The 57,671-nt window shown below is 36.4% G+C and carries 48 protein-coding genes and 1 riboswitch (2 of these 49 only partly in view); of the genes, 9 read left to right on the forward strand and 39 right to left on the reverse strand.

The genetic code is table 11. The annotated features are described in order from the left end of the window. Positions 1 to 3,416: the 5' portion of a transcription-repair coupling factor gene (mfd, locus tag AC2JF9_RS03720; protein ID WP_500725453.1), read on the reverse strand. The gene continues 76 nt to the left of window position 1, outside the view; only the first 3,416 of its 3,492 coding nucleotides appear in the window; its start codon is at positions 3,414 to 3,416; its stop codon lies off the left edge, out of view. 1 nt (position 3,417) lies between these two features. Further along, positions 3,418 to 3,984, reverse strand: a complete 567-nt coding sequence (pth, locus tag AC2JF9_RS03725; protein WP_500725454.1) for an aminoacyl-tRNA hydrolase — start codon at positions 3,982 to 3,984, stop codon at positions 3,418 to 3,420. A 213-nt stretch (positions 3,985 to 4,197) separates the two neighbouring features. On the opposite strand from pth, the gene cbpA reads away from it, so the two are divergent. Beyond that, positions 4,198 to 4,905, forward strand: a complete 708-nt coding sequence (gene cbpA / locus AC2JF9_RS03730) for a cyclic di-AMP binding protein CbpA (RefSeq protein WP_500725455.1) — start codon at positions 4,198 to 4,200, stop codon at positions 4,903 to 4,905. A gap of 48 nt (positions 4,906 to 4,953) precedes the next feature. Here cbpA and alr read toward each other — a convergent pair whose 3' ends face one another. The 7 genes from alr to rbsK form a co-directional block, all read right to left on the reverse strand. Next, entirely contained in the window at positions 4,954 to 6,084 is a 1,131-nt protein-coding gene (gene alr, locus AC2JF9_RS03735; RefSeq protein ID WP_500725456.1) for an alanine racemase, read from the reverse strand. A 2-nt stretch (positions 6,085 to 6,086) separates the two neighbouring features. Then, positions 6,087 to 6,440 carry a holo-ACP synthase gene (gene acpS, locus AC2JF9_RS03740; protein WP_500725457.1) on the reverse strand — a complete coding sequence of 118 codons (354 nt, stop codon included), beginning with the start codon at positions 6,438 to 6,440 and terminating at the stop codon, positions 6,087 to 6,089. 77 nt (positions 6,441 to 6,517) lie between these two features. Beyond that, complete coding sequence (gene cshA, locus AC2JF9_RS03745) at positions 6,518 to 8,059, reverse strand: degradosome RNA helicase CshA (RefSeq protein WP_500725458.1); 1,542 nt, start codon at positions 8,057 to 8,059, stop codon at positions 6,518 to 6,520. A gap of 10 nt (positions 8,060 to 8,069) precedes the next feature. Then, positions 8,070 to 9,437 (reverse strand): UDP-N-acetylmuramoyl-tripeptide--D-alanyl-D-alanine ligase, encoded by a 1,368-nt coding sequence (locus AC2JF9_RS03750; RefSeq protein ID WP_500725459.1) that lies wholly within the window; start codon positions 9,435 to 9,437, stop codon positions 8,070 to 8,072. Between the two features lie 116 nt (positions 9,438 to 9,553). After that, positions 9,554 to 9,799, reverse strand: a complete 246-nt coding sequence (locus AC2JF9_RS03755; RefSeq protein WP_500725460.1) for a type B 50S ribosomal protein L31 — start codon at positions 9,797 to 9,799, stop codon at positions 9,554 to 9,556. 181 nt (positions 9,800 to 9,980) lie between these two features. Continuing rightward, the gene (locus AC2JF9_RS03760; RefSeq protein WP_500725461.1) at positions 9,981 to 10,889 is read right to left on the reverse strand and encodes an L-lactate dehydrogenase; all 909 of its coding nucleotides are present in this window, start codon (positions 10,887 to 10,889) and stop codon (positions 9,981 to 9,983) included. A 162-nt stretch (positions 10,890 to 11,051) separates the two neighbouring features. Continuing rightward, positions 11,052 to 11,966: a ribokinase gene (rbsK, locus tag AC2JF9_RS03765; protein WP_500725462.1), complete on the reverse strand. Its 915-nt coding sequence runs from the start codon at positions 11,964 to 11,966 to the stop codon at positions 11,052 to 11,054. 217 nt (positions 11,967 to 12,183) lie between these two features. Here rbsK and AC2JF9_RS03770 point away from each other — a divergent pair, with 217 nt between their 5' ends. Beyond that, on the forward strand, positions 12,184 to 13,497 hold the full coding sequence (locus AC2JF9_RS03770) for an APC family permease (protein ID WP_500725463.1): 1,314 nt from the start codon (positions 12,184 to 12,186) through the stop codon (positions 13,495 to 13,497). Positions 13,498 to 13,598: 101 nt separating this feature from the next. Here the strand turns inward: AC2JF9_RS03770 and AC2JF9_RS03775 are convergent, their stop codons facing one another. The 6 genes from AC2JF9_RS03775 to budA form a co-directional block, all read right to left on the reverse strand. Further along, positions 13,599 to 13,991, reverse strand: a complete 393-nt coding sequence (locus AC2JF9_RS03775) for a DUF3021 family protein (protein ID WP_500725464.1) — start codon at positions 13,989 to 13,991, stop codon at positions 13,599 to 13,601. 1 nt (position 13,992) lies between these two features. Next, positions 13,993 to 14,445 carry a LytTR family DNA-binding domain-containing protein gene (locus AC2JF9_RS03780; protein ID WP_500725465.1) on the reverse strand — a complete coding sequence of 151 codons (453 nt, stop codon included), beginning with the start codon at positions 14,443 to 14,445 and terminating at the stop codon, positions 13,993 to 13,995. 208 nt (positions 14,446 to 14,653) lie between these two features. Continuing rightward, a complete protein-coding gene (locus AC2JF9_RS03785; RefSeq protein ID WP_500725466.1) occupies positions 14,654 to 15,568 on the reverse strand; it encodes an ABC transporter permease in 915 nt (304 codons plus the stop codon). Next, a complete protein-coding gene (locus AC2JF9_RS03790) occupies positions 15,568 to 16,422 on the reverse strand; it encodes an ABC transporter ATP-binding protein (RefSeq protein WP_500725467.1) in 855 nt (284 codons plus the stop codon). The genes AC2JF9_RS03785 and AC2JF9_RS03790 overlap by 1 nt, the downstream gene beginning before the upstream one ends. A gap of 195 nt (positions 16,423 to 16,617) precedes the next feature. Next, complete coding sequence (gene rsgA, locus AC2JF9_RS03795) at positions 16,618 to 17,646, reverse strand: ribosome small subunit-dependent GTPase A (protein WP_500725468.1); 1,029 nt, start codon at positions 17,644 to 17,646, stop codon at positions 16,618 to 16,620. Positions 17,647 to 17,821: 175 nt separating this feature from the next. Beyond that, complete coding sequence (gene budA, locus AC2JF9_RS03800; RefSeq protein WP_500725469.1) at positions 17,822 to 18,529, reverse strand: acetolactate decarboxylase; 708 nt, start codon at positions 18,527 to 18,529, stop codon at positions 17,822 to 17,824. A 235-nt stretch (positions 18,530 to 18,764) separates the two neighbouring features. On the opposite strand from budA, the gene tsaA reads away from it, so the two are divergent. Next, a complete protein-coding gene (gene tsaA / locus AC2JF9_RS03805; RefSeq protein WP_500725470.1) occupies positions 18,765 to 19,241 on the forward strand; it encodes a tRNA (N6-threonylcarbamoyladenosine(37)-N6)-methyltransferase TrmO in 477 nt (158 codons plus the stop codon). Between the two features lie 70 nt (positions 19,242 to 19,311). Here tsaA and AC2JF9_RS03810 read toward each other — a convergent pair whose 3' ends face one another. Beyond that, positions 19,312 to 20,142 carry a MerR family transcriptional regulator gene (locus AC2JF9_RS03810; protein ID WP_500725471.1) on the reverse strand — a complete coding sequence of 277 codons (831 nt, stop codon included), beginning with the start codon at positions 20,140 to 20,142 and terminating at the stop codon, positions 19,312 to 19,314. Between the two features lie 269 nt (positions 20,143 to 20,411). Between AC2JF9_RS03810 and AC2JF9_RS03815 the strand changes: the two genes are divergently transcribed. Beyond that, on the forward strand, positions 20,412 to 21,101 hold the full coding sequence (locus AC2JF9_RS03815; RefSeq protein ID WP_500725472.1) for a DUF2461 domain-containing protein: 690 nt from the start codon (positions 20,412 to 20,414) through the stop codon (positions 21,099 to 21,101). 1,000 nt (positions 21,102 to 22,101) lie between these two features. On the opposite strand, the gene AC2JF9_RS03820 is transcribed toward AC2JF9_RS03815, so the two are convergent. Together AC2JF9_RS03820 and guaA are read right to left on the reverse strand one after the other, a co-directional pair. Further along, a complete protein-coding gene (locus AC2JF9_RS03820) occupies positions 22,102 to 23,445 on the reverse strand; it encodes a hypothetical protein (protein WP_500725473.1) in 1,344 nt (447 codons plus the stop codon). Positions 23,446 to 23,599: 154 nt separating this feature from the next. After that, positions 23,600 to 25,150 (reverse strand): glutamine-hydrolyzing GMP synthase, encoded by a 1,551-nt coding sequence (guaA, locus tag AC2JF9_RS03825; protein ID WP_500725474.1) that lies wholly within the window; start codon positions 25,148 to 25,150, stop codon positions 23,600 to 23,602. 190 nt (positions 25,151 to 25,340) lie between these two features. Beyond that, positions 25,341 to 25,438, forward strand: a riboswitch (purine riboswitch). An 80-nt stretch (positions 25,439 to 25,518) separates the two neighbouring features. Here guaA and AC2JF9_RS03830 point away from each other — a divergent pair. Continuing rightward, positions 25,519 to 26,097: a xanthine phosphoribosyltransferase gene (locus AC2JF9_RS03830; RefSeq protein WP_500725475.1), complete on the forward strand. Its 579-nt coding sequence runs from the start codon at positions 25,519 to 25,521 to the stop codon at positions 26,095 to 26,097. Beyond that, on the forward strand, positions 26,097 to 27,404 hold the full coding sequence (locus AC2JF9_RS03835; RefSeq protein WP_500725476.1) for a nucleobase:cation symporter-2 family protein: 1,308 nt from the start codon (positions 26,097 to 26,099) through the stop codon (positions 27,402 to 27,404). Before AC2JF9_RS03830 ends, AC2JF9_RS03835 begins: the two co-directional genes overlap by 1 nt. 108 nt (positions 27,405 to 27,512) lie before the next feature. On the opposite strand, the gene AC2JF9_RS03840 is transcribed toward AC2JF9_RS03835, so the two are convergent. The 5 genes from AC2JF9_RS03840 to AC2JF9_RS03860 all read right to left on the reverse strand — a co-directional run bounded on the left by AC2JF9_RS03840 (position 27,513) and on the right by AC2JF9_RS03860 (position 30,847). After that, the gene (locus AC2JF9_RS03840; protein ID WP_500725477.1) at positions 27,513 to 28,601 is read right to left on the reverse strand and encodes a D-alanine--D-alanine ligase family protein; all 1,089 of its coding nucleotides are present in this window, start codon (positions 28,599 to 28,601) and stop codon (positions 27,513 to 27,515) included. Between the two features lie 87 nt (positions 28,602 to 28,688). Next, on the reverse strand, positions 28,689 to 29,126 hold the full coding sequence (locus AC2JF9_RS03845) for a GNAT family N-acetyltransferase (RefSeq protein ID WP_500725478.1): 438 nt from the start codon (positions 29,124 to 29,126) through the stop codon (positions 28,689 to 28,691). A 144-nt stretch (positions 29,127 to 29,270) separates the two neighbouring features. Beyond that, entirely contained in the window at positions 29,271 to 30,098 is an 828-nt protein-coding gene (locus AC2JF9_RS03850) for a phosphotransferase (RefSeq protein ID WP_500725479.1), read from the reverse strand. A gap of 76 nt (positions 30,099 to 30,174) precedes the next feature. Beyond that, entirely contained in the window at positions 30,175 to 30,648 is a 474-nt protein-coding gene (locus AC2JF9_RS03855) for a hypothetical protein (RefSeq protein WP_500725480.1), read from the reverse strand. Then, the gene (locus AC2JF9_RS03860; protein WP_500725481.1) at positions 30,632 to 30,847 is read right to left on the reverse strand and encodes a helix-turn-helix transcriptional regulator; all 216 of its coding nucleotides are present in this window, start codon (positions 30,845 to 30,847) and stop codon (positions 30,632 to 30,634) included. Before AC2JF9_RS03860 ends, AC2JF9_RS03855 begins: the two co-directional genes overlap by 17 nt. Before the next feature lie 229 nt (positions 30,848 to 31,076). On the opposite strand from AC2JF9_RS03860, the gene AC2JF9_RS03865 reads away from it, so the two are divergent. Further along, positions 31,077 to 32,492, forward strand: coding sequence for a C69 family dipeptidase (locus AC2JF9_RS03865; RefSeq protein ID WP_500725482.1), 1,416 nt, complete (start codon positions 31,077 to 31,079; stop codon positions 32,490 to 32,492). A 180-nt stretch (positions 32,493 to 32,672) separates the two neighbouring features. On the opposite strand, the gene AC2JF9_RS03870 is transcribed toward AC2JF9_RS03865, so the two are convergent. Continuing rightward, a complete protein-coding gene (locus tag AC2JF9_RS03870) occupies positions 32,673 to 34,139 on the reverse strand; it encodes a family 1 glycosylhydrolase (RefSeq protein WP_500725483.1) in 1,467 nt (488 codons plus the stop codon). Position 34,140: 1 nt separating this feature from the next. After that, positions 34,141 to 35,631: a PTS transporter subunit EIIC gene (locus AC2JF9_RS03875; protein ID WP_500725484.1), complete on the reverse strand. Its 1,491-nt coding sequence runs from the start codon at positions 35,629 to 35,631 to the stop codon at positions 34,141 to 34,143. Between the two features lie 30 nt (positions 35,632 to 35,661). Between AC2JF9_RS03875 and AC2JF9_RS03880 the strand changes: the two genes are divergently transcribed. Beyond that, entirely contained in the window at positions 35,662 to 36,675 is a 1,014-nt protein-coding gene (locus AC2JF9_RS03880) for an AraC family transcriptional regulator (RefSeq protein ID WP_500725485.1), read from the forward strand. A gap of 1,518 nt (positions 36,676 to 38,193) precedes the next feature. Here AC2JF9_RS03880 and murA read toward each other — a convergent pair. The 9 genes from murA to arcA form a co-directional block, all read right to left on the reverse strand. Further along, complete coding sequence (gene murA / locus AC2JF9_RS03885) at positions 38,194 to 39,468, reverse strand: UDP-N-acetylglucosamine 1-carboxyvinyltransferase (RefSeq protein WP_500725486.1); 1,275 nt, start codon at positions 39,466 to 39,468, stop codon at positions 38,194 to 38,196. A 128-nt stretch (positions 39,469 to 39,596) separates the two neighbouring features. Beyond that, on the reverse strand, positions 39,597 to 41,216 hold the full coding sequence (pyrG, locus tag AC2JF9_RS03890; protein ID WP_500725487.1) for a CTP synthase: 1,620 nt from the start codon (positions 41,214 to 41,216) through the stop codon (positions 39,597 to 39,599). Between the two features lie 126 nt (positions 41,217 to 41,342). Next, positions 41,343 to 41,894: a DNA-directed RNA polymerase subunit delta gene (rpoE, locus tag AC2JF9_RS03895; protein ID WP_500725488.1), complete on the reverse strand. Its 552-nt coding sequence runs from the start codon at positions 41,892 to 41,894 to the stop codon at positions 41,343 to 41,345. A 46-nt stretch (positions 41,895 to 41,940) separates the two neighbouring features. Beyond that, positions 41,941 to 42,345, reverse strand: a complete 405-nt coding sequence (locus AC2JF9_RS03900) for a DUF1934 family protein (protein WP_500725489.1) — start codon at positions 42,343 to 42,345, stop codon at positions 41,941 to 41,943. A gap of 594 nt (positions 42,346 to 42,939) precedes the next feature. Next, positions 42,940 to 43,659 (reverse strand): helix-turn-helix domain-containing protein, encoded by a 720-nt coding sequence (locus AC2JF9_RS03905; RefSeq protein WP_500725490.1) that lies wholly within the window; start codon positions 43,657 to 43,659, stop codon positions 42,940 to 42,942. Between the two features lie 126 nt (positions 43,660 to 43,785). Further along, complete coding sequence (gene arcC, locus AC2JF9_RS03910) at positions 43,786 to 44,727, reverse strand: carbamate kinase (RefSeq protein ID WP_500725491.1); 942 nt, start codon at positions 44,725 to 44,727, stop codon at positions 43,786 to 43,788. Between the two features lie 14 nt (positions 44,728 to 44,741). After that, entirely contained in the window at positions 44,742 to 46,175 is a 1,434-nt protein-coding gene (arcD, locus tag AC2JF9_RS03915) for an arginine-ornithine antiporter (protein ID WP_500725492.1), read from the reverse strand. Beyond that, positions 46,175 to 47,221 carry an ornithine carbamoyltransferase gene (gene argF / locus AC2JF9_RS03920; protein ID WP_500725493.1) on the reverse strand — a complete coding sequence of 349 codons (1,047 nt, stop codon included), beginning with the start codon at positions 47,219 to 47,221 and terminating at the stop codon, positions 46,175 to 46,177. The genes arcD and argF overlap by 1 nt, the downstream gene beginning before the upstream one ends. A 33-nt stretch (positions 47,222 to 47,254) precedes the next feature. Continuing rightward, a complete protein-coding gene (gene arcA / locus AC2JF9_RS03925) occupies positions 47,255 to 48,499 on the reverse strand; it encodes an arginine deiminase (protein WP_500725494.1) in 1,245 nt (414 codons plus the stop codon). A 329-nt stretch (positions 48,500 to 48,828) separates the two neighbouring features. Between arcA and AC2JF9_RS03930 the strand changes: the two genes are divergently transcribed. Then, on the forward strand, positions 48,829 to 50,190 hold the full coding sequence (locus tag AC2JF9_RS03930; protein ID WP_500725495.1) for an HD domain-containing protein: 1,362 nt from the start codon (positions 48,829 to 48,831) through the stop codon (positions 50,188 to 50,190). A 171-nt stretch (positions 50,191 to 50,361) separates the two neighbouring features. Here AC2JF9_RS03930 and AC2JF9_RS03935 read toward each other — a convergent pair whose 3' ends face one another. From AC2JF9_RS03935 to AC2JF9_RS03955, 5 genes are all read right to left on the reverse strand, one after another. After that, positions 50,362 to 51,936, reverse strand: a complete 1,575-nt coding sequence (locus AC2JF9_RS03935) for an ATP-binding cassette domain-containing protein (RefSeq protein ID WP_500725496.1) — start codon at positions 51,934 to 51,936, stop codon at positions 50,362 to 50,364. Further along, positions 51,926 to 53,527 carry an ATP-binding cassette domain-containing protein gene (locus AC2JF9_RS03940; RefSeq protein WP_500725497.1) on the reverse strand — a complete coding sequence of 534 codons (1,602 nt, stop codon included), beginning with the start codon at positions 53,525 to 53,527 and terminating at the stop codon, positions 51,926 to 51,928. The genes AC2JF9_RS03935 and AC2JF9_RS03940 overlap by 11 nt, the downstream gene beginning before the upstream one ends. 191 nt (positions 53,528 to 53,718) lie before the next feature. Next, positions 53,719 to 54,693 carry a ribose-phosphate diphosphokinase gene (locus AC2JF9_RS03945; protein WP_500725498.1) on the reverse strand — a complete coding sequence of 325 codons (975 nt, stop codon included), beginning with the start codon at positions 54,691 to 54,693 and terminating at the stop codon, positions 53,719 to 53,721. A gap of 236 nt (positions 54,694 to 54,929) precedes the next feature. After that, on the reverse strand, positions 54,930 to 55,826 hold the full coding sequence (gene murQ / locus AC2JF9_RS03950; RefSeq protein WP_500725499.1) for an N-acetylmuramic acid 6-phosphate etherase: 897 nt from the start codon (positions 55,824 to 55,826) through the stop codon (positions 54,930 to 54,932). 18 nt (positions 55,827 to 55,844) lie between these two features. After that, positions 55,845 to 57,671: the 3' portion of a glucose PTS transporter subunit IIA gene (locus AC2JF9_RS03955; RefSeq protein ID WP_500725500.1), read on the reverse strand. The gene runs 174 nt beyond the window's last position; the window shows 1,827 of its 2,001 coding nt (coding positions 175-2,001); its start codon lies beyond the right edge, outside the window; the stop codon is at positions 55,845 to 55,847.

Raw genomic sequence — 57,671 nt, forward strand, 5'->3', positions numbered from 1 at the left:
TTTGTAAGTTCTAGCAAAACAACCAAACGTTTATGCGGTGATAAACTAATTTTAGCTTTCAGCGCTACATGCTCCAGAGCTTTAAAAATGTTGGGACCTTCGAGCTCTCGGCTAGCTGCATTATCAAATTCAACTTTCACGCGTTGATCTATTTTAACAACACTCAGCGCTTGCGCCATGTCAGCTTCAGCTTTCAATGCAGAAATAGCTAGTAGATTTTCGACTGGTTCAGGATAATCACCAAATCGATCAATTAACTCATCTTGAATTTGCTCTATTTCTTTTGTGCCAGCAAGCTTGATTTTTTTGTAAAACTCAATCTTTTCTTCTTGATCACTAATATAGGTCTCCGGAATATAAGCTTCAAGTTTCAAATCAACTTCAGCGTTACTCTTTTTAACTTTCTTTTTACCCTTACGATTCTTAATGGCATCTGACAGCATCTGAGAATATAGGTCATAGCCGACACTATCGATAAAGCCATGCTGCTGAGAACCAAGCATGTTTCCGGCACCACGAATTGCTAGATCCCGCATTGCGATTTTAAAACCCGAACCTAGTTCAGTAAAATCACGAATAGCATCAAGCCGCTTTTCTCCTACCTCGGTTAGAACTTTATTCGGCTGATACAAAAAGTAAGCGTAAGCCAAACGAGCACTACGACCTATACGACCACGCAATTGATAGAGTTGACTTAGACCGTAGTGATCCGCATCTTCGATGATCATGGTGTTTACATTTGGCATATCAATACCTGTTTCAATAATTGTGGTCGTTACCAGAATGTCAAATTCACGATCTAAAAAACGGTAAAGAATATCTTCCATTTGATTTTTATTCATACGGCCATGAACACTGGCAATCCGTGCATTCGGTAGTAAATCTTCTAATTGCGTTACCACCTCATCGATATCATCAATGCGATTATGAAGGTAAAAAACTTGGCCTCCACGCTGAATTTCACGTTGACAAGCGTCCCTAATTACACTTGGAATTTGTTCCATTACATATGTCTGAATTGGATAACGGTTGGATGGCGGCGTTTCAATTACTGATAAGTCGCGCACTCCAACCATCGACATATGCAAAGTTCGTGGGATAGGCGTCGCAGTTAAGGTTAAAACATCAACATTAGCTTTTAATTCTTTTAGACGTTCCTTGTGCTTTACACCAAAACGCTGTTCTTCATCAATTATCAGTAATCCCAGGTCTTTGAACTGCACATCTTTTGACAATAGCCGGTGAGTTCCAACAACCAAGTCAATTTGGCCATCTTTGATACCTTCGGTGATTTTCTTAGCTTCAGCCGGAGTTTGAAAACGTGACAAAACCGCATAATTAACCGGAAAATTCTTAAATCGGTCTTGAATTGTTTCATAGTGCTGTTGGGCCAAAATTGTTGTTGGCACTAGAAATGCTACCTGTTTGTTGTCTTGAATTGCCTTAAAGGCTGCTCGCAAAGCTACTTCTGTTTTACCAAAGCCAACATCCCCAACGACTAAGCGATCCATTGGCTTTGCTTGCTCCATATCATGTTTAATTTCATTTATTGTTCGCAGCTGATCAGGCGTTTCAATATAGGGAAAAGCATCTTCAAATTCGCTTTGTAAGCTGTCATCTTTAGAAAATGCAAAACCTTTTTCAGATTCACGCTTAGCATATAAATCAATTAAATCGTCAGCGATGTCTTCAACTTTTGACTGCACCCGGCTCTTAGTTTTGGCCCATTCGCTACCGCCTAATTTATTAATATGCGGTGTTTTACCTTCCGAAGCAACATATTTTTGAACCAACTTTAATTGATCGGCAGGAACAAATAGCTGATCACCATGCTGATAGGTAATTGTAATGTAGTCGCGTTTAACCCCATCATTTTCCAGAGTTTTAATACCTTCAAAACGGCCAATCCCGTGATTGACGTGAACAACGTAGTCACCTGGCTTCAATTCAGTGTAACTACGCAATCTTTGAGCATTTTCTAGGGTCTTAATGCGACGATGATGATGCGTTGTTTTATTAAATAATTCGTGTTCAGTTAAATAAACCAAATTATTATTTGGAAGGGTAAAACCATTAGTAAAGCTGCCGACAATAATTTGCGTCTGCTGTTCAACTAGCTTATCACTTTTTACCACCGGAATATTCATGCCAAATTCAGTCATCGTTTGGCTAATCTGGTGTGCCCGTTTTTCATTATCAGCTTGCAAAACCACGGTCTGCTTTTTTTTCTGATATGAATCAATTTCTGCTTTAACCAGTGGCATTTGACTAAAAAACTGTTGCGGTTCCCGAGTTTGCCAATCAAATAACTGACCTAAATGAACTCGCCCAATACTACGTTGAAACAGCGAAAAGTAAATATGTTTGTGATGATCATTTGCCCAAACCCGCTGAAAGTCAGCGCGCAACTTTTGCCCAGGTAAAACAGCTCCAGTTTTTAATTCATCATCAATAAAACCAGCATTTTGTTGATCAACCGTTTTTACCGCTTGATCAATTAATGGCCAGTCATCGAGCATGACTAACCCGTCTTCGCTCATATATTCAAGCAGACTACTAGGCTGCTCGATTAGAAAATCTACCAAAAAAGGATAGTTTTGCGGCAAAATGTTTTCTTTTAGTTCTTCCAAAGCCGGCGCAAAATGATCTTTTACCGCTTCTTCAGGCGCAGGAGCATCTTTCATTGCTTTTGTTATTGCTTTACTAGCCCGCTGAAAATCTGCCTGGTCAAAAACACGATCTTGGGCAGCAACAATTGTCACTTGGTCGATTTGTTTTTTACTGCGTTGAGTCGATAAATCAAACTCCTTGATTGTATCAACTTCATCACCAAATAACTCAATTCGCACGGGATTTTCACGGTCTAGTGGATAAATGTCTAAAATATCTCCGCGCAACGCAAATTCGCCTGGCTTTGCTACCAAGTTTTCGCGACGGTAACCCGCTTGTACTAGCCAGTTAGTCAAAGCAGTTAATTCAAATTCTTCTCCCGGGGTAAATAAACGACAGGTATTAGCATACTTTTTAGGGTCCGATAGTTGGTATTGCAAACCTTGAGGCGTAGTAACAACGATGCCCTTTTGACCACTTTGCAAGAAATTCAATGCTTGAATCCGATTGCTTAGTTCATCTGGCGAACTAACAGCTGTTTGTGTAGCAATCGTGGCATCAAGCGGAAAAATCTGCACACTTTCAGCAGGCATCACAGCAGTCAATTCACTATATAGTTTTTGCGCCTTGTTTTCATTTTCTTCAATCAAAAGCAAAGGTCGCTCAAGCTTAGCTACGATTTGACACAAAAGCAGACTAAAAGCACCGGCAGTGGCGCCCGTGATTAATGAGTTATTAACTTGTACCGTTTTTTGAATAAAATCGGTTAGTTCTTGGTCTTTTTCAATTAGATCTGTTAAACGCATTTTAATTGTATTTGTTCATCAAAAATTGACTACCTTTATCGGCAATAAAGTCATCAATTACCTGACAACTAGTATCAAAGGCAGCTGTCATTAGTTCCTTTTGTTCAGCATTGAAGGGCGACAAAACCCATGAAATTACGCTGGCTTCCGTTACATTATCAGGATGCTTGATTCCAATTTTCAGCCGATTAAAGTTACTTGAACCAAGATCACGGATAATGCTCTTAATACCATTATGACCGCCTGACTTCCCATTTGCACGAATGCGGATTTTACCAAGTGGCAAATCCATATCGTCTTGAATAATCAAAATATCTTTGGGTTCAATTTTGAAAAAATGAGCAAACTGCGCAACTGAACGCCCAGAATCATTCATATATGTTTGTGGCTCAAGTAAAATTACATCTTGGTCTTTGATTCTTTGCTTAGTGTATTTGCCTTCAAATTTTTCGCGTTCAAGTTCCAGCGCATTTTCTGTTAAATAGTGATCTATTGCCATAAAGCCAGTATTATGCTTTGTATTATCATATTTTTTCCCTGGATTACCTAAACCAGCAATTATCTTCATCAAAATTCCCCTTACTTTTAATCGTATTAATGATAGCATAACTTAGCGCAACTAAAACTATTACACTTTGATTTCATAGATTAAAAAGCTTTTTAATTTTGGGCGCTCGTGCTAAACTCTATATGTTCATCGTTTTATTTTTAATATTTATTTAATCATTATATTCATTATGATATAATTAATTGAATTATTTATACAAACGGAGGCATTCTAATGCTTATTAAATCTTCGGTTATTAAAAAAGATTATCTAACAACAGTTAGTGAACACGCCACGCTTGAAGAAGCACTTAAAATTCTAGAAGATTCTGGCTTTCGGTGTGTGCCAATTTTAGACGACACTGGCACGATTTTCCGTGGCAACATCTATAAAATGCATATCTATCGCCACAAATCTCAAGGCAAAGATATGGACTTACCTGTTACTTACTTGCTAAAAAATGCTACTAAAACCATCAAAGTTGATGCGCCATTTTTTAAAGTTTTCTTCACTATTAAGGATTTACCTTATATTTCGGTGCTGGATGAAGAAGGAAAATTTTACGGTATTTTAACTCACTCCCGTCTGCTTGATATGCTTTCGGATGCTTGGAATGTTAAAACTGGTTCTTATGTTTTAACTGTTTTAACTGACAATTCACGTGGCAACTTAGTCAAGATGGCAAAGGTAATTAGTAAATACTCTGATCTTGCTGGAGTAATGAGTCTTGATGCCGCGGCGGCTGAAGTTAACCACAACTTTGTGCGTCGCATTTTGTTCACCTTACCTGCTGGTGTAACTGATGACACAATGAGAACAATTGTTAAAAAGCTTGAAGCCAAGGGATACGTAGTTGCCGAAATCGAAGATTTGCAAGCTGGTATGACAATTATGAGTGATGAAAATCCTGGTGTCTTTGTTACCGATGTTAATGACGACTAATTAATAAAAGATAATACTAAAAAGCACTGCATTAACTTGCAGTGCTTTTTATTCTCCGTTATAAATTCGTGGCAAACGATCGTCTAGTAAACAAGCTACTTCGTAATGGATTGAATCAACATAATCTGCGGCAGCCTTAATATTATTTGGTGCTTTGGGGTCTTTCGAAATAAGAACAACTTTTGTTCCAACCGGCAAGTCATATGGTAAACGTACCATTAATTGATCCATGCATATGCGACCGACAATTGGACAATATACATCACCAACTTGAACTTTGAAACCCTGGAATTTGCGAATAAAACCATCAGCATATCCGACCGGTACGGTACCAATAAGCTGATCACTATCGGCAATATATGTTGTTCCGTATCCAACACCTTGACCTTTGTGAATTGTGTGAACCTGGACCAATTCGCTTTCAAATGATAAAGCCGGTTGCAGTTTAATTTTAACTGGTAAGTCGGAAGTTGCAGGATTAGATGATGGATTTAGCCCATAAATCCCTATACCAAAGCGAACTAAGTCACTATGCACCTTTTTATTAAAAACACTAGCCGCAGTATTATCAACATGAATCCACTTAGGCTTGAGCTTAAGCAAGCTTTTAATGTGTTCAAAACGTTTTACCTGGTCTAAAAAGTAGGCATCATCACTACTATCAGCTGAGGCAAAATGAGTGAACATCCCCTCGATATCAAAATGAGTATTAGCAAGCAAAAAGTCGTTAGCCGCTACAAATTCAGCGTCTTCTGAGAAACCAATTCTCCCCATTCCTGAATCTATCGCCAAATGAATCTTTAAGCGCAAATTCGTTTTTGCCATTTCTTGATTTGCTGCTTTTAGCCATGCTAAATCAGGAACTGTTAGGGAAATGTTGTTTTCGGCCGCCAGCGGAGCATACACAGCTGGCGTAACGCCTAATACTAAAACTGGTAAAGTAATTCCAGCTTGACGTAGTTCCAAAGCCTCGTCTAAAATAGCTACGCAAAAACCGCTAACGCCAGCTTTGACAGCTGTTTGCGCTACTTTAACAGCACCGTGACCATATGCATTGGCTTTTACAACTGCAAATAATTTTTGCCCCGGTTCAAGATGACTAATTTCTTGTTCAATGTTTTGCTTAATTGCACTTAAGTCCACATGAACAGCTGCCGGTCGATGTATTCCAGGAACCATTTTCATTTCTCCAATACAACTAAAGTTACTATTTCATTGTTATCGTGGGTAATACTTGAAAAAATCTTGCCATCAAACTTGACTGAAGTAGTAACTGGGTTCCCACTTTCATCCCAGAGGGTCTCTACATCATGCAACCCGATTGCTTGTCCTAAACCCGTTCCCATTGCTTTTGAAAAGGCTTCTTTGACGGAAAAGCGACCACCCAAGTACTCAATCTGGCGTTTTCCTTCCAATTTTTGGTACTGCGCAAACTCTCTTGGAGTTAGTACTTTTTTAGCAAAACTGTCTCCTTTAGCTACAATTTTAGCTACTCGTTCAACTTCTACTGCATCAATGCCAACGCCAAAAATCATTTTTCTTACCTCTTAAGGAAAAATTATAATACAAAAAAAGAGTTGTTCTTGGTCACAACTCTTTTTTAGTAAAATCGTTAATCTTTTTTATTCTTAATAACGAAACTGTGACTGCCACCGGAATGGTTAGAATGGCTACTATGACCATTACTATTGCTGCGGCCGCCGCGACCACTTCGATTACGGTCACCGCCACGATATCCACCTCGACTGCCACGATCGCCACCGTTACGGCCGCCACCGCGACTGTAACGACCACGACCTCGGCCACCACCGCCTCGACGGTTATTGCCACCTTTATATGGTAATGGTTTTTCTGAACTAATCGTAACTTCAACGTCAGACGAGTCTTTAGAAAGGTTCTTCAAAAGAGCTGAAACTAAATCAACTGCGGAATAGTTTTCAAGTAATTCACTAGCGTCGTCAGTGTACTTACTTAAATCTTCCTTCATCAAGTCTTCAATTTTTGATTTTGCAATCTTTAACTGTCCCCGTAGCGCTTGGTCATCTGACGGCGGACGAAGTGGAGTCATCTTTTTCTTTGTTAACTGTTCAATAGTCCGCATATAACCAATTTCATTTGGCGTAACAAAAGTAATTGAACTACCATTTTGACCAGCACGACCGGTACGCCCAATACGGTGAACGTAAGAATCAGGATCTTGTGGAATATCATAATTATATACGTGGGTAACACCTGAGATATCAAGACCACGAGCAGCAACATCAGTTGCTACTAAGATGTCAAGCTTGCCAGCCCGGAACCGTTTCAACACACTAATCCGGCGAGTTTGCGTCAAATCGCCATGAATACCAGCAGCGTTATATCCACGTGCTTGCAAGCCCCGAGTCACTTCGTCAACGCGTCGTTTAGTTCGAACAAAGATAACTGCTAAATCCGGACTTTCAACATCGATTAATCGACACATAATGTCAAATTTTTCCGAATCTTTTGAACGAACAAAGTATTGGTCAATTAAGTCTGCAGTTAATTCTTTAGTTTTAATTCGCACAATCTCAGGATCATGCATGAACTTTTCACTAATATTTAAAATTGGTTTGGGCATGGTTGCGCTGAACAGCAAAGTCTGCTTACGGTTTTTAACGTAGCCTAGAATGCTCTCAATGTCTTGAATGAACCCCATGTCTAGCATTTCATCTGCTTCATCCAAAACGATAGTATTAACATCTTCTAAGCTAATCGTCTTTCGCTTCAAATGGTCGAGTAAACGGCCCGGAGTACCAACTAAAATAGCTGGTACATGGTTTTTCAAGGAACGAATTTGGCGTCCAATGTCTGCACCACCGTATACTACTTGAACTTTGGCCTTTTCGTCTCGGCCTAAACGGAAAAGTTCCTCTTGGGTCTGTATGGCTAATTCACGCGTCGGCTCGATAATTAACGCCTGAATTACCTTATTATGTTTGTCTAGGTTTTGTAAAATAGGCAAAGCAAAAGCAGCCGTTTTACCGGTACCAGTTTGAGCTTGACCGATTACATCCTTGCCAGCAAGGGCAAGAGGAATTGTTTGTTCCTGAATTGGTGTTGCTTCTTCAAAGCCTGAACGTTTAATGGCTTTTAAGAGCTCATCATTTAATCCTAATTCCGAAAATTTCACTAAATTCTCCTTATCTAAGCCGCTCTACTACCTTTTCAAGGTGCATGCCATGTGATCCTTTTAGAACAACTATGTCGTGCGGCTTAATATCATTTCTCAGATCAGCAATCATTGGCTGCATCTGATCTTTTTTATAATAATGCAATTCTTCTGGCCCGTAATTAGCCTTTAGTGCATCAGCTAAATTCTTCATTTCTGAGCCATATAAATATACTTCGTTAATCACTTGAGGATCAAGACAGTCTGCTAATCCAGCATGAAGCTCAGCAGATCGTTGTCCTAATTCTAGCATATCACCCAAGACAGCGATACGACGACTACCTGAGGGAACCTGAATTTGTCCAAAACTAGTTAAAACAGCACGAACAGCAGTGGGATTTGAGTTGTAAACATCACTCATGATGTCTTCACCCACATCGCCTTTCTCCCACTCCATGCGGTTTGCTGTTGGGGTAAAACTAGCTAAGGCAGTTGCAATTTCTTCATCACTTTCACCAAAGTGGCGACCAACACAAAGTGCAGACAAAGCATTAGAAACATTGTGTTTGCCAATCATTGGAATCGTAAATTGCCGTTCGGATTGATTAATCGTAAAGGTAGCGTGGTGTTTATAGCTTCTAAAACTTGTAGCATAGACAGTATCATCTTTGGCAAAGCCAAAAGTAACCTTTGACTGACTGATTTTTTCAGCTCGCTCACGTAAAAGCAGTTCGTCACCATTGTAGATAAATTCACCATCTTCGCGTAAGAAGTCAGTAATTTCCATTTTGGCATCCGCAATGCCTTCACGTGAACCGAGAAATTCAATGTGAGCTTCACCAATCATTGTAATTACGGTCACATCTGGATGAGTAAGTTCACTTAATTGGTGCAGTTGACCTGCATGGTCCATACCCATTTCCAGTACCAAAATTTCAGTATTTGGTTTCATGTCTAAAATAGTCATTGGCACACCGATTTCATTGTTAAAATTAGCATCGGTTTTGTGCACATTGAAACGCTTAGCTAAAACAGCTGCAGTCATATCTTTAGTAGTAGTTTTGCCGTTAGACCCGGTAATTCCAACCACCGTCGGATTCACTTTATCCAAGTAGTACTGCGCCAGTTTTTGCATACTTTGCAGTGGATCGTCAACTTCAAGAACTGCGATATTATCAGGTTTATTAGGATGACCTTTTTGCCACAGCGTTGCGCTGGCGCCGTTACTAATTGCGCTGTTAATGAAGTCGTGACCATCTCGATCACCTTTAAGTGGAACAAATAAGCCACTTTCTGCAATCTTTCTTGAGTCAAAGGCAACAGAAGTAATAACAGTTTGGTCGTTACCTTCACAGGTTGAATTAATTGCTTTGGCAATTTCCGCCAATTGCATTTTCATTTAATTTTCTCCTACCTAATAAGAAATTTCAGTAAAAGCACACTAATTTATGATAATATTCGTGCCTTACATAAAAAAGCAGCCCCAATGGGACTGCTTCCACCAGATCAAAGATATTACTTCTTCATACCATACTTCTTGTTGAACTTGTCGATTCGACCATCGGCTTGGGCAAACTTCTGCTTGCCTGTGTAGAATGGGTGTGAATCAGCAGTAATTTCAACTCGAACTAATGGATAAGTCTTACCTTCATAATCTACTGTTTCTTCTGACTCCATGGTTGAACCAGCAACAAATTTTGCACCTGTTGCGGAATCCATAAAGACAACTTGATGGTAATCTGGGTGAATGCCTTGTTTCATGTTTATTACTCCTTTGCCATGACTTTATTGCAAGTCATAGATTAATCGATTAACGTCTAATACAATAACATTTTCCAACGTAGATTTCAAGACTTATTTATTATACCAACGTTATTAGATTTTTTAAAAGTGACTAACTGCACTGTCAAATCAGGCAGGGCAAAAGACGGTTTTCTTTTAATTAAACCTGTGACTTTTCCTTAATTGTCTCGGCAGACTTTAGCAGCAAGCCTTCTTCTTCAGGGGTCAACTTTAATTCGATCTTAGCAACAATTCCGTCACGGCCAACAATTGCGGGATAGGACATATAAGTACCATATTTATCTTGGTAACTTGAAACAGGTAACTCGGTACGTGAATCAGTTAAAATCGCCCGAACAATACGAACTGCAGCCGCAGAAACACCATAATTAGTATATTGCTTACCAATAAAAATACTTCTAGCTCCATTCATAATTTGGTCTTCAAGGTCATTAAGACTCCAAGAAGCCGTTTTTGCTAATTCAGTAATTGGTTGTTCAAGGACTTTAACCGTAGACCAAGCCGTGAATTGAGAATTTCCATGTTCGCCTAAAGTAAAGCCACTGACTGAACGCGGGTCAATATTAAACTTCTTAGCAACTGTTTTTTTCATTCTCGCCGTGTCAAGAAGCGTCCCCGTACCTAAAACATGTTCTTTTGGCAAACCAGTTAGTTGTTGATAAAGATTGGTAATCGCATCAACAGGGTTAGAAATCACGAGCAAAATACCATTAAAACCGCTCTTTTTAATTGATTCCGTGATTGGTTGCAGCTGCTTTTTATTATATTTAAGCTCTTCAAACCGGTCGCCTTTAGTTTCAAGTGAAATCTTGCCCAAGGTACTAATGATAATTTCGGCATCTTTTAAAGCATCATAATCATTAACAGCAACATTTACATGGTTAGGCAAGTTAGCCATTGCATCTTCGAAGTCAATCGCATCAGCAGTGACTTTGCCTTCGTTAACATCAATCATTACTAAATCATCAACCAAGCCAGAAATAATTAATTCGTGAGCAACGGTACAACCAACATGCCCGTCACCAATAATGCCAATTTTAGTAGTCATAATTAAAGTCCTTTCTTTTTATAAGAATGAGTATCCCTTCAAATCTACCTTAATTATAGTTTGCTCAAGTCACAAATTAAACCATTTTCTATCATTCATTAAGAAAACAAAATAACTAAAAAAGAGACCTTAGTCCCTATTACTTTTATTGATTATCAAAAATTATTCAACTTGTTCAATTTCCTTTTTATACGGAATTGACGGTTGCGCGCCATAGCCTTGCACCGTCAAAGATGAAGCCTTATTAGCGAAAAGAATGGCATCCTTAAAGTTCGAAAAATCTAATTTGAGTACACTTGCCATTGCTCCGATAAATGTATCGCCCGCAGCAGTCGTATCAACTGCCTTAACCTTAAATGCTGGTACTAATCCACTTTGTTCTTGGTAATCATAAAACGCCCCTTTTGAACCAATCGTGATAATAACTGCTGCAACACCTAGCTCGTGAAGTTTATTAGCTGCCTTTTTAGCGCTTTTTTCATCAACAATTTGAACACCAGTAATTGTAGCTGCTTCGGTTTCATTAGGCGTAATAATATCAGTCAATTTGAGTAAGGCTGGCGGAATTTTAGCCATTGCCGGTGCTGGATTCAAAATCGTTTTAACTCCAGCCTCATGCGCCAACTCAAATCCTTTAATTGTTGCTGCAACCGGAGTTTCAAATTGAGCAATCACGAAGTCACTATTCGTTATCAATTTAGCGTTATCAGCAATATCAGCTGCACTAAAGTCATAGTTTGCACCTGCATAAATCGTAATTGAATTCTGTCCTTCATCATCTACGGAAATAAAGGCCTGACCAGTAGATTCGTTTTTTATCACTTTGACGCCAGCTGTATCAATTCCCTCCAGTTTTAGTAAATTGAGCATTTCTTTTCCCGGCGCATCATTTCCAACTGCACCAATGAATTTAACTCCGCAACCAGATCGAGCCGCTGCAACTGCTTGGTTTGCACCCTTACCACCAGCGGCTGTATAGTGTTCTTTAGCGTGAATTGTTTCGCCAGGTTTAACCATTTGGGCAACACGTAAGTTGGTATCAAGATTTATACTACCAATAACTGTAACTTTGTTCATTTTTGCTCCTTTTAGCCTATGAGAATGGAAGACTAATTTTCTCTTCATAAAAAATAATAACATACTTGAAATTGCTTTCAACACTACTCATGCATAGTTTAAAAACTATTTTAGCCGCTGTTTTTAAAATTACAAAAATGAAAAAACAGACTTTTTATTTTCATCATCATAGCCTATAATTACATTTATTAATCGTCATTTAAGCAGGGTAATTATTATGAAAAGACAACTTAACTTTTTCGCTGCCCTTGCAACCGTCATGGGAACCATGATTGGCGGCGGCGCTTTTTTCAAAATTGCAAATATATCTTCTTTAACCCACAATGCTTGGCTTAGCATCCTGGTTTGGCCACTGGCGGGATTTATCACTCTGATGGCTGGGCTCAGTATCGCTGAACTGGCATCAGTTTTTCCGGAAGACGGCGGTCCCGTTAAGTACCTTGAAAAAGTTTACGGACCAAGAATTTCCTTTCTTTTTGGTTGGTCTTTAATCATCATTTATTACCCAGCTAATATTGCTGCATTATCAATTGTTTTTGCGTCTCAACTAAAAGAAATTCCTGGATTTAAAAACTGGTCTACAACTGGAATAGCAATTTTAGTAATGCTAACCATTTTACTGATTAACTGGTTAGGCTCGCAACTCAGCTCGCAAGTACAGAAAATCGCGCTAGTTATTAAGCTGTTGCCAATTATTGCAATTATCGTGTTCTCGCTCTTTTACAGTGGACCAAATCAATTAGCAAATACGCCGGCTCCTCACATTAGTTCCGCAAATGCAGCCGTTGCTTTTGGGCAAGCTCTATTAGCCGTTCTTTTTGCTTACGATGGTTGGCTCAGCATTGGCAACTTAGCTAGTGAAATTAAAAATCCGTCAAAAACACTAGCGCAAGCAATCATTTGGGGATTGTTTGGGGTTACTGTTATTTACACTTTGCTTAATTGGAGCTACGTCAAGATTATCCCTTGGGCAAAAGTGGTGGGCAACCAAAGTACAGCTCTTTTAACCGCCAGAAAACTCTTTGGTAACTTAGGTGGAACAATTACTGGCATTGGTATTCTAGTTTCGGTATTCGGGGCAATTAATGGACACCTTTTGCTCGGGTCAAGAATGCCTTATGTCCTTGGACGAGAGCATAAACTACCGGCTGCCAACTTTTTTGGCAAGCTAAATAACAAGACTATTGTTCCCACAAACAGTATGTTGTTTGAATGCGCAATTGCTACAGTAATGATTTTTTCAGGAACTTTTGATTCATTAACCAATATGCTAGTATATGTCTCCTGGATTTTCTCAATTCTATTATTCATGGGTGTACTTGTTTTGCGCCGGCAAAAACCTGATTTAGAACGCCCATACAAAATTCCGTGGTATCCACTACCACCAATTTTAGCAATTTGCGGAGCAGCATTTATTGTTGTGACAACCACTTTAACACAACCAATTTTGTCTCTGGTAGGTATTCTGCTTACACTCAGCGGCTGGCCAGTCTATATGTATGTACAAAGACAAAAAGCTAAACAAGAATAAAAAATTAAACTATTAAGTTGAAACAACTTTAAAGGCACTGATTAAAACTAATCAGTGCCTTTTTCTGCATAATAATAAGAACGGGATAACAATACCGCTTACTACCTATTATCATTTCGATCCTTAATTCGCGTATTTATTTTATGAACGGTATTCACCTGCATCAAGATTACAACTGCCCAAACAATCAGGTATATCAACAAGAAAAGTGCAATTGCCACTTGGTTTAAATTAAAATTACTAATTAAAATCATTAAGATAAATAAAATAAAAGTGCCTATCAAGTGAATAATCAACGCAATTGTAAACGGCAGTTCTGTTTCAAAAATCATCGACAAAATGCCTATCAATCCTGACATGATGAAAACAGAGATAAAGCCAATTGGAATAGGTGCAACATTAGGATAAACAAATGTTAGGATGGCTAAATAACTAGTTGAACCAAAGCCAACTCCGATTAAGAAATAAAGAATGCTCTTTTTAAGTAGTTTCATTTTAAAGACCTACCTTTTTTTCTAACTCTGGTAAATAATGTCTTGAAACATCAGCTTTTAAATCATTTGCTAGTATAGCAATCATGTTTCCAGCAAAGCCGACCTCAATTGATTCCAAATAATTTAAATTAATTGCACTATGCCGAGACACTTGAACAAAATCGTCGTTCAGGTTAGCTAGTACCTGATAGAGTCTGCCTTTAGTTTTAAATACTTCTCTCGTTGTGCAATACATTACTGTAGTTGTTTGAACTTCGACTTTTATAATTTCTGCTTGTTTGATAGTAACAATGCGATCTTCAGTTTTAACGGGAATTAACGTACGCTGACTTTCATTAAACTTGTTTAAATAGCTGATTAGTTTACTGACAGTTTCTGTTTCTTGCACTGCTTTAACTGCGACTTCAATTTCATCTTCGTCTAAAGTGGCATCGGTTTGAAATTTGATTTTCACTTGTGTTTCACTTTCTTTCTAACAATAAAAATGACGATTTTATGGTCTAATTATTACTTTTTCTAGTTCAAATTTAAGAATACCAAAAAAAAGATAAAAAGTATCGAATTCGCAAATGAATGGTTAATTCTTCACAACAAAGTGTAAAAACTAAAACACAAGATAATAAATGACTATCAATAATCTTAACGAATTACACTATTGATATTTATTCTTCAATCAACCCTTTTTTACCCGCACTTAAGCGAGTGCTTTTAACTTTCCGCACATTGTTCAGTCTTTTACCAGTTATAAGCGATAGTGTAATAATTACAGCGATTAAAAGTACGGTCATACCTAACATCACATAAGCATTATCCATTCGGGTTAATTGATAGCCATTAATTTTAAAATTAACGCCGAGATAATTGAACATTTGAGTTCTTGCTTTGCCGGTTAAAAGAGTTTTATTTACTTTGTCTAACAAAATACTTCTCAAAGCTGCAGCTTCATAGCTACTTGGTATTAGCTTTACCACAGTCTGGGCATGAGTAGTTAATATTCCATATGGCATATAAGTTGCCACTGCAAAACCTGCCGCTGCCCCTAGTATAGATGACAAACGGCTAAACGTAGTATAAGAGTGAATAAATAGAGTAATCACCCCATTTAACAAAGTTGCGGAAATAGCCCCTAAAATCATAAACACGCTGCTAACTAAATATGCATTATTAGGAATATTAATTTTATCGACCACAGTAAAATAAATGCTCATTACTGCAAAAGTTATTATTTGCATGACCAAGCTAACAAAAACGCTTGATAAAATATAAGCAAAATTTCGCGCTGATAGCGAAGTATCGGTTAAGCTCAAGTCGTCTACTGTTCTAGTCTCTTTATCCTTAACTAGCTGACCTAGTGCTTGAAATGATGTAGTAATTCCCGCAATTGTCACAATTCCTGCAATCATCCATAAATCAAGCATTTCAGTAATATGAGGAACGTTGCTCCAAGATCTTTCAAGATTTCTTTGCAAAAAGCCAATATAAATAAAGAATGAAATCAATGCTCCTAAGCATGACATGATTACACCAGGAATATTTGAAAAATAGATTCTAATGTTTCTTTGTAGCAGAGTAAACATTATTGTAGCTCCTTTCCTGTAATTTTAATAAATGCATCGTTAATCGAACCTTTACGGTATTCAAAGTCGATGATCTCAGTTTGGTTTTCGTTTAAGAAACGAGTTACTTCTTCAAATGCCAATGAATCAATTTCAATTAAATGCTTTTCAAGCGGGATAATTGCGTAATTTGTTTTCAATTTAGCTTTATCCTTTACTTTGACGAGTAATTTTGAGGGCGCATATTGCTGTTTGATTTCATTAACTGTTCCACTAGCTAAGATATGCCCATTTTCTAAAATATACATTTGGTCGGCACTTTCAGCTTCTTCAAGATAATGAGTTGTTAAAAAAATGGTTAGTCCTTGTTCTTCTTGCAATTTTTGTAAAAGATTCCAAATCACTAATCTTGTTTGCAAATCTAACCCGGTAGTTGGTTCATCTAAAAATAGGATGTCAGGATGATTGATTAACGATCTGGCAATGTCCACTCTTCTTCTTTGACCACCAGACAATGTCCCGTATTTTTGATTTAAGAAGTTGCTAATTCCAATTAAGCTGATTAATTCTTCTAACCATTCTGGCGAAAAATCTTTATACATTTTAGCTCTTAGATAAAGATTGTCCTTAACCGTCAATTTTTCATCTAAAACACTAGCTTGAAAAACTACACCCATTTTTAAATTGTCTGCATAAGAAATGTTGCCTGAAGTTGGCTTTAATAAACCGGTCAAGATATTAATTGTTGTTGATTTTCCCGCACCATTTGTTCCTAAAAAAGCAACAAGCTGACCTTTATTAATTCTTAAATCAACTGAATTTAAAGCAATATGTTTATCGTATTCTTTGGTTAAATTTTGAGTTTCAATAAGCATAGTTTTTCCCTTTCCGTAATCTCAAATATTAGAATACTGAATTAGCAGAAGTAAGTAACGCAAGGTTAAACAGGAGGCTTATATTCAAACATGAAAGGGTGCGATTTTGCTATGAAATTTTGTAGATAAAAAAATAGAAGCAACTTAATGTTAAGCTGCTTCTACCTGTTAAATAAGTAGTTTAGTCTAATCGTTTTACATTGGCGGTTTGCGATAATGACGATAATTAATCGCCTGCTTCTTAAATTCAGCCTTTTGATTTAATTTTTTCGCCAGCTTTTTGTCAAGGTAGCCTTGGGTCAATTCACTTTCTTTTTGTAAAGCAAGAAACTGATCATAAGTTTTCTGCGCTAAAATCCCGTTTTGCAAAGCTTCTTTGACGGCACAATCAGGCTCATCGTGATGGCGGCAATCATTAAAACGGCAATTTTTGGCTAGCTCCGCAATTTCAGGAAAAACCTGTGCTAAGTCATTAGCGCCGACACCAATGCTTTTCACTCCTGGGGTATCAATTAAGACAAAATCTCCATTTTCAATCGGAATTAACCTTGAGCTTGTAGTTGTATGCCGACCCTTATCAGTTTTTGCACTAATATTGCTCGTCGCCATGATCTCTTTTTGGGCTACAACATTAATTAAACTCGATTTCCCCACACCTGAGCTACCGTAAAAGGAAACAGTTTGTCCTGGCAAAATACTGGAACGTAATTTTTCAATGCCATCACCGGTTACGCTAGAAGTGCAAAAGACGGGAACTTGCAGTTTTGCAGCAAGTTGGGCAGCGATTTTGCTACTATCTGATGTTAAATCGGACTTAGTCAATACCACTGAGGTCTGATATTCATCATCCTTTTTCAGTGCATACAAGTAACGGTTAATCCGCGAGTCGGTTAAATTTTTGTTCAGTGAAATACAGATAAACAATTGATCAATATTGCTAGCTGCACACTTTTGCTCCGCCCGATATTCTTCACCAGTTATCCGACCTAAAGTACTATAGCGCGACAAACGCTCATTAATTAAGTCAAAATCAATTTGCGGATCAAGCGTTACCCAGTCGCCCACTAAAAACTGCTCGGTGCGCTTTTTGGGGATAGCATTACTCTCGCGTCCGTCCAAATGCATTACTTTATACATGTCAGCCGAATTTAACGAGATTCTACCAAGTGTCTTTTCACAATCAATTTGTTCATGTTGTTGATAATTATTTAATCCTAATTCCAAAATTTCCCCTTTTTCAAAAATCATTCATATTATATTTTTAAAAATATTAACTCAAGTAAGTTGTATTAGGGCATTTTATCATATCTATTTCAGAAACAGACAATAGCATATGCTTATTTAGATATTTTATCAATGCCCACCTTTTTTACACTATCAAATTGGCGGTAATAGATTCCTATTCTGACTTAGAAATCACTTGGTCAAGTTTGGTAATATCGGTTAAATCTGCGTCTAAAAAGTCCTGACTATCTACTGGTAGATGCAATTGCAAATTATCCAGCAACTGAATGCTGACTGCTACATCTTTCATCGTAGTCGCTAAAACATGGCCGCCAAAAGATAAGTCATCTGCTAGAAAGTGATTATGAAAACCAGAAACGCCCACACCTTGAAAAACTTTTGGCGTGTAGTACGTGATCATTGTTCCGGAAATATTCTCAGCTTCAAACTCTACCTGATTCTGCGCAATTGTTCCCAAAGAAGGGTATGGTTTTTGCGACTTTTTTGAAGACCTGGTTCTGATTTTTTGAAAGACCCCTTTTGTTAAGATTGCCAAAAAACGATTCTGCGCCTGGTTAACAGTTAAAACATTGTTCAGCATTTTTGCCAATTCAATATCTTGATAATCTTTAAAGTGATGGTAGTCAGCAAAGCTAACATCCGCATATGTGATTTTAAAATCCGACGGCAACTTAACCGCTTGACCACTGATATCAATCTTATAACCTTCGCCGTTTAGAATTACTAGTTCCCCATCTACACCGTCTCCGGTTCCAATGCCAATGTTTCCGTGCTTGAGCAATTGCGCCAAAGGCAGTGTTCCATCAAGCAATCCTTCTACTAGCATTTGCATCGTGCCGTGTTGAAATAAAGTACTATTCATTATAATTTTATTCCTTTTTTCTAGTTAATATTTTTTGCACTTTTCCCTATATTATGCATTCATATTAGATGATAAAGCAATCATAAATATCATTACTCACTTTAAGTATGATGCTTGAGTACTAAGACATCTAAAATATAAACACCAATTTTGGATTTAGTTTTTGCTATTGCAAATCTTCCTTGCATCTGACACGGTGTCAGATTGTAGATTATAGATATAGGAGGATTTTTATATGCATAAATTTAGTTTAAAAGAGATTGGCAAAGTAGATCAAAGGCATGATAGTCCCAAGTTAATACTGCAAAAAGAGTATTTACCGGCACTTGATGGGCTAAAAGGATTTAGTCATATTATTGTCGTATGGTGGTTTGATAAACTGGATAGCGAAGAAATACGCAATATTAAAGTACTAGATAAGCCTTACAAATGTGGTCCAGAGTCAATTGGTGTTCTGGCAACTCGTTCCCCGGTAAGACCTAATCCAATCGCTATCTCGGTGGTTAAAATGGAAGACTTAAATGTCGATAATGGTGTAATTAAAATTGAGTACATCGATGCCGAAGATAATTCGCCAATTTTAGATATTAAACCGTATTATCCAAATTCTGATAAAATTAAGCACCCGATTGTCCCTGAATGGTGTAGTCATTGGCCAGATAATGTCGAAGATTCAACTCATTTTGATTGGGATAGTGAAATGAATATGTAAATTAAAACCCTAAAGATTTAGTTATTACGGCAGACAAAAAAGTATTATAGGTGCTTACCTATAATACTTTTTATTTATTTTCAACTGTAGATAGCGGTAATTGAAGTTCCGTTAAATATTTTTCGGGATTGTCGGTGTGACGATCATCTATAATCGTGATCTGTCTAGATGTATTGCCTAAAGTGTATTCTGTTCGCTTGGAAAGCCAATTTATAAACAAAGCTTGCGCCTTTTTGATATTTTGATAGGGACCATATACCATCATAGAAGCCATTACTGGTACTTCTTCTATAAGTCTAAAATGACTGTCCTGAACTAGTTTAGCAGAACTTTTTACAATGTAGCAAACTTCGATATCTATTTTTCCTTCTTGATAATTACCACAATGATAGATAGCTAACTGGTTATATCTAGTTTTATCTATGGGCAAATGGTTCGCTTGCACGTATGAATTCAATTCATCCCAAAGCCTACCTTCTTCAGAATAGTTGGTAATCTCTTTCCTAAGCGAAATAACAGGTAGCTGAGAAACTGGTTTAAAAATCACATTATAGTGAGTTTCAATATCGTCTTCTTCGGTAATTGCTATAGCTTCTTGTAATTTCTGAGCTCGCTTTTGCTCTTCCTCAATAACATTATAAGTGTCTGCTAGTCGGGCTTTCATATTATCAACAAGAGTTGCTTTATCCCAGTGTTGAATGATTTCTTTGATTTCAGCAACACTAAAATCCAAATCGCGTAACAAGACTATTTTACGTAAAGTGGGCACCTGCTTTATCGAGTAAGAGCGATGCCTCGTATAAGGATCAACCTGCTCGGGTTTTAAAAGTCCTACTTTATCGTAATACCTAAGCATTCTTACGGAAACCTGCGCTAGTTTAGCAAAATCACCAATTTTCACCCAATCACCTCTTGAAAAATTATAGGATATTGCTAGGCAAAGCTCAAACGAATTCAATACTTCAAAAACTAAATAAATGCTTTAGTAATTTATTTATGTAATGAAATTTTAAACGAATATAAAGAAGTTATGGAGCATGTTGAAGAAAAAATAGATATTTTCTAAAATGTAACCTTGTAGTACGTAAAGTACAGATGAAATATTATTTTTTTAATAAGTAAATTTCAACAAGCAAAGTAAAATATTGGTTTTTCCTCAGGAGAAAATAAATGACAAATACTAAAACTATACTGAACTTTCTAGAAGAGCTTTCAGAAAACAACGAAATAGCGTGGCTTCACCAACATCAGGAAGTTCGCGATAAGGCCATTAAAGAATTTGAAAGTCTTATAGAAGGCCTAGAATATGAGATCATGGATTTTGATAATTCAATTTCTTTTTGTCCACCAAAGGAGCTAACCTTTAGATTGAATCGAGATACACGTTTTAGTAAAGATAAAAGTCCTTATAACCCTTCATTTAGAGCACATATTTCTTCGAAAGGAAAATCGCCTATTCCTGTAGGATACTTTGTTAGTATAAAACCTGACAATAACTCATTTATTGGTGGTGGACTATTTGCCGACATGTTCAGTGAAGCTACTGCGTTAATTAGAGAATATATAACTGCACATGACGAAGAATTTATCAAAATCATATCGAAAAAGGATTTTACTGATAATTTTACTGTTTATGGAACAAAGTTAAAGAATGTTCCTAAGCAATATAATCCTTCACCGCTTGTCTCAGAATATGTTAAAAACAAAAGTTGGTTTTTAGAGTACAAAATTTCAGACGAAGAATTACTTAGCTATAATACTATTGAGCCTCTAATCGTCGAAAAATTCAGTTTAATGAAAGAGTTCAATGATTTTTTAAACAAAGCGTTAGTGGACTTTCAAATGCCAAAGAGAAAATAACAATCTAGTAAATACTGTAATGTACTTGTCTGAACCTATCTTTATTAGATTTTAGACTTTACATTTAACGGCTTCTACTTCATTTTTTGTAGAACATCACACGAAAGATCAGCAGTTATCTCCGTCAATTGAAATAACTACGTGAATGCAAAGACTTAGATCAGGAAATGGTCGATAAAAAACATAAGGAATACATGGTTTTTCACTAAGTTCTCGCACTTTTTTCTTTAAATAGCTTGCGCAACGGTTCAATTAATTTGAAGTGCAAAAGAAATACTGGAATCTTTTAAAAACTTCCAAATAGAACGAAAATCAGTCGCGTATGTCAAAGTACTCAGCGCTTAAAGTTGTGCTAGTTAAAAACCTGATTTTGATAATTTAGATGACTTGACACCCAAAATATAGAAACTGCTGACACTCTTGCCTATGAAATTATCCAGTATATAAAAGAAATATAAAAAATGCCCACACTTGAAAACTGCAGTAATGCTCAAGCGAACCTGCTACTAAAAAGCAAAAAAGCTAAGATAATATATCTGAGCTTTATGTTTAACGCAGTATATTTCTAATCTTTTGTAGAAATTAAAAATTGCTTCAAATTATTTTTTTGTTTCTTTAGATAATTTTGAATATGAAATTTCATCCTTTGTGCCCTTAATATCATGTAGTATATACAAACATACCACTGAATTTATGGGCTTTTTAAAATACTTCTTTAGTATCCGCCTTTTTGTTATATTCTAAAGTTTGGATACCGACAGCAATCAGATTCTTTTCTAAAACTATTCCAATATTTAAGACTTGAGATAACTCGCTCATAGAACTAACTCTATTTTTCGACACACATATTTCAAAATAATCATTTAATCATGATTCCTGATCTTTGAAAACTGAAATTGTTAGTAAAAAATAGTTATTTTTGCAATATTACTTTTTCTATCATTTTCTATTCCACTAAAACATTTTCAACAACAAACCCATTTACAAATTTTTATTTTAATTATAAGTTTGCTGCTTTCCACAAATCATAAACATTATTCCAACGTCCAGTGAACATAATATCGGTAACAATTGTATATACTAAGCTATACCAACCATCAAGCAGTTCTGTTGCATCAATCGGCGGAAATTTTTCTCCATCATGTGTAATTCTTGATCTTAATCCGTATGCATTTTTGATCGCAGTATCACTTTCCTTAAGTTTTTTCGGTTGAACCCCCGGATAGCAAATTAAGTTTATAATTGAGACTAATTGATCTTCAATAGACGTGGATAATTTATCTTCCCAAAGATTTTCTTTCTTTAATTTACTCTTTAATTCATCTGGATCTTGTTCAATCATTGTTTCAAGGGAAATCATAATTTGTAAAAATTGTTTAGTTTGGTTAGAGTTAACTATCCCATCCCCAATCCAGTCAATTGCTCTTGCGCATTGCTTCTGCAATGGTGTTAATTTATCCGAATCTTCAACAATTAAAGGAATTATAGGTAACCAACGTTTATCAAAATTCATATTTGCTTTAGTTCTCATATCTGGATTTATACCCGTTGATGTACTCCATCCTCCTTTTAAAATTCCAGGAGTTTGTTGGTTTGGAAAATGCCCACTCTTATTAGTAAATTGATAAAGTCCATCTTCTTGAACAATATGTTGATTTAGTTCTAACACTTGACTAGGTCTATGATTAAATCCATTTAAAAAATTTATAATGTTATTTATGTTATTTGCTGAATCTAAAGCACGATAATAACTTTTATCGTTTTTTCCAGAACCAATTACAGATACTCCTAATAAAATATCTTTAGGTTGAATTATTTTCTTAAACTTTGGCTTTTCTTCTGCCTTACGGTTCAGATCTTTAACTTCAGGTATATCTTTCAATAACTCTCTACCACTAATAATCATAATATTAGAGCCCAGATTTATTTTTTCTTGATATTCAAAATTAAATAATCTAAAAAAGTAAATAACATGATCTGGCATCTTAATTTCATTAATAAAATTGTTAATTATATCTAAATTATACGGTTTACCTGTAGAAACAATATCTTCAATAAACTTTTCAAGTTTAGATGATACTTGATCAATATCATACTTAATATTTTCAGCATTAAATACTTGATCAAATTGCTTTAACAATTTTTCAATATCTTTGTGAGTATCTTTTGTAATGACTACCAACTGTCTCTCAAATTTCACTGAATAAAGACTACTATCCTTATTAAAATCGTAATCATCTCGTTGCGACAACTCTGTTACTTTATTACTTTCTCTATTGATTTTTCCAATAAGTTTTTTTACATGCTTTTCTAAATTAGGTAAATTTTTATTCTTTTTATTCATAAATTAATTCCTTAACAATAAAAGCCCCTAGTTTACACTAAGAGCTTCATCAATATTTTGACATTCTTTTATGTCAATTAATACCTTTTTAAGTAGTTTTTGTAGCTGTTAAGTGTGCTATATCAGCACTCCAATACTAACTAACATTGTTCCTTTATTCCCACTCAATTGTTGACGGTGGCTTACTCGTAACGTCATATACTACACGGTTAACATTATCAACTTCGTTGATGATTCTAGTCGAAACTTTTTGTAAAACATCCCACGGCAAACGAGCAAAGTCAGCGGTCATGCCATCAATTGAAGTAACTGCGCGAACGCCAATCGTATAATCGTAAGTCCGACCGTCGCCCATGACGCCAACTGACTTGATACCAGGCAAAACAGTGAAGTACTGCCAAACTTCTTCTTGCAAACTAGCCTTCTTAATTTCATCACGCAGAATTGCGTCACTATCACGTACGAGTTTCAGCTTGTCTTTAGTAACTTCACCAAGAACGCGAATGCCAAGACCTGGACCTGGAAATGGCTGGCGCCAAACAAGATCATGCGGAATACCTAGTTTTTCACCGAGATCACGCACCTCGTCTTTGAACAGCTTGCGTAACGGCTCGATCAACTTAAAATGCATGCCTTTCGGCAAGCCACCCACGTTATGGTGGGATTTAATTGTTTGGGCGGTGTTGGTGCCACTTTCGATAACGTCAGTGTACAAAGTGCCTTGTGCTAAAAAGTCAACATCGTGCATTTTTTGCGCTTCTTCGTTAAAAACTTCAATGAATTCTTTACCGATAATCTTGCGTTTTTGTTCGGGATCGGTGACACCCTTTAGCTTGGTCAAAAAACGTTCTTGTGCATTTACTCGAATAATGTTGACACCAAGATCACGGTTTAAAGCAGCCATGACTTCGTCGCCCTCGTTTTTGCGCAGCATTCCATGATCAACAAAAATTGCAGTCAACTGATTGCCAATTGCTTTATGCAAAAGCGTGGCCGTAACACTAGAATCTACGCCGCCTGATAAGCCTAAAATGACTTTCTTGTCCCCCACGGTTTCCCGAATTTCATCAATTTGCATATCGATAAAATCAGTCATCGACCAATTTGCCTGTGCATTACATACTTTAAAGGCAAAATTACGCAAAATATCTAAACCATATTCAGTGTTTTGTACTTCGGCATGGAATTGAATGCCGTAAAACTTCTTTTGGTCGTTAGCGATTGAAGCAATTGGACAGTTTTTACTTGAAGCAACAGTTGTAAAACCTTTCGGAGCTTCTTTAACCAGATCGCCATGGCTCATCCAGACATATTCATCTTTTGGTAATCCATTGAACAATACAGAGTTAGTGTCTTCAACTTGGATATCAGCGCGACCGTATTCCGAATTATCGGCTTTTTCGACTTTGCCGTCCAAATAGTAAGACATTAATTGCATCCCGTAACAAATGCCTAAAATCGGAATTCCGAGTTCAAAAATCTGCGGATCAACTTTCAAAGCATTTTTATCATAAATACTATTGGGACCTCCGGAAAAAATAATTCCTTTAGGATTTATTTCTCTAATTTTCGCCATGCTAATATCGTGTGGCAGGAGCTCAGAATACACTCCAAAGTCACGCAATCGTCTTGTAATTAATTGATTATATTGACTACCGAAATCCAAAACGATAATTTCATCAAAGTCGCGAATACTCTTTTTCACTAATGTCCTGGCTCCTTTTTTAACAAAACTTGAATTCTTCTCAACTGTACTAAGAATTACGTCCGTGGTCAACACTTTTTTATAAAATAATCAACACAATCCGAATAAATCGTTTTGTTTAACTATAATAATTCGTTTTTTAGTTATAAAATAATCTTGCACAACTCACTTTACTCTGTTAGAATTCAATCATCAAGTCAATATTAAAATCTATATATTGCCGTAATAAGGTCGGCAGTTTCTACTCAGAACCGTAAATTCTGAACTATGGATAAATAGCAATTACTGCAGCAATTCGGCTGCTTTAAGGGTCTTTTTTACCGTAGTTTCGGTAGAAAAGGCTCTTTTTTGTTTTCAAGGAGGAAATTGTGAAGCTATTAGAAGACTGCATTCGTCGTGACGGTGAAGTATTACCTGGAGATGTATTAAAAATCAATTCTTTTTTAAATCATCAGGTAGACCCCGAACTAATGATGGCGGTAGGACAAGAATTTGCGCGCTTGTTTAAAGACTGTGAAATTACCAAAGTCCTGACATGCGAAGCTTCAGGGATTGCACCTGGTGTGATGGCTGCTTATGCACTGCATGTGCCTTTGGTCTTTGCCCGCAAGAAAAAGCCATCTACGCTAAATGATGCTGTCTATTGGGCTGATGTTTATTCCTACACTAAAAAAACAACCAATCAAATTTGTGTTGAACAAAAATTTCTTCATGACAATGATCAGTTGTTGATTATTGACGATTTCCTCGCTAATGGCGAAGCTGTTAAAGGCATGATAAATATTGCCAATCAAGCTGATGCGCAAGTAGCTGGTATTGGAATTGTGGTGGCAAAAGTTTTCCAAGGTGGAACTGCTTGGATTAAAGAACATGGCTACCGCCTTGAAGCGCTAGCAAATATTGATAGTTTAGCAGGAAATCAAGTTCATTTCGCGGGAGAAGAATAATGGAGCAAAAAGAAGTTAGCCAACAAAAAGCTGCTATTTTAGGTTTACAACACTTACTAGCCATGTATTCAGGTGCAGTGGCTGTTCCTTTACTAATTGGCACAGCCTTAAAATTTAGTGCTGAGCAAATGACCTACTTAGTTTCAATTGACATTTTTATGTGTGGATTAGCCACGCTGCTTCAGTTATTAACTAACAAGTTTTTCGGTATTGGGTTTCCCGTCATTTTAGGCTGCGCTATCCAGGCCGTTGCCCCTTTACAAATGATTGGTCAAAAATTCTCAATTAACGATATGTACGGCGCAATCATCGTTGCTGGTATTTTCGTAATTTTAATTTCCGGAGTTTTTGCCAAAATTAAAAAGTTCTTTCCTCCAGTAGTTACCGGCACACTAATTACCACCATCGGGCTAACTCTTGTCCCAGTTGCTATTCAAAACATGGGCGGTGGTGATGCAACTGCCAAAGACTTTGGTAGTGCCTCAAACTTATTACTAGCATTTAGCACCATGCTAATCATTCTTGCTCTGGAAATTTGGACGAAAGGATTCCTACGCTCAATTTCCGTTTTAATTGGCCTAGTTGCTGGCACGATTATTGCTTCATTCATGGGCCGAGTTTCCTTTACACCAGTTCTTGAGGCCTCGTGGTTCCACTTACCGCAGCTCTTTTATTTTGGTGTTCCTAAGTTTGAATGGTCTTCCAGTATCACGATGATGATTATTGCACTAGTTTCGATGATTGAATCAACCGGTGTCTTTTTTGCCACAGGCGATTTGATTCACCGCAATGTTACTGAAGAAGATCTCAAGAAAGGCTACCGTGCCGAAGGCTTAGCGCAGATTTTAGGTGGTTTGTTTAATGCTTTCCCCTATACGACTTTCTCGCAAAACGTTGGTCTGCTTCAATTATCGGGTATCAAAACTAAGCGACCAATATATTGGGCTGCTGGATTGCTCATGGCTATGGGGCTTTTACCCAAAATTGGGGCTCTGGTAACTATCATCCCTACTCCCGTTCTAGGCGGAGCAATGCTAGTGATGTTCACAATGATTGCCGTTCAAGGCATTAAAACTTTAGCTAAAGTTGATTTAAGTGACAACAATAACATTTTAATCATTGCAATTTCTATTGGCCTGGGACTTGGAGTTACTATTTATCCCCAATTTTTCAAGAATCTCCCTGCTACAGTACAGTTGTTCTTAAGCAATGGCATAGTAATTACCAGTATTTCCGCAACGCTGCTCAACCTATTGCTCAAAGGGGGCGATACTCACCAGAATACTCAACCCGCAAATATCATGTAGACAGGATTATTTTCCCCTTTCAAATAACTCTGTTTGCACCAAAATGCACCTTCTTCATCAAAGGTGCATTTTCCATCCAGTTAATTAAAATCAATACTAAAATGTAAACTACTTACCATACCTATGGAGTAAATTTTTTTTATGTTTATATCGTTCTAAACCGTTTTCAAGTAAGCGCGTAATCAGCTCAGAATAAGGGATCCCCACTTCTTCAAACAACTTGGGATACATGCTAATGTTGGTAAAGCCAGGTAAAGAATTAATTTCGGTAAATATTACCATTTGATCTCTTTCACGGAAGGTCGAATCAACCCGCGCCAAACCACTGCATTCCGTTACTTGATATACCTTTCGTGCTATATTTCTAGCTTTTTCAGTGATTTCTTTAGGTAATTTAGCAGGAATTTGTAAAATCGAAGTGGAATTTTCATCATACTTGTTCTCATAGCTGTAAAAAGTGCCTTCAGCATTAATAATTTGCCCAACTCCGGAAACAATGGGCTGATCATTGCCTAAAACAGCAGTTTCAACTTCAGTGCCCTGAATTGTTTCTTCCACTAAAATCTTGTCATCGTATCTAAAAGCATCTGCCAAAGCCTCGCGATATTCTTTTTCATTAGTTACATGGTGAACCCCAACTGATGAGCCTTGATTAGACGGTTTAACAAACAGATCGCTGCCCAATTTTTTACTAACTTTGGCATAATCACGCTTTTCATTATTTTCATCATCATATTCAAAGCGTTTGATGGCAATCCAGTTGGCAACGGGCACACCGACACGCTGAGCCAGAATCTTGGTAAACTCCTTGTCCATTGTTACTGCAGCTGCAAGAACATCGTCACCAACAAATGGCTTGTCTAAAATCCGGAATAAGCCTTGCAAGCAGCCATCCTCACCTAAATTGCCATGAATAGTTGGTAAAAAAATATCGATTTCAGGCAAATCAGCAAGTTCGACCAGATTGGAAATATTGGCTGCTCTATGCGGATTTTCAACCGTATATTTTGGATCTTCAAGTACTTTAAACGATTCCTCTTCGCTAGCTAAATAGCCGTCATTGGTTACCCAAATCGGATGCACGTCGAACTTATTTTTATCAATAGCATTGTAGATATTGTGGCCCGACATAATTGAAACTTCATATTCGGATGAATTGCCGCCAAATATCAGACCAACTTGTGTTCTTTTTATCATTTTTTGTGCCTCTTAATTAGATGGTCAAATTAAACAACCTTTTATACATTAACTAAATTAGTTTTATAATTGTTCTATGCTCCAAACTTAAAGCAGCTTTTTTCCAAATCTTTTTTGTTTTTTACTACAGGTGTAACCTATTTTTTCATAAAACTTATGTGCAGAATTTCTTGATTCTCCAGAATTTAATCTAATTTCTTTAATATTTAAATTCTTAGCTTCATTTTCAATTTTGAGCATTAATTGACTTCCGATTCCTTTTCCCTGAGAAAAAGAGCTTACTGCTAAAGCTAAAACATTTAGCATAGGATCGAAATAAGTCTCTTCAAAAAGTTCAGCATGAATATATCCTTCAACTTTTTTATTGTTTTCATTTTCAAAGACAAAAATAAAATGATGATTTTTATCTTCTAATAGCCTTTTTAAATTCTCTCTAGTTTTTGTAGCTGGGTAATCATACCCTAATTGATATTTGTTAATTTCTTGAATAGCATTGGTATCTTCTACACGACATCTTCTGATCATAAAGGTAACCTCTCCTTTTCTTAGCTCTAATCAAATGCAATTATATTTTTATGTAAAAGAATAAACAATCTATTTCTTTATTCTTTTACTTTTATTAAATAATAAGCCAGCACTTTTACGATTTTTAACAGTCTCATAACATCTTTAATCAAACCGACTATTTAAAAACTGGTCCACCGTTTTCAGCATCTTTAGACCAATTTTTTCAAAATTCGGGTCACTAATTTTAGCAGTATAGCGCATGATTCCGATTGCGGTAATAAAAATGAGAAAAACCTGCGTTAACTCTTTGATTTCAACTTTCAGTCCGTAACCCTTCAGAAAAGCAGCAAGCAAGTTCTGCTTTAAAGCAAAGTCTTGGTAAAAAAGTTTGATGAAATCTTGATAATTCACACCCATTCTTGCCCGTTCAAAATCAATCAGTACCAATTTGCCGTTAACCTTTTGATAGTTGCGCAAGCCAACATCCCCGTGAAGAACTGTCGTGGCATGCGTCTTTATATCCTGGTTAATTTCAGTTTTTGCTTGATTAAAAATGGCTAGTAAGCTAGTTAATCGGTTTTTCATCGAAGCGTTTTGGAGAGTGTTGATGTCGTATTTTGCTTTTGGAAAAAAGTCATCATTAGGATAAATGCCCGTAAACGGCTTAACATGCTGATGAAACTCCGCCAATTTTTTGCCCATATCAAATGCTAATTCAGGCGAAAGCTGCTTTGAAAGATCAACCGGTGCAATATCCGTCATCACTAACGCAAATAAGTTTTCAATCTTAAATGAAGCCAGTACACGGGAATTAAGCTGTTCATTTACCGCTTTTTCAGTTAAAAATTTACCTTCTTGAGTAAATACTTTAACAAAGATTTTTTGGCAATATTTTTGACTATAACCAAAGAAAGTGTGGTTGAGTGATTCATGGTTAATTGGGGTAAACTGTGCCGCCAATTTGGTTTGCAAAATTTGTTTTAAATCCATTGGCCTAATCTCTTTATTTAATATAATAGTTTTAACTAATAGTGCGTTTTTTCCAGTTGGTAAATTCAAATTGCCTCTAGCGGTCCAAATAGCAATAAGCAAATACGTAAGACCACTCATTAATTAAGATCGTGGCTGTAATTATTAGAATGCCCAAGACATTTGCTGAAACAGGCAAAACAATTTTTTGTGAAGGCAATTTATTAATCACCATTAATAGAACTAATAGCACAACCAGTAATACTGTAGTCATCCGATTAGCAATATAATTTGCTCGCAGCATCAAGCTCCATTCACGCTCATCGTTATGGAACATGTCAATCGGGTAACTGTCACTTTTCCAATCCAGAATTTTTACCTGTTTGATATTGTGCTTTGCCTGTCTCATGCTTGAAATGATCAAGCATAAACTAAAGAGCACAATCATCACTAATTGGTCATCAATAGAGATATTACTTAAGCAGGCCTCCAAAACAAACAAAGCTACCACGAAAGTTTCGATCGCAGCACTCACAATAATGCTCTTTTTTGTATTAATCATCTTTTTCATTTTCTTTTTCTCCCGGGCAAAACAATTCATCGACCGTTATGCCCAAAATTTTGGCCAGTTCAAAGGCCAACCCCAGGGATGGATCATACTTATTATTTTCAATCGCGTTAATCGTTTGCCGCGTTACATTTGATGCCTGCGCAAGTTGTGCCTGCGAATAGCGCTGCTTTTTGCGCAGTTCGGCAATTTTATTTTTCACGTAATCTCTCCTTGTCAAACTTATTTGACATATTTAGTAAAACATATTTGACATTTATATGTCAAGATATTGCTTATTTCTAATATACAAAATAGAATTTTAAATTAAGCAATTTTCATAATGTATGCAAAATATTAATAATTTAACATAAAGTTTACGCATTTTTTTGCAATCAGCTGCTTATTTTTAATACAATATAAGTTAAGCAATTTTGAAAGGAACAAATTAAATGAAAAAAGCAGAATGTACTACTATTCTTGTCGGAAAAAATGCTTCAATTGACGGCTCAGCAATGATTGCCAGAAGTGAAGATGGTGGTCGTGAAATTATTCCCGAGGGTTTTGAAGTCGTTACACCTGAGAAACAGCCAAAACACTATGAAAGTGTAATTAGTCATCAAAAAATTGACGATGAAGACTTAGCACAAAAACCTCTTCGTTACACCAGTGCACCTGATGTATCTGGCGAAAGCGGTATTTGGGCAGCAGCGGGCATCAACTCGGAAAATGTTGCAATGACTGCAACTGAAACAATTACTACTAATTCACGGATTCAAGGAATTGACCCGCTGGTTAGTGAAGGCGGACTTGGCGAAGAGGACTTCGTTACTTTAACTTTGCCTTATATCCATAGTGCCCTTGATGGCGTTAAACGTATTGGTTATCTTTTAGAAAAATATGGTACTTATGAAATGAATGGTATGGCTTTTGCCGACCACAACGAAATTTGGTACCTGGAAACTGTCGGTGGCCATCACTGGATTGCTCGGCGCATTCCTGATGACGCTTATGTTATTGCTCCTAATCGTTTAAATATTGACGAATTTCACTTTGGTGCCGATGGCTTTATGGCTGATGATCAACTTGAAACTTTAATCGATGAGTATCACTTAAACCCTGACCGTGAGGGTTACAACATGCGTCATATTTTTGGTAGTTCTACTATCAAAGATGCTCATTATAACAACCCACGTGCCTGGTTTGCGCACAACTATTTTGATCCAGAATTCGGTGGCCAGCCAACCGATCAGGACCAACCATTTATCTGCCACGCCAACCGCAAGATTAGTATTGAAGATATTAGTTTTATAGAAAGTTCGCACTACCAAGACACACCTTATGATGCATATGGCGATCAAGGCACACCAGAGCAAAAGAAGACTTATCGTCCAATTGCTCTAAACCGCAACTTTGAAACACACATCCTTCAAGTCAGAAACGATGTTCCAGAAGAAATTGCGGGAGTACAATGGCTTTGCTTTGGACCTAACGCCTTCAATTGCTTCGTGCCATTCTACACTAATGTCAACGACACTCCTGCTTCATTCCAAACTGGTCCTAAGTTTGACCTGAACAAGATCTTTTGGTTGAACAAGTTGACTGCTCAACTTGGCGACACCAACTTTAAAGTCTATGGAGAATTGGAAAATGATTTTGAACAGAAATCACTAGCTCAATGTCATTTTATTCAACACGAAACTGATAAAAAAGTCGCTAATCTTTCTAGTAAAGCAATTGAAGATACACTAACTGAAGCTAACCAAAAAATGGCTGACCAAGTTTATAACAATACGATTGAACTGCTAGGCAATATGGTCAACGAGGGTCATAATTTAGCTACATTGAAGTTTGATTTATTGGATTAAAGTCTAAAAACATATAAAAAACAGTACGCATATCAGCCATACTGTTTTTTTATTACTCATGAATTTTGATTAGTTTGTTTCTAATATTGAATTAAAACCTTAAAAGCTGTCAATTAATCTGTTTTCAGTAAAAGTTAATTTAATAGCGAATATAAGTCTCAATAATCATTTTTATCATGTTCAATCATTTAGATTCTTACCATTTGTTTCTATTACATCTTTATACCAATAGAAAGAGTCCTTTTTTCTTCTGCTATAAGTGCCACAGCCAGCATCATTTACGTCAACGTAAATGGTTCCATACCTTTTTGACATTTCAATAGTGCCACAAGACACGATGTCTATAATACCCCACATTAAATATCCTAAGACTTCTACTCCATCGCAAATTGCTTCATTCATCTGCTGAAGATGCTTCTTTAGATACTCAATACGATAGTTATCATGTATAGATCCGTCTTTTTCAACTTTATCATTTGCGCCTAGTCCATTTTCGGCAACAAAAATTGGCAATTGATAACGATCGTACATTTCGTTTAAAGAAATTCTAAGCCCCACTGGATCAGTTTGCCATCCCCATTCTGTAGTTTTTAAATAAGGATTTTTCATTCCATTTAACAGGTTTCCACTTGTTATTTCATAAGATTCATCAGTACTAGTAACCATAGACATATAGTAGGAAAAAGCTAAAAAATTAACTCTATTATCTCTTATTAGTTTTAAATCATCCGGTTCCATTTTTACATTTACACCTAACTTTTTAAACATCCGTTTTGTATAGCTAGGGTATTTACCACGTGCCAAAACATCAGTATAAAAATAGTTTTTATAATTCTCATCTAAAATCGTCTGCATTACATCGTCTGGCTTACAGGTTGCTGGATATGTTGTAAATCTGGCAATCATTCCGCCTATCATTGGCTTATCTAAAATTTCTTTTGCAGCTTTAACAGCTAGTGCATTTGCTATAAATTGATTATGCCCTGCTTGAAAGATGCTTTGATTATAATTACTTTCCTGATCTTTGATAAGGGCACATCCATTGTATGGGTTAAACCTATTACAATTTATTTCATTAAACGGAAGCCAGTAGTCAACCAAATCACCTAGTCGTTCAAATAATGTACGTGCATATTTTTCAAAAAAATAAATTGTTTCCCTGTTTTTCCATCCTCCATATTTTGTTACTAAATTAACTGGAATACCATAATGCAACATAGTAACAAAAACTTTCATTTTTTTCTGTTTGCATTTTTTAAACAAATCAATATAAAATTGAATACCTTGTTCATTTGGTAGTTCATCATCACCATTTGGATATATACGGGACCAGTCTACTGAAGTGCGAAAAACTCTTATACCCATTTCGCTTAGTAATTCTATATCTTCTTCATAACGATGATAAAAGTCTATCCCTCGTCTGAAAGGATAATTTTCATTCTTTTTAGACTTCAGCGCCGTTTCAAACCTCTCACTTGTCATATTAATGTTTCTATTTAGATCACGTTCATCTCGATTCCATTTAGGATTGAAATACCGTAATGATTGTGTGTCAATACCTTTTCCATCTTCCAAATAGCCACCTTCGGACTGAGAACAAGAAATTGCTCCACCCCATAAAAAGTTATCAGCAAACAAATAATTCATATTACTCCCCTTCCAAGTTAGACAATAGGCTATTATCTAAACGAATAAAAATAATTGTCAAAATAAAAGACAAAATAAAGCTTAAGACTGCGCATGCTATTGCAAAAACAAAATTCCATTTATTTGAAGGATCAATAAAAATTGGTAATGTGGTCAATCCTGTAGGTGCAAAAGTCATTCTTTTTACGTCTAAAATTCCTGCTATTAATCCAGAAATGGCTCCAGACGCCATGACTGCATAAAATGGTTTCTTATATTTCAGGTTAATTCCATATAGTGCTGGTTCAGTAACACCTAACAATGCAGTAAATCCAGTTGAAAAAGCTGATCCTTTAATTTTCTTTTGCTTTGCTAGTGTTCCAACAGCTAAAGCAGCACCGGCTTGAGCAAAGTTTGAAACTAAAAATCCTATACCTAACATATCAAATCCTTTTAATTTTATAGATTGCAAAACTAGTGGAATTGTAACTGCATAGTGCATTCCTGTCATAATAAAAATTGGAGATAAAGCGCCAAAAATAAAAGGTAATATCCAAACCGCATGATTTTGAAGTGCATTTAAAATTATCTCTAGTCCTTGCCCAACCCAGTTTCCTATCGGTCCAATAATTCCAAGTGCCAGAGGAATCATTATAAAAAAAGTTGCTAATGGTCTTAAGAAAAATTTTACTGACTCAGGACAAAATCTGTCCACAAAACGGTCTATATATGACGCAACCCAAATAATTAATATAATTGGTATTACAGTTGAACTATAGTTTGCTAGAGTGATCGGTAAAATTCCAAACATTTTTATTGGTTTTCCACCAGCTACTAATGAAACAAAAGTTGGATGAATAAGTAGCATTCCTAAAATTGCACCTAAATAAGGATTCAATTTGAATTTTATTGAAGATGAATAGGCAACTAAAATTGGCATAAAATAAAAAGCAGTGTCTCCAGCAAAAGTTAATATTTTATATGTTCCACCAGATGGACTAATTAAGTGGAAAAGATTTAGAACAATTAGTAGTGTTTTTATCATTGCAGCTGCAGTAATTGCAGGTAATATTGGTGTAAAAATACCAGTTATTGTATCCAATATTTGAGAAATAATATTTTTTGGCGAACTGTTCTCAGCTTCTCCTTGATTGTGATCTTTTCTAGATAATAACTGTTCGAATATATCGTAAACTTGCCCAACGTTTTGTCCAATAATTATTTGATATTGTCCACCGCTATATACGCTTCCTAAAACTCCATTAATTTTATTAATTTCTTTTTGATTTACTTTTTTTTCATTATTGATAGTTAAACGTAAGCGGGTAGCACAATGAGTAACACTTTTCACATTTTTTGTTCCTCCAACATTTGACAATATTGAGTAACTCATTTTTTTATAATCCATTGAAATCATCGACCTTTCCTTATTTCTTCGATTTGCATAAATACGAATTAATTCATATAATTGCATTATATATTTCGTAATAGCGCCTTCAATAATTGTTTTCAATTAGTTTCATGGCAAAAGGTAAGGTGTCAAATGCTAGGTGAAATTTCCTCTAAATTACTTATTCTTAATAGCAGTGAAAAGGAATATTTGAGAAATCCAGGTTTTCAAAGTCCCATCTATAGAAATCTGCCTCAAACAATTTTAAATGGGCAAAAAGTTTATAAATTTCAATTACCTAATTTAAAAGAAAATTTAATTGAGATTCGTCGAGATTCTCGCTTTACAAATGTCCCTTTATATATTCACAGCAATCTTAATGTCAACTATGTATATTCAGGTAAGGTAAATTATCACATCAACAATAGATATGTTTTATTAAAAAAAGGTGATCTTTGTATTGTTGACCGCAATGTTGTTCGTTCAAAAGAAAAATTGGATAAAAATGATATTGTATTTAATATTAGTTTGAGTAATGACTTTTTTTCTAAATCTTTTATCAATAGACTTGGTGAATCAAGTATTTTAAGTACATTTTTATTCTCTGCGATTACAGAAAACAACTTACACAATGGATATTTGATTTTTCAAAATAATAACAGCGATACTGTTCTTTTACTAAATCAGCTTATAAATGAGTACTTTAAAAATGATAATTTTAGCAAAAACGCTATTGAGGCACTATTTTCGTTGATTTTCATTCAGCTAATTCGAAGCTACCAAACTAAGCCGTCCAAAGCAATAGTTCATATTAATAATGACGCAAACCATTTATTGGAAATAATTGATTACATAGAAAAAAACTCAGTTAACTGTACTTTGGCAGACATTGCTCTAAAATTCAATTATCATCCAAAATATCTATCTCAGTTAATAAAGAAAACTTTTAATATGACTTTTAAAGATATTCAAACTGAGCAGCGACTGAAAAACGCAGCTCAGTTATTGTGTTATTCAGAGTTACCGATTTCTATAATTTCTGAAAAAGTTGGTATTACAAATGTTAATCAATTTTATAAAAAGTTTAGACAAAAATATTCAATTTCCCCCGATACTTATAGGAAAAATAAGCATTCTAATACTGAGAATAGTATCGAAATAGAATGAACTTTTTCAACTTTTTTATAAATAGTTACGACTATGTGTATTTTTGAAAATAGAATATTAATAATAAAGTTCATTTAAAAGACAATAAATTATGCTTTTTTGATAACAAACAATGACTTTATTAAGTTAATTATATTTTTGATATATAAGCTTATATTCAAGCTTTATAAGTAATAATTACAAAACGAATTAATATAACAATAATTAGTAGTGCTTTATTTATATTAATTGACATATATAATACTTCTATATTATTTTTAAATTTTTGCTATTAACAGGGTTCCTTACAAAAAGCAAACCTATTTTCCTTCAGTCTTGTATTTTTACTATTATGACTGCCCATAATTTATGCTCTATTGTATGTTTGCGTATTAACTTCAGATATCTCTTGAAACTGCTTTTGAAATTATTTTATTTGGTATACTGATTAAGTTGATTTTGCTTATTGCTTAAATACTTCTTTAATTATAAGTTGTTTTTTTCTGGTAGAACATTTGAAAATACTTGCTCCTGTTCAGGTCTAATATCCAAAGCTATTTAAGATTACAGTTTAGGAGTATTAAACTTGGCATTTAGCAGTCTATCTTTTCAATTGAACGGCAATATCCTATACAGTGTTTTTTTTAGATGTTTTTGGGTTTTCGGTTTTAAATAATTCAGCGCTTTCTGCTAATTCATAAGCACCTTATCATAATTCGATTATTAAAAGTTTAAGGAAATGCTTACTTTAAGTGACTACTACGTCATGCTCTTGGCTCACTATCTGAGTTCATAGTATAACCGATTAAACTTCCTTGATGGAAAGACAAAGTTCTAAAAACTTAAGTACAAACATATTGGAATACTAAAACATAGAAAAATACCTTAATAAATAAAATTCTATGTCTAATTGGTTAAGTTATCCAATTTGGAGAGATGAATTCAATTATAGCTTTATCTTTTTAATTAAAAATTGTGTCTTTCTATAAACTATATATAGTTCTTTAATTTTCTATTCTCTTAGTAATCTCTTGATCAATGCAAAGTCGCCAACTGTTGCTGAATTGTTTGCGCCAGTAGTAAAGTATATTAGTAATTGATCGACTTTTGCAAGAAGCCAATAAGATTGTGTTGCTCCAGCTAGTTTTCGGCGTATCTGTGGTGTAGATACGCACTTCTATTGGTCCAAAAGATACGATTCCGATGATTTTTAAAAAAGTAATTAAACGTTCTTTGCAAAGTTTCTGTATAGGTAGTGGTTGGTATTTCAACCTAATCTTTAATTTGATAGTTTTCGTTGCCAACTACACAGACAAATTTATTACCATCTGCTTCAATTGATCCTAATATCATTTATTGTTCCTTTCAGTTTTAATACTTTTATTTTTTTGATTTTACGCCTTTTTAAAAGAAGTTTTCTTCCAAAAATAAAAATTTAAGGATTGCTGAAGCTGATCTGCTGAAATTATTTTTAATGACAGCTTTTTATATATTCTTCAAACAAAAAGACTTGAAGATAATTTCTTCAAGTCTTTTTTGTTATTTGTCTGGAACGTCCTGAATCGTAACGTCAGCACCAAGCAAACGCAATTTTTCCTGAACGCGATCATAACCGCGCAAGATATTTCCCGCGTTATTAATGACAGTTTCACCTTTTGCCATCAAACCAGCAATCATCAAGCAGGCTCCAGCGCGAATCTCACCAGCTGAAACTGTGGCACCATGCAACTTTCCAGTTGGATGAACCAAAATGATGTTATCCTCCACCTTAATATCAGCACCCATTTTGCATAGCTGTTCAATGTGACCTATTCTTTTAGGATAAATTCGGTCAATAATGACTCCTTCGCCACTTTTTGCAGTGAGCAATAAAGGCGTAACTGGTTGTTGCAAATCCGTGGCAAAACCTGGATAAGCACCCGTCTTAATTTGAGTCATTTTCAAATCACCAGCAGGATAGACGTACAGGGAGTCCTCATCTGCATCAATAACCATACCCATTTCTTCAACCTTAGCGAGATATGAATCAAGATGCTCCTCAATAATATTATGAATACAAATGCCATTGCCAATACAGCCAGCAAGTGAAATATATGTGCCCGCTTCAATTCGGTCAGGAATAATTGTATGGGGAGTTTTAGCTTCGAGCTTTTCAACACCTTCAATTCTAATTGCGTCCGTACCGGCACCACGAATTGTCGCTCCCATATTGTTCAAAAAAGTTGCTAAATCAATTATTTCAGGTTCTTTTGCGGCATTATCAATTGTAGTTTGACCGTGAGCAGTAACTGAAGCCATAATAATGTTCATGGTTGCCCCAACTGACGGCATTTCTAAATGGATGGGCGCCCCTTGAAGACCTTCGGCAGGAGCGGTAATTGTTATTTGATCATTTTCATTTTTTACACAGGCGCCTAAGGCTTCAAACCCTTTAATATGCTGGTCAATCGGGCGGGGACCAATATCATCCCCACCAGGGAAGCCCACAACAGCCTTACCAAAACGGCCAAGAAGAGCACCCATAAAATAATAGGAAGCACGCAAACTCTTGATTTTACCACTTGGTAATGGGCTCATCTTAATGTTCTCAGGGTCAATGCGTAACGTGGTTTTTTTGAAATCACTTTTAACATCCATTTCGCTCAGTAAGTCCATTAAGTTGTCAACATCGGCAATCCTTGGAACGCTTTCCAAAGTCACTGGTGTACGCGACAAAATTGATGCCGGAATAAGTGCTACCGTAGAATTCTTAGCACCACCAATCCAGACATCACCCTGCAGGGGCTTTCCACCATGAATTATCATTTGCTTCATTGGCGAAAAATCCTTTTCTATTTTCGTTTAGTCATAATTATGTTAAAGGAAATTACCAGAAAAAACAAGCGAAGTCTTTTCACTTATCCGCTCAAATTACTGATTTTTGTATTACCCAAGTTAACACCTTAAAGTTTATCTTCAGGTAAATCACATGCGGCGCCAATGAAAGCCTTATATAAGCCCTCCGGTCTTTGCGGTCTGCTCAAAAATTCGGGATGATATTGCGCAGCTACAAAAAACTTATTCTTAGTTATTTCAATAACTTCAACCAGATGGTTATCCGGTGAAACTCCAGCGAAGGTCATTCCTGCTTTTTCAAAAGCTTCACGGTATTCATTATTAAATTCATAGCGATGACGATGGCGCTCTTGAATTACTTCTTGATTGTCATAAGCAGCAGCAGTTTTAGTTCCAGGCTTGAGCGCTGCTGGGTAAAGCCCTAAGCGAAGAGTGCCCCCGATATTCTCTTCATCACGCTTATCGGCCATGATGTCAATAACGTTATGACGAGTTTCTTGATTTGTTTCAACTGAATTAGCATCTGTATAGCCTAAAACATCACGGGCAAATTCAACTGTTGCCATTTGCATTCCTAAACACACTCCCAGAAATGGAATGTCATTTTCACGAGCATATTTGATTGCAGTTATCATGCCTTCAAATCCCCGAGCACCAAAACCGCCTGGCACAATTAAACCGTCAGAGCCCTTCATGTAATTGGCAATATTATCCTCAGTGACATCCTCTGCTTGAACCTTATTGATTTCTACATTAGTGTTATAAGCGTAACCAGCATGCTTCAATGCATCTGTAACCGATATATATGCATCTTCAAGTTCAACATATTTTCCAACCAAAGTAATTTTAGTTTTGTATTTTAAGTTCTTAACCCGTTCATCTAGTCGAGCCCATTCGGCCATGTCGGCTTCATTTTTAGGGCTTTCAATATGCAAGAAATCACAAACTTTTTGATCCATGCCCTGTTCTTGAAAAGCCAACGGTAAATCAAACAGCGATGGCGCATCAATTGATTCAATAATGCGGTCAACTGGTACGTCTGTAAAGTTAGAAATCTTATCTTTATGTTCCTGACTAACAGGTATTTCAGCTCGTAAAACCAACATGTTAGGTTGAATGCCAATACTGCGAAGTTCAGCCACTGAATGTTGCGTAGGCTTGGTTTTCATTTCTTGAGCAGCATGCAAATAAGGCACTAAAGTACAGTGAATATACATAACATTTTCTTCACCTACTTCACGCCGCATTTGTCTGATTGCTTCCATAAACGGAGTTGATTCAATATCACCAACTGTGCCGCCAATTTCGGAAATAACCACGTCAGAATCCGTAGTCAATCCAGCGCGCATGATTTTTTGCTTAATCATATCGGTAATGTGGGGAATAACTTGGACAGTGGCTCCATGATAATCGCCTTTACGTTCTTTTTCCAAAACTTCTTTATATATCTTGCCAGTTGTAACATTAGAGTATTTACTTGTGCGTACATCAACAATTCGCTCATAATGTCCAAGATCAAGATCCGCTTCAGTACCATCATCCGTTACAAAAACCTCACCATGTTGGTACGGGTTCATTGTACCAGGGTCGATATTGATATATGGATCGAATTTTTGCATTGTTACTTTTAGACCGCGATTCTTTAATAGTCGGCCCAAGCTTGAAGCAGTAATTCCTTTGCCCAGTGAAGAAACAACGCCACCAGTAACGAAGATATATTTTGTCATTAGCTAAACTCCTTTTCGTAAAAAATAAAAATAATCAAAAATAAAAAAAGCTCCCTTACGGGAGCATAATCGCACATAACGTGCCCAAATAAAATAGTATCATTTTAGGCGATTAAGTCAAGATAATTATTCTTCTTCGTCATCGTCTTCATCAGTTAATTCCGATAGCTGACCTTCAATACCATCTGGTAAGTCTTCTTCTTCCTCATCACTGGCATCATCAAAGTCGTCATCTTCTACAAAGTCGTCAGCATCAGCATCGGCTGCCGCTTCTAAATCATCATCTTCTGGATCATCGTTGTCGTAATCGATAATATCGTCACTACCAGTAGCACTAGCCAAGAAGGCGTTAACTTTCTGGTGATGAGTACGAGAATCTTCTTCATCCTCTTCTTCGGGGTGGTTAACCTCTTCATCAACCGATTCATAAGGAAACCATGAGCGAAGTGCCCAAATATTTTCACCCATTGAAATAAATTCACCATTGGTGTTCATATCTGTGTAAAATTGGGGCAAACGTTCCCTAATTTCCTCGTCGCTCTCACCTAAATACTTCTGTACGGCGTTAACAATATCGGCAAAAGCCATTCTCTTATTGTTATCTTCCAAAATTGCGCGAGCAACTTCAATCATTGATAATTCACTGCGATTTTTGTCTTTAAAGTCGTTTAATCCCACAATTGCATTCCTCTCTTTTAACAATCTTTTTTATTTTACTAGGCGTTTAAGTAAAAATCAACGTGATAGCATAATTACCCACTAAGTATAGTCCACTAAACAGGTCATATTCAATCTGAAGTTCCCTTGAGCCATCATTTTTAGTGAAAAATTTAATTAATTTTGTACTACTATTCAAGTCGGTTTGGTAACCTTGAGCAACATAACGGCACTTTTTTTGCTCACCAACTACAAAATGCAATTGAGAAAAATCATCATTACTTTTACCACGCCTGATAATTACATCATTTTCTTTAATGAGAATTTTGACCGGTATCTTATCATCTTCCAAGTAAGAAATTCTTGTTACGCCACTATTATCAACTAGCTCGCCGTGACCGGTTTTTTTAAAAGTCTCACTTGCATCTTCTTGTTTGATTTCACTAGTAAAATCTATCTTCACTTTAGTCATACTTCAATTAAATTCTCCAAGTACATATTATTATGGAAGAAATCTGCAAGTTTTGCCAAATAGTCCCACAAATAAAAAGCTAACCTGGTTGATTAGCCAATACCATACCGTCAGGTTAGCTTATAAGATAACAAGTTGTTTTTACAGTCTCATTTGTTCTTTTATTATAAAGTAAAACATGGTTTTTATCCAGAAAATATAGTTGGGGCTTTATAGTTTGACCGGCTCTTTAAGCAAATAGCTTTTCGCTAATTTTCTTTAACTTACAGCAAATTGATATCACCTAACAATATAAGCAACGCATTTATAACAATAACAGGCTGAGTAACAAAATACTGCTTAAAACTGATTATACTGGGCTACCTATTTGAGTGCCCATTCTGATCGTAGCTAATACGCGGCCTAAATAGCTATCATTCGTAACTGCCTAAACTTTTGAATCAGCCAAATATGTAATTAAGTAATTTTATTACGGAAAAAAGGACACATCCCAGTTAATACAGCCAAAATGTGTCCTCTTTAATTCTTAAGGAGATTTTTATTTTATAAATAGCGATTCAATTTAGTTCAATATGCTTAAAGATATTCGTTCATTTAATTGACTGTTACTGAAATGGTTTTATCTCTTGGTAACATATCATCGGAATAACTCTGTAGTTCAGTCTCAAGAATATCGAGATTTTCTGTTTTTTCTCTTAAGTAAGCTACCGTTAGAGGTAACAAATCGATACCCTTTTTTGGATCTAAACCTGTTATTGCTTTAATTTTTTGTAGTCTGTATTTTACTGTCTTCGGGTGAACCATCAGCATCTCAGCCAATGTTGACAGTGATACATGACTTTTTGTATACAACCAAAAAGTTATTTGTGTATCTTCATCAACCTGACCCATTTTTTTGCGAGTTGACGGATAGTCCAAGGAAGACCGAACGATATTATACATATTTGTAACTTCATCATAGTGAACTATTGGATCAAATTTACTTGTCAACATCAATGAAAATATAGCTTCTTTAATACTACCAGATAAATCAAAATGGCTTTTGCCAACTCCAACATAAGTATTTTTGGGCAAATTAGCTAAAAAATCAGCCTCTTGTTTAGGTCTCATGACATAAACTCTTTTGTTTTTACCTAAATTAAATGCCAAACGCCATTCAGGCAAGTTTCCAGTAATAGCAGAACCCACAAGTGCTATGTATTTTTCCTCTAAATCAACTCCATTCATTTTTGCACGGCCTTTAAAGCCGTTATTATCAACTGGAACGTCATAATCAGATACATAAAGCCATTCATGCATAAACTTATCAAGCATTTTTAATTCCCCTATTTAACTTTAAATTCGTATAAGTAGTTTATACTATATCATTTAAGCAATTAGATTTGCTAATTACAAATAGGCAGCCAACCAGTTTTAAATTTATACACTTATTAGTTAGTTTTAGTCTGGCAAAATCACCGTTCCATCGCCATCTTTTAAAAATGATGAAATATTATCTAAAGATGTGATAACTGCTTGCTTATTAGTTAACTCAACAAATGAAACAGCTGCTTCAACTTTAGGCTTCATCGATCCGCTGGCAAATTGATTGTCTTGCAAATATTGCTTCATTTCAGAAACTGTTACCTCATGTAAATCTTTTTGATCAGGTTTTTGATAATTAATCGAAACATGCTTTACTGCAGTTAAAATAATCAATTCATCAGCTTCAACTAACTCAGCTAACTTTGCTGCAGAAAAGTCTTTGTCAACGACAGCTTCTACACCCCGAACTTCTTCTTTTTCTCTTACAACCGGTACACCCCCACCGCCTGCGGCAATTAAAGTCATACCATTATCAACTAATACTTTGATTGCATCGGCTTCCATAATATTAATTGGTTTTGGTGATGGGACTACTCTTCTAAATCCACGACCTGCATCTTCGACAATTTCCCAATCAGGATGCTCTTTCTTAATTTCTGGTAGTTCAGATTTATTATAGAAAACTCCAATTGGTTTTGTTGGCTTTTTGAAAGCTGTATCCTGTTCTCCTACAACCGTTCTCGTCAACATAGTCGTAACTTTTACTGGCACGTTTCGTTCATCAGCTTTTACGTTTAACGCATTCGCCAGCCAAAGTCCAATTTCACCCTGAGTCATTGCTCCAACAGTATCTAGCGGCATCGCCGGATTCTTTTCGGAACTACCTTCTAATTCTTGTAACAACAAGTTGCCTACCTGTGGACCATTTCCGTGAGTAATAATTAATTGAATATTTCCTCGAGCAACTAAATCCATCAAGTAGTCTGCCGTTTTCATTAAAGCAGCTTGTTGCGCTTGTGCTGAAGGATCATCAGTTAAAATTGCGTTTCCGCCTAATGCAACAACAATTCTTTTCATATTTTCTCCATTTTTTACATTTTTAGTTTTCCTAATACTAAGGATGCGATTGCCCCTATAGCAACAAGGACTATTATCACCATAAATATCCATTCAATTTTGCTTATTGGATGACCCGTTTCTTTGCGAGCCCGATAATACAAAACAAAACCGATTACATATGCAATAGTGCACAGCCAGAGATACTGGAGGCCTGCAAAAATCATACTTAACACTTCAAAAATTAATGCAATTAGTCCTGGCAAAATTACTTTGATATTCTTTTCTTCCATTCCTATTTTTAATTGATAGGCACCAACTAAGGCATAACAAACTGCAATTGCAGAAGTACATAAAGAATACGCAAAATCATATGCTTTATCCGTAAACAATAGAGTTATCAGAAATAACTGAATTAAAATTTCCGTTAACCACAAAGAATTTGCCGGCGCACGATGCTTGTTCAGCTTTCCAAACCATTTAGGTAATAATCCTTGTTCGGCCATTAATGAAGTTGCCTCAACCGGTAACATTGTCCAAGATAGCCATGCTCCAAGAATTGAAATAATCAAGCCAATAGCGATAAAGGCGCCACCAATTGGTCCGGTCATTTCTTCAAACAAATATAATAAAACGGGATGACGCAATGTCTGTAATTTACTCAATGGTAAATAACCATATGGCAAAATTGAAACCACAACATATATACTTAAAAGTGAAACTAAGCCAATAATCGTTGCTTTCCCGGCATCAGATTTCTTTTTAGCACGGGCAGCCATCGTTGCTGCGCCCTCAATGCCAACAAAAACCCACATCATGACCATCATACAGCCTTTAATTTGCTCAAAAATTCCTGTACCCGTGGCCTGGGAGTACTTGACACTGCCATTAAGATTGGTAGCCATGTTAGCCCAAAAATGACTAGTAAATACTCCTGCCTTAAAGTTAAGAAGTGCAATCACAATGAAAGCAAAAATTGGAATCATTTTGGTAACAGTAACAATAGCATTAATAATGGCTGCAGATTCTATTCCCCGGGTAACCAAAATCGTTAATGCCCAAGAAATAACTGAGGCAAAAACAATTGCACTGATACTATTGCCTGACTTTAAGGAAGGGATAAAGTAACCAAAAGATGACATTAACATTGTTGCGAATGCAACGTTACCTAACCAAGCTGAAAGCCAGTAACCCCAACCAGAAATAAAGCCGACAAAATCACCAAATCCTGCTCTAGCATAATCAGATACACCAGTTAATTCTGGCTTATTTAAAACTAAATAATTAAGGCAGAGCGAAAGCATCAAAACTCCAACTCCGGTAATAGCCCAAGCAATAAGTGCTGCACCTGGGGTAGCCGCCTGAGCTAAAGTTGAAGGCAAATCAAAAATTCCTGACCCAATTGCTGAGCTCACAACCAAGGCAACTAAAGCAGGAAGAGCAATGCCTTGATTCTTAGAATTAGCCATTATTTTCCTGCCTTCTCCAGCTCTGGAACAGCCGGAATGAAGAGATTACCTAACGTGGCAGCCATAATTGCTTTAATTGAGTGTTTTCGATTTTCTGCTTCTTCCCACTGACGAGCATATTCACTTCTAAACACTTCATCAGTGACTTCCATTTCGGTAATACCATATTGTTCTTTTATTTCTTTACCATACTCAGTATGAGTGTCATGAAATGCAGGTAAGCAATGCATGAATATTAGTTGACCTTTAGGAGTACCAGTCTTTTCCATCATTTCCATATTAACTTGATATGGTTTTAGTAGTTTTACTCTGCTTTCCCAATCGGTTTCACCCATTGATACCCAAACATCTGTATAGATGACATTAGAGCCTTCAACACCCTTATCAATATCAGCAGTAACTAACAATTTTGCTCCTGTCTCAGCTGCAAACTTATTTGCTAAGTCAACAACTTCTTGACTCGGATGTAATTCTTCTGGAGCAACAATATGCACATTTACCCCAAGCATTGCTCCTGTAACCAGTAGCGAGTTAGCCATGTTATTACGGCCGTCACCAACAAAAGTTAATGTCAAGCCACGTAGGTGACCGAAGTTTTCCTTTACTGTCATAAAATCTGCAATCATTTGAGTTGGATGCCATTGATCAGTTAAGCCATTCCAAACCGGAACTCCTGAGTACTTGGCTAATTCTTCAACGTCTGATTGTTTAAATCCTCTAAACTCAATTCCATCAAACATCCTGCCTAAAACAATTGCTGTATCTTCAACTGATTCTTTTTTTCCAAGTTGAATATCATTTGAACCTAAATATTCAGGGTGTGCACCTAACTCAATTGCTGCAGTAGTAAAAGCTGAGCGTGTTCTAGTTGAAGTTTTTTCGAAGAGAAGTGCAATATTCTTGCCCTCCAAATAATGATGAGGAATGTTGTTATGCTGCAACGTCTTTAAATGAAGACCAAAATCTACTAAATATTGAATTTCAGCAGGTGTGAAATCTTTTTCAGCTAATAGAGAACGTCCTTGAAATACGGAATTAATTGCCATTTTTTAACCTCTTTTTCTTTTTTCAGTTTTGACTTATAAATCTTCTCGCCATAATGGTTGTGACATGCATCGAGGTCCACCCCGTCCACGTGATAATTCACTTGAGATAATTTCATGCACCAAGATGTCATGCTTTCTCAAGATTTCGTTACTAATATAGTTTCGGTTGTAAGTTACGACTTCGCCCGGAGCAATTGTTAAAGTATTTGAGCCATCGTTCCATTGTTCACGCGGAGCGACAATATCATCACCATTTCCAGTTAAAATCAAATCTAATTCAGAAAGGTGCAAAACTAACTTAAGTGTTTCTTCTAAATCAGTATGATGCTCCATGTTAATTGCACCTTTTTCCCCAGGGGTTAATACAAAAATATTCATTTTCCCAGCTTCATCCATAATTCCTGGAAAAACAGTAAATTGATCTTTGTTAACCATTGTGAAAACAGTATCTAGATGCATCATTGCATGATTATGTGGAATTTCAATTGCAATCACGGTATCAAAATTACTATCTTTATTAGAAAATAATTCTCTGGCTAAACCTTCAACTGATTTAGAAGATGTTCGTTGCGATACTCCGATAGCCAAAACATGATCATTTAGTACCAGCTCATCTCCGCCTTCAATTCTTGTATCGTGATCACGATTACGCCAAATATCTACTTTCCCAGCAAATCGAGGATGATATTTCATCACAAATTCAGTGAAAAGTGATTCGGGACGGCGTGCCGCAAAAGTCATATGATTGATTGTAATTCCAGAACCCATTGACGCTTGTGGATCTCTAGTAAAGTAGGCATTAGGCAATGGGTCAAGCAAAAATGGATTATTTGCATCACTGCCTGCTAAATCGTGCAACGACTCGTTTTTAACATCAAGAGCAACTTCATTTCTACGCACACCACTATATAGCTTTGACACCATGTCCTTGATGTCAAAACTGTTAAGGTATTCTTGCAGAACATCATGCGTTGTTCCCGAACCGTATCCATGCTCATCTAAATACTGCTCAAGAAATTCGTTTTTAATCGATTCGCCTTGAGAGAGTGCTTCGACAGCTAAGTTATCAATATATAAAGTTTCTACACCATTGTTTCTAAGCGTTTCAGCAAAATAGTCATGTTCTTTTTGAGCTATTTTTAGATAAGGAATGTCATCAAATAAAAGACGTTCCATTGTATTCGGCGTAATATTTTCTACTTCTGCACCGGGTCGCTTCAGTAAAACTGTCTTTAATTTTCCGATTTCCGAATTAACATTAATTGCCGGATTATCCATATGTATTTCTCCTTTGTTTATTCTTGAAATCAATAAAAAGCGCTTTCACTAATTTACGTTTACATTATTGCAAAAACGACTTATCGACAAAACGGTAATTTTGCTAGACTTTTTTATCCTAATGGATAAAAGCAGACAAACGAAAAGCACCCCTAATCATTGAAAAAGTGCTTTTATCATTTATTTCTAAATTGCTGGTTAAATTACTATATTATTAAGTAAAACAATAAGACCGTAATGTAACTAACCTAAAAAAAGTAAGTTTGTTATAATCTAAGTAACTAATAGGTTTTTAATTTTAGTCAACAATAGAACTTTGAGGAATTTATATGTCTAAGTTTCAAAGCAGAAAATTAGCCAAAGAAATTGTGCTCCGCGATCCGGTTCACGATTATATCCATATCGAGGATCAAGTGATTTTAGATATCATAGAAACAAAAGAGTTTCAGCGTTTGCGACGAATCAAACAGCTTGGCCCGATTACCTATGTTTTTCCAGGTGCCACGCATACTAGATTCGAACACAATCTAGGAGTTTATGAACTTACACGCGAAATTTGTAATATTTTTGCTGAAAAATATCCTTCTCGTACTCCTGGTGATGGTCTCTGGAACGATGACAATCGGCTTCTGGTTGAATGTGCGGGCTTACTTCATGATATTGGCCATGGTCCATACTCTCATACTTTTGAACATCTTTTTGGCACGAATCATGAAAAACTTGGTCAGAGAATTATCACTGATCCGAACACTGAAATCAATCATGCACTGCGTAAAGTTGGTCCAAATTTCCCTGAACTAGTTGCAAGCGTAATTGCAAAGACATACCCTAATCCCCAAGTAGTTAAGATGATTTCCAGTCAAGCAGACGCTGACCGCATGGATTATCTAAGAAGAGATGCTTATTTCACAGGAGTAACGTACGGAGAATTCGATCTGTCCAGGATTTTACAAGAAATTAGACCATACAGTGGCGGAATTTGTTTCACTATGGCAGGAATGCATGCTGTTGAAGACTATATTGTGTCCCGCTATCAAATGTATCAGCAAGTTTATTTTCATCGTGTTGGTCGATCAATGGAGGTTATCTTGCAGCACTTGCTTGAACGAGCTCAATTTGTTTATCAGCAAGGAAACCTCCAGGTTACTTCAAACTTGGCTACTTTCTTAGCTGGTAGCTGGACATTAGATGACTACCTTAAATTAGATGATGGTGTCATGGAATCAAACTTCTTAATGTGGACAGAGGCAAGTGATCCGATTTTAGCCGATCTTGCGAACTGCTATTTATTCAGGAAACCCTTAGAGAGTGTCTGTATTGATGAAGAAACCGAAAATTTACTACCCAAATTGACTGATCTGATTAAGCAAGCCGGCTTTGACCCAGAATATTATACTGAGACCAATTCGGCTTTTGACGAACCTTATGATGCATATAAACCAAATGGAAAGAACGCTAATAGTCAAATTGAAATTATGCAATCTGATGGACAGTTAATTGAATTATCGCAGCTGAGCCCACTTGTTCGTGCTCTCAACGGAACCATTCAAGGTGACGAGCGTTTCTTTTTCCCTAAAATTATGATGTCAAACAATGAAGAACCACAAATTTTCGATCCGCTGTATCAGCAATTCCAACGCTATATTAAAAACGGCCAATTGCGATACCTAAGAAAACCAAAAAGAAAATAAAAAAGGCTGAACCATTTTAGGTTCAGCTTTTTAATGATAACTTCTTTGACTTTCACATTTAATCCAAAAATTATCATTAGCTATTTGACTCATTACTTATAAATTGTCATTCCCAGTTTCAGGTAAGTGATTTTTTACATATAAAGCCGGTTGTCAACAAAATCAACTAAGCTAAAGTTGTATCTCCCTATCAAATAACTGCTTCATCTGATCATTGAAACTGTGGGCAATGAATATTACTGTTGCAGGTGTTGAAATCACCTGACGCAAAATCTCCATTGTAGCTTTTTGATCGATTGCGCTGGTACCTTCATCAATCAGAATTATCTCGCTTTGATGTACCAGCGCTCGCACCAATACGATTTTTTGTCGTTGACCACCGGAGATATTCAACTTGTTCAAATCTATCTGCTCGTCGAGTCCCTGAGCGAATTTTGCCACATCACCGGCAAACTGGGCTTTCTTAACTAAAGATGGCAAGGCGTTCCTTAGCTTTTTCTTAAACATTGTCATATTATCAGCAATGCTGACTGGGAAAAGAACAGGCTCTTGCGGAATGTATCCTACCCGGCTCATGTCGGGATTGACCACTTTATCACTTTCATCCTTAAAAATAACTTCCCCCGTATTGGGCTTAATCTGTCCCAGAATAATCTTGAATAGGGTTGTTTTACCGGAACCTGAATCACCAGTCAGCAAAATTTTTTCACCTGGTTGAACATCAATATCTGGGAAAAATAGGCTTTCACCATTGGGAAACCTAAGGCTAAGGTTGCGCGTGCTAATAGCAAAAGGAGTTTCAACTTGAGTAGATTGAGCATGTTCAACTATACTGCTTGCTGTTGCAATTTCAGCGTTCAACTTTTCTGTGCCTTTCATCTGACCGTAAGCGCCAACTATTTCTTGAATCGCGGCGCTCATATAGTATTGGCAATTCCCACTAGCAACAAGCACTCCAAAAGCCACTTCGCCGTTTTTGATTAAGTAACCTGAGAGAAAAAGCAAAATAAAAGAAAAGACAACGGATATTAGACCATTAATGCTCGATAAAAATTGCATTACCCCTATTTGCTTGATATTAGCACTCTCTAATTTTTCAGCAGCTGTATCGGTTACCGCAAATAGCTTTGCTCCTGCTAAGTAGCGTCTAATCTCATCAATTCCGTTTAACCATTTATTTAGGTCGTCTAGATATTGTTGATTGCTATCTGAAATTTGCATTGATGCTTTTTGCAAAGGTTTTTCAATTAACTTAGGTATTGCTAAAGAAACAAACGTCATGATGGCAATTGTTAATAACAGACTCCAATGTAGAGTAATCAGTAAGACTAAAACAGATATAAGCAAAGCTATACTACCGGTTAAGTTTAAAAACGCATCGAGATAATTTTCTTTATTTTGCACTAAATCATTCGTTAAACGGTTTTGGACTTTTGCTACAGAATGTTCAAGTCCATCTTCATAAAAATGATCCGTAATTTGCTGACGTAAAATGATATTGTATTGTTCTTCTTGTTTAGATACCAGATAGTCATTTAGTCCTTGTAAAAAATAGTCAAACAAAATAACTAGAAAATCTATTGCCATGGTTGTAAAACATGTTCTCAGATCATAGCTTTTTATTGCTGTTGTAATAACAATGATTAGCTGAGTAGCGACAATCATTAATACATAAAAGGTAATATTATTAATCATTAACCAGATAAATCTTATTGGATTAATTTTGAAAAAATCGCTAATTGTCATTTTCTTTTCCTTTCTTGATATTCGTAGTCAAATGGATTTGCTTGTCAAATTTTGCCTTTAAATCAGGACTAAAATTATGCGCAATTAGCAGAATCGTCGCTTCTGTCTTTAGCAGCTCATTGATAATTTGCTTGACACCTTCCCTGTCAATTGCACTAGTGGCTTCATCAAGTAAAAGAAACTCGTCATCATGAATTTCCGCCCGTGCCAGAAAAACTTTTTGTTTTTGTCCACCAGATAAGTTATTTTGGTCTAAGTCAATTAAAGTGTCGGCATGAGCTGGCAACTTGGCCAAATCCGGTGCTAACTGCACTTTTTGAATAATGTCACCAATTTTGCTTTTCAGCTGCTGATTGAACATCATAATATTATTAGCAATGGTATCGGGAAAAAGGCTTGCATCTTGAGCTATGTAACCAACGTGGGCTTCACTCGGCTTAACCACCTGGCCCTTGTCATTTGTATACAGCACCTCTCCACATGTAGGTTCAATCTGACCTAGTAAAACTTTGAACAAAGTTGATTTTCCAGTTCCTGAATCTCCAGTCAAAAGAACCTTTTCGCCTTTTCGGATTTCAAAATCAGGATAAACGATAGTTTCACCATGAGGATATTTAATCCTTAAATTATGGCTTTGAATTCCACTAACAGGAATACTTTTAGGTTTATCTGCAATAATTTCAGCTGATTTTGCTATTTGATTCCGCAGTTTTTGAGTAGACTTAATCTTAGTCATTGCGCTAATAACTTCCCAAAGGCCATTAAAAATGACCGATGAAAAACTAGCACTTACTAGCCAGTCGCCAATCGTCACCTGATGATTAAAAAATAAAACTGCGCCCCAAAGGCCAATTCCTATTTGACCAATAGCATTACCGATGCCATTAATAATTTCTGAAGTGCCTTCTAGCTTTTTTTGCCGAATGTTAGCATTAGCTAGCTCTTGACTGCTTTGATTGATTGCCTGCTTTAGATTTTCTTTAGCATGATATCGACGCAATTCGCTTAAACCTGAGAACCAATTAGCAATTGTATTTAGTAAAATCGAATTCTTTTCAGCAGCTTGTGCAGAGGATTCGGATAACTTTTTGGACAGTATTTGGGGTAAAATCAATACAACTACTGTTACCAAAAATGTTGCAGTCACAAGAGACCAGTGCATCGTAAACATTGCGGTAATAGCCATTAAAACCTTTAAAAGCATACTCCAAATGTTAATCCAGGGATTGGCATAATTATCAGTTAAAACCTTTAAATTATTTACTAACTGATTTTCTATTTCTGTTATTTGCTCAGTTCCTTGTTCGTAGTATTGCTTCATTATGCGAGCTCGTATTTGATGCAAGTATTTTTGTATTTGTGTATTGAATAGATAAGTGGCTAAGGGCGATAAGAAAAAAGAAAGTAATCCCACACCCGTTATAATTAACAGCCAAAGAACTGCTCTATTCCAGTTTCCTTTAGTCAAGTTATCAGTTGCATATTTTAATAAATAATTATTTAGCGTATCCGCAATTGCAGCGATTACGTAAACCATCATCATTATTATGGCTCGAGGTATATTTGATTTAAGAAGGTCCTTTAGGGACATTGTGCTCATCCTCTCTCTTTTTGTTTTCTTTTATTAAACTCTAGTCTTTTTCAAATACAATAGACTTTGAGTAAGCGGTCATTTCATATAACTAAGTGGCCGATTTTAGGACACAAAAAAACCTGCTTTAAAATAGAGCAGGTTTATCTTGAACTAAAAAATCCACGTTCAAGCGTGGATTTTTCATATTTTTATTTATGTTTATTTTCTTGGTATCTTGTATTAAACAATGGACTAAGTGGTTCATTCTTTTGAATGCACTTAATTGCATCCCCTATAAGAGGACCAACGGAGACAAGCAACGTTTTGTCTAGTTTCTTTTCATCTGGCTGGTTAATTGAATCAGTTAAAACAAGATTTTTAATCGGCGAATCGTTTAATCGCTGTACAGCAGGTCCAGATAACACCGCGTGAGTCGCACTAGCATATACTTCAGTAGCACCCGCATCGATTAGCGCCTGCGCAGCTAAAGTGATTGTACCAGCAGTATCAATCATGTCATCAATAATAATTGCTCGCTTACCTTTAACATCACCAATAATGTTCATAACTTCTGCAACATTTGCCCGCGGACGACGTTTGTCGACAATTGCAATTGACGTACCTAAAAATTCAGCCAGTTTACGTGCACGAGTAACACCACCATGATCAGGTGACACAACCACTGCATCTTTTTCCAAGCTCTTACACAGGAAGTAATCAGCCAATAATGGTGCGCCCATTAAGTTATCAACCGGAATGTCGAAAAAGCCTTGAATTTGCGGAGCATGCAAGTCTAATGACAAGACTCTGGTTGCACCGGCTTCTTGAAGCATATCTGCAACTAATTTTGCAGTGATTGGTTCACGTGGACGGGTTTTACGGTCCTGACGAGCATATCCGTAATACGGAATCACAATGTTAATCGTCTGCGCACTTGCTCGACGAACTGCATCAATCATAATCAAAAGCTCCATCAAATTATCATTTACTGGAACACTCAATGATTGAATCAAATACACATCTTTGCCACGAACTGATTCGTCAATATTAATTTGAATTTCACCATCACTAAATCGTTGAACACTAGATTCACTGAGTGGAATACCAACACGATCAGCAATTTTCTCAGCTAACGGTACATTCGAATTAAGGGCAAACAACATCATATTGTCTTTATAAGACATAATTTCCTCCGTATTATATTTGTCTACAACTTATTATTTTACCAAAAGTTGCCAAAAAAAGTTATTACTTATCATTTATTATTCAACTTTCCTAAGCTACATTCAAGCCTTTGGTACTAAATATTAAATTTCAAGTGGTCTTCTTTTCAAATTAATTTACAGCGTATTTTAATTTCTGAACAATACTAACAATTGATAATAAAAAGCCCTGAACAAACAATTCAGGACTTCTTAGTTTAATTTTCTTGTAAAACTTGACCAACGTTGCCGTGGTGATCAGCTAAAAGCTGACTAGCCTCAGCTTTATTTTTGCCAGTTTTAATCATTACAATTGCCAATCCAACTTCGTTATCAGTTTCCTTCAAAGTCTTTGCTGCTTCTTCAAGGCTTGCTCCGGTAGTTGTGCTGATAATGCGACAAGCACGATCAACCAGTTTGGTATTAGTTGGTTGAACATTAATCATCACATTTTGATATACCTTACCCTGTCTAATCATTACGCCGGTTGAAATTGTATTTAAAATTAGTTTTTGAGCAGTACCAGCTTTCATTCGGGTTGATCCCGTAATTACCTCAGGACCAACTACAGCTTCAATAGCAGTCTGTGCATGAAGTCCAATTTCTGAATTTGGAACACATGCAATCGAAACGGTATATGCACCAACGCTTTTAGCATAATCAAGACAGCCAATTACATACGGAGTCCTGCCACTTGCAGCTAGTCCTAAAACTGTGTCTTGCGGGGTTAAATTTAGATTATGCAAATCGCTTTTACCTAGATCAATAGAATCTTCGGCACCTTCAACAGCACAATACATTGCTTCCTTGCCACCAGCAATCAGCCCAACTGCACGCTCAGGTTTAATGCCATAAGTTGGAACTAATTCAGCTGCATCAAGCACACCCAATCTGCCACTAGTACCTGCTCCAACATAAATTAACCGGCCTCCTTGGGCGTAAAGTTTGGCTGCCTCATCAATCGCTTGTGCAATTTTTTGCGCCTGAGTTCCAACCGCTTTTGCTACTTTTTGGTCTTCTTGATTGATTGTCTTAACCATTTCAAGTGTCGACATCGTATCAATGTGTTTGGTAGCTGGATTTCGGGTTTCAGTAACTAATTTGTTAATCTTCATTAATCTCACTCATACTTTTTATTTGGTGACTACAGTAACCGCAGTTTGTCCAGCATCTATCTTTCCAGAAACATCTGGGGAAATTTTAGCAACATCATCCATATTTGTAATAATAGTCATGACATCAGCTGCTTTTTCAGCCTTTTTAATTGCCGCTACATCCATTTTAGCAATGATATCACCGCGTTTAACATCCTGTCCACTTGCTACTTTAATTTCAAAAGGGGCACCTTTTAAATCAACAGTATCAATACCAAAGTGCAAAATAATTTCTAACGATCCTTGCGTAGTTTCCATTGTAATTGCATGCTTAGTATCCATTATTGTTAATATCCGGCCATCAGCTGGAGCAACAATTGTTTCGCTATCGGGAACAACCGCAAAACCATCACCGACCATTTTTTGCGAAAAGACATCATCAGGAACTGCAGACAATTCTTCAAATTGGCCACTAACTGGGCTTGCTAGATCCACGGTAATATTTTCAGTTGCAACTGTTTTTGTTTCAGCAGGTGTATGCACTGTATCAGCGCTAGCAGGCGTTTCAATTAAAGAACCATCTTCATTTTTCGCAACCATTGCACTCTTAGGCACACCCCAGAAGTAAGTTAAAATAAAACCGCCAATGTATGCGGATAGTAGTCCAACACAGTAAATAAGCGCTTTGTTATTTGCAATTAATGGAATTAGGGCAACACCAGAAGTACCAATAGCTACAGAACCAACATTACCAAAAGCACCTAAAACAGCACCGCCGACACCACCGCCAAGACAAGCAGTAATAAATGGTCTACCAAGTGGTAGTGAAACCCCATAAATTAACGGTTCACCAACACCTAAAATACCAACAGGTAAAGCTCCTTTGATCAACTTAGTTAACTGCTTGTTTTTACGACATTTTACCCATAATGCAATTGCAGTACCGACTTGACCACCACCGGCCATTGCTAGAATAGGCAATAGTGGAGTATAACCCATTTTCTGAATCATTTGTAAGTGAATTGGCGTTAATATTTGGTGTAAGCCCAGCATTACCATTGGTAAAAATGCAGTTCCTAAGATAAAGCCAGCTATTGGTCCACCGACTTTCAAAACCCAATTAATGCTACCAACAAGTGAATTAGATAGCCAGCCAGCAAATGGCATAATTAAGAAAATCGTTGCTAAACCCATTATTAACACTGTTAAGAACGGCGTAAAGATAATATCAATGGAATCAGCAATATGCTTGTGGAAAAACTTCTCAACGTAAGACAATAGCCAAACGCCAATCAGAACACCGATAATTCCGCCTTGACCTGCTGCTAAAGGTTGTCCATCAAAAATGTTGGGAATTGTCACCGGAGCAATTACTCCTGGTAAATAAACAATTCCACCTATTATTCCGCCTAAACCAGGTGTTGCACCAAATTCTTTAGCGGCATTTATTCCCACGTAAATATTAAGAAAAGTAAATAAACCACTTGAAATCACACCTAGGACAGTCAAGCTTAAAGACCAGCTTGCTGGCACCATTTTGACGGCCATCATATTCTTTAAGATGCCTGAAACTCCAGAGATTAATCCAGCACCAATAAAGGCGGGAATTAAAGGAATAAAAATAGCTGAAATATGCTGTAAAGCTGCTCGCCACCAAGTATTCTTCTGGCTAGCTTTTTGAGCCGCGTGGACTTCGTTTGCTTTTTGCATAACTTCATTTTTATCCTGCTCATATGAACTAGTAGAGCCTTCACCTGCGTTTTCAGGAAATGGTTCACTTTCTTTAACACCAGCAGCATCAACCATTTTTTGAGCAACCTTTGCATTGACACCAGAACCGACAACAATTTCTAGGGTATCGCCTTC

Source organism: Lactobacillus sp. C449L, assembly GCF_059900815.1.

Excerpts from the sequence above, each read along its gene's own strand:
- AC2JF9_RS03935 (WP_500725496.1), bottom strand. The coding sequence starts at position 51,936 with ATGACAATTAGCGATTTTTTCAAAATTAATCCAATAAGATTTATCTGG.
- AC2JF9_RS03775 (WP_500725464.1), bottom strand. The coding sequence starts at position 13,991 with ATGAAACTACTTAAAAAGAGCATTCTTTATTTCTTAATCGGAGTTGGC.
- alr (WP_500725456.1), bottom strand. The coding sequence starts at position 6,084 with ATGGTTCCTGGAATACATCGACCGGCAGCTGTTCATGTGGACTTAAGT.
- AC2JF9_RS03930 (WP_500725495.1), top strand. The coding sequence starts at position 48,829 with ATGTCTAAGTTTCAAAGCAGAAAATTAGCCAAAGAAATTGTGCTCCGC.
- tsaA (WP_500725470.1), top strand. The coding sequence starts at position 18,765 with ATGCATAAATTTAGTTTAAAAGAGATTGGCAAAGTAGATCAAAGGCAT.
- AC2JF9_RS03750 (WP_500725459.1), bottom strand. The coding sequence starts at position 9,437 with ATGAAAATGCAATTGGCGGAAATTGCCAAAGCAATTAATTCAACCTGT.
- AC2JF9_RS03855 (WP_500725480.1), bottom strand. The coding sequence starts at position 30,648 with ATGAAAAAGATGATTAATACAAAAAAGAGCATTATTGTGAGTGCTGCG.
- argF (WP_500725493.1), bottom strand. The coding sequence starts at position 47,221 with ATGGCAATTAATTCCGTATTTCAAGGACGTTCTCTATTAGCTGAAAAA.
- AC2JF9_RS03880 (WP_500725485.1), top strand. The coding sequence starts at position 35,662 with ATGCTAGGTGAAATTTCCTCTAAATTACTTATTCTTAATAGCAGTGAA.
- arcC (WP_500725491.1), bottom strand. The coding sequence starts at position 44,727 with ATGAAAAGAATTGTTGTTGCATTAGGCGGAAACGCAATTTTAACTGAT.
- AC2JF9_RS03905 (WP_500725490.1), bottom strand. The coding sequence starts at position 43,659 with ATGCTTGATAAGTTTATGCATGAATGGCTTTATGTATCTGATTATGAC.
- AC2JF9_RS03845 (WP_500725478.1), bottom strand. The coding sequence starts at position 29,126 with ATGATCAGAAGATGTCGTGTAGAAGATACCAATGCTATTCAAGAAATT.
- pyrG (WP_500725487.1), bottom strand. The coding sequence starts at position 41,216 with ATGACAAAATATATCTTCGTTACTGGTGGCGTTGTTTCTTCACTGGGC.
- AC2JF9_RS03870 (WP_500725483.1), bottom strand. The coding sequence starts at position 34,139 with ATGAATTATTTGTTTGCTGATAACTTTTTATGGGGTGGAGCAATTTCT.
- AC2JF9_RS03940 (WP_500725497.1), bottom strand. The coding sequence starts at position 53,527 with ATGTCCCTAAAGGACCTTCTTAAATCAAATATACCTCGAGCCATAATA.
- AC2JF9_RS03790 (WP_500725467.1), bottom strand. The coding sequence starts at position 16,422 with ATGCTTATTGAAACTCAAAATTTAACCAAAGAATACGATAAACATATT.
- AC2JF9_RS03815 (WP_500725472.1), top strand. The coding sequence starts at position 20,412 with ATGACAAATACTAAAACTATACTGAACTTTCTAGAAGAGCTTTCAGAA.
- rbsK (WP_500725462.1), bottom strand. The coding sequence starts at position 11,966 with ATGAACAAAGTTACAGTTATTGGTAGTATAAATCTTGATACCAACTTA.
- AC2JF9_RS03755 (WP_500725460.1), bottom strand. The coding sequence starts at position 9,799 with ATGAAACAAGGCATTCACCCAGATTACCATCAAGTTGTCTTTATGGAT.
- cbpA (WP_500725455.1), top strand. The coding sequence starts at position 4,198 with ATGCTTATTAAATCTTCGGTTATTAAAAAAGATTATCTAACAACAGTT.
- AC2JF9_RS03785 (WP_500725466.1), bottom strand. The coding sequence starts at position 15,568 with ATGTTTACTCTGCTACAAAGAAACATTAGAATCTATTTTTCAAATATT.
- AC2JF9_RS03770 (WP_500725463.1), top strand. The coding sequence starts at position 12,184 with ATGAAAAGACAACTTAACTTTTTCGCTGCCCTTGCAACCGTCATGGGA.
- pth (WP_500725454.1), bottom strand. The coding sequence starts at position 3,984 with ATGAAGATAATTGCTGGTTTAGGTAATCCAGGGAAAAAATATGATAAT.
- AC2JF9_RS03835 (WP_500725476.1), top strand. The coding sequence starts at position 26,097 with ATGGAGCAAAAAGAAGTTAGCCAACAAAAAGCTGCTATTTTAGGTTTA.
- AC2JF9_RS03900 (WP_500725489.1), bottom strand. The coding sequence starts at position 42,345 with ATGACTAAAGTGAAGATAGATTTTACTAGTGAAATCAAACAAGAAGAT.
- arcD (WP_500725492.1), bottom strand. The coding sequence starts at position 46,175 with ATGGCTAATTCTAAGAATCAAGGCATTGCTCTTCCTGCTTTAGTTGCC.
- AC2JF9_RS03850 (WP_500725479.1), bottom strand. The coding sequence starts at position 30,098 with ATGGATTTAAAACAAATTTTGCAAACCAAATTGGCGGCACAGTTTACC.
- AC2JF9_RS03865 (WP_500725482.1), top strand. The coding sequence starts at position 31,077 with ATGAAAAAAGCAGAATGTACTACTATTCTTGTCGGAAAAAATGCTTCA.
- AC2JF9_RS03945 (WP_500725498.1), bottom strand. The coding sequence starts at position 54,693 with ATGTCTTATAAAGACAATATGATGTTGTTTGCCCTTAATTCGAATGTA.
- budA (WP_500725469.1), bottom strand. The coding sequence starts at position 18,529 with ATGAATAGTACTTTATTTCAACACGGCACGATGCAAATGCTAGTAGAA.
- arcA (WP_500725494.1), bottom strand. The coding sequence starts at position 48,499 with ATGGATAATCCGGCAATTAATGTTAATTCGGAAATCGGAAAATTAAAG.
- murA (WP_500725486.1), bottom strand. The coding sequence starts at position 39,468 with ATGAAGCAAATGATAATTCATGGTGGAAAGCCCCTGCAGGGTGATGTC.
- AC2JF9_RS03760 (WP_500725461.1), bottom strand. The coding sequence starts at position 10,889 with ATGACTACTAAAATTGGCATTATTGGTGACGGGCATGTTGGTTGTACC.
- murQ (WP_500725499.1), bottom strand. The coding sequence starts at position 55,826 with ATGAAGATTAACAAATTAGTTACTGAAACCCGAAATCCAGCTACCAAA.
- AC2JF9_RS03820 (WP_500725473.1), bottom strand. The coding sequence starts at position 23,445 with ATGAATAAAAAGAATAAAAATTTACCTAATTTAGAAAAGCATGTAAAA.
- AC2JF9_RS03840 (WP_500725477.1), bottom strand. The coding sequence starts at position 28,601 with ATGATAAAAAGAACACAAGTTGGTCTGATATTTGGCGGCAATTCATCC.
- acpS (WP_500725457.1), bottom strand. The coding sequence starts at position 6,440 with ATGATTTTTGGCGTTGGCATTGATGCAGTAGAAGTTGAACGAGTAGCT.